Origin of the sequence: Acanthopleuribacter pedis, from assembly GCF_017377855.1 — a bacterium.
GTDB lineage: Bacteria > Acidobacteriota > Holophagae > Acanthopleuribacterales > Acanthopleuribacteraceae > Acanthopleuribacter > Acanthopleuribacter pedis.
Genome location: NZ_JAFREP010000037.1, coordinates 1 through 57,671, shown reverse-complemented (window position 1 = coordinate 57,671; position 57,671 = coordinate 1). Strand labels below are relative to the sequence as shown.

The 57,671-nt window shown below is 56.7% G+C and carries 33 protein-coding genes and 2 pseudogenes (1 of these 35 running past the window's edge); 12 read left to right on the top strand and 23 right to left on the bottom strand.

The window, feature by feature from the left end; all coding sequences use genetic code 11:
• Together J3U88_RS35110 and J3U88_RS28575 are read left to right on the top strand one after the other, a co-directional pair.
• Positions 1 to 2,343, top strand: the 3' portion of a protein-coding gene (locus tag J3U88_RS35110) for an ATP-binding protein (RefSeq protein ID WP_207862434.1). It extends 1,242 nt beyond the left edge of the window; the window shows 2,343 of its 3,585 coding nt (coding positions 1,243-3,585); its start codon lies off the left edge, out of view; the stop codon is at positions 2,341 to 2,343.
• Positions 2,344 to 2,508: 165 nt separating this feature from the next.
• Positions 2,509 to 3,708, top strand: a complete 1,200-nt coding sequence (locus J3U88_RS28575) for an extracellular solute-binding protein (RefSeq protein WP_207862433.1) — start codon at positions 2,509 to 2,511, stop codon at positions 3,706 to 3,708.
• A 40-nt stretch (positions 3,709 to 3,748) separates the two neighbouring features.
• Here J3U88_RS28575 and dusA read toward each other — a convergent pair whose 3' ends face one another.
• The 3 genes from dusA to J3U88_RS28560 all read right to left on the bottom strand — a co-directional run bounded on the left by dusA (position 3,749) and on the right by J3U88_RS28560 (position 7,217).
• Complete coding sequence (gene dusA, locus J3U88_RS28570) at positions 3,749 to 4,747, bottom strand: tRNA dihydrouridine(20/20a) synthase DusA (protein ID WP_207862432.1); 999 nt, start codon at positions 4,745 to 4,747, stop codon at positions 3,749 to 3,751.
• A 158-nt stretch (positions 4,748 to 4,905) separates the two neighbouring features.
• On the bottom strand, positions 4,906 to 5,661 hold the full coding sequence (locus J3U88_RS28565; RefSeq protein ID WP_207862431.1) for a LolA-like protein: 756 nt from the start codon (positions 5,659 to 5,661) through the stop codon (positions 4,906 to 4,908).
• 212 nt (positions 5,662 to 5,873) lie between these two features.
• Complete coding sequence (locus J3U88_RS28560; RefSeq protein ID WP_207862430.1) at positions 5,874 to 7,217, bottom strand: S41 family peptidase; 1,344 nt, start codon at positions 7,215 to 7,217, stop codon at positions 5,874 to 5,876.
• A 382-nt stretch (positions 7,218 to 7,599) separates the two neighbouring features.
• Between J3U88_RS28560 and J3U88_RS28555 the strand changes: the two genes are divergently transcribed.
• The 3 genes from J3U88_RS28555 (at position 7,600) to J3U88_RS28545 (ending at position 10,285) form a co-directional block, all read left to right on the top strand.
• Positions 7,600 to 8,073, top strand: a complete 474-nt coding sequence (locus J3U88_RS28555; RefSeq protein ID WP_207862429.1) for a low molecular weight protein-tyrosine-phosphatase — start codon at positions 7,600 to 7,602, stop codon at positions 8,071 to 8,073.
• 21 nt (positions 8,074 to 8,094) lie between these two features.
• Positions 8,095 to 8,748, top strand: a complete 654-nt coding sequence (locus J3U88_RS28550) for a TetR family transcriptional regulator (protein WP_207862428.1) — start codon at positions 8,095 to 8,097, stop codon at positions 8,746 to 8,748.
• 199 nt (positions 8,749 to 8,947) lie between these two features.
• A complete protein-coding gene (locus J3U88_RS28545) occupies positions 8,948 to 10,285 on the top strand; it encodes a flavin-containing monooxygenase (protein ID WP_207862427.1) in 1,338 nt (445 codons plus the stop codon).
• A 290-nt stretch (positions 10,286 to 10,575) separates the two neighbouring features.
• Here J3U88_RS28545 and J3U88_RS28540 read toward each other — a convergent pair whose 3' ends face one another.
• Positions 10,576 to 12,843, bottom strand: coding sequence for a serine/threonine-protein kinase (locus tag J3U88_RS28540; RefSeq protein ID WP_207862426.1), 2,268 nt, complete (start codon positions 12,841 to 12,843; stop codon positions 10,576 to 10,578).
• 546 nt (positions 12,844 to 13,389) lie between these two features.
• Here J3U88_RS28540 and J3U88_RS28535 point away from each other — a divergent pair.
• Together J3U88_RS28535 and J3U88_RS28530 are read left to right on the top strand one after the other, a co-directional pair.
• Positions 13,390 to 16,683, top strand: a complete 3,294-nt coding sequence (locus J3U88_RS28535) for a ligand-binding sensor domain-containing protein (RefSeq protein WP_207862425.1) — start codon at positions 13,390 to 13,392, stop codon at positions 16,681 to 16,683.
• Between the two features lie 368 nt (positions 16,684 to 17,051).
• Complete coding sequence (locus J3U88_RS28530; RefSeq protein WP_207862424.1) at positions 17,052 to 20,252, top strand: ligand-binding sensor domain-containing protein; 3,201 nt, start codon at positions 17,052 to 17,054, stop codon at positions 20,250 to 20,252.
• Between the two features lie 2,190 nt (positions 20,253 to 22,442).
• On the opposite strand, the gene J3U88_RS28525 is transcribed toward J3U88_RS28530, so the two are convergent.
• The 3 genes from J3U88_RS28525 to J3U88_RS28515 form a co-directional block, all read right to left on the bottom strand.
• On the bottom strand, positions 22,443 to 25,532 hold the full coding sequence (locus tag J3U88_RS28525; protein WP_207862423.1) for an efflux RND transporter permease subunit: 3,090 nt from the start codon (positions 25,530 to 25,532) through the stop codon (positions 22,443 to 22,445).
• Between the two features lie 77 nt (positions 25,533 to 25,609).
• Complete coding sequence (locus tag J3U88_RS28520; RefSeq protein ID WP_207862422.1) at positions 25,610 to 27,253, bottom strand: efflux RND transporter periplasmic adaptor subunit; 1,644 nt, start codon at positions 27,251 to 27,253, stop codon at positions 25,610 to 25,612.
• 36 nt (positions 27,254 to 27,289) lie between these two features.
• Positions 27,290 to 27,724, bottom strand: a complete 435-nt coding sequence (locus J3U88_RS28515) for a hypothetical protein (RefSeq protein ID WP_207862421.1) — start codon at positions 27,722 to 27,724, stop codon at positions 27,290 to 27,292.
• A 276-nt stretch (positions 27,725 to 28,000) separates the two neighbouring features.
• On the opposite strand from J3U88_RS28515, the gene J3U88_RS28510 reads away from it, so the two are divergent.
• Positions 28,001 to 28,558 carry a hypothetical protein gene (locus tag J3U88_RS28510; RefSeq protein WP_207862420.1) on the top strand — a complete coding sequence of 186 codons (558 nt, stop codon included), beginning with the start codon at positions 28,001 to 28,003 and terminating at the stop codon, positions 28,556 to 28,558.
• A gap of 38 nt (positions 28,559 to 28,596) precedes the next feature.
• Here the strand turns inward: J3U88_RS28510 and J3U88_RS28505 are convergent, their stop codons facing one another.
• The 4 genes from J3U88_RS28505 to J3U88_RS28490 all read right to left on the bottom strand — a co-directional run bounded on the left by J3U88_RS28505 (position 28,597) and on the right by J3U88_RS28490 (position 32,854).
• The gene (locus J3U88_RS28505; protein ID WP_207862419.1) at positions 28,597 to 30,132 is read right to left on the bottom strand and encodes a hypothetical protein; all 1,536 of its coding nucleotides are present in this window, start codon (positions 30,130 to 30,132) and stop codon (positions 28,597 to 28,599) included.
• Complete coding sequence (locus tag J3U88_RS28500) at positions 30,129 to 30,956, bottom strand: hypothetical protein (RefSeq protein WP_207862418.1); 828 nt, start codon at positions 30,954 to 30,956, stop codon at positions 30,129 to 30,131. Before J3U88_RS28500 ends, J3U88_RS28505 begins: the two co-directional genes overlap by 4 nt.
• Positions 30,957 to 30,970: 14 nt before the next feature.
• Positions 30,971 to 31,798, bottom strand: a complete 828-nt coding sequence (locus tag J3U88_RS28495) for a 4'-phosphopantetheinyl transferase family protein (RefSeq protein ID WP_207862417.1) — start codon at positions 31,796 to 31,798, stop codon at positions 30,971 to 30,973.
• A gap of 108 nt (positions 31,799 to 31,906) precedes the next feature.
• Positions 31,907 to 32,854: an acyltransferase domain-containing protein gene (locus J3U88_RS28490; RefSeq protein WP_207862416.1), complete on the bottom strand. Its 948-nt coding sequence runs from the start codon at positions 32,852 to 32,854 to the stop codon at positions 31,907 to 31,909.
• A gap of 157 nt (positions 32,855 to 33,011) precedes the next feature.
• On the opposite strand from J3U88_RS28490, the gene J3U88_RS28485 reads away from it, so the two are divergent.
• A complete protein-coding gene (locus J3U88_RS28485; RefSeq protein WP_207862415.1) occupies positions 33,012 to 35,054 on the top strand; it encodes a S9 family peptidase in 2,043 nt (680 codons plus the stop codon).
• Between the two features lie 612 nt (positions 35,055 to 35,666).
• On the opposite strand, the gene J3U88_RS28480 is transcribed toward J3U88_RS28485, so the two are convergent.
• The 8 genes and pseudogenes from J3U88_RS28480 to era form a co-directional block, all read right to left on the bottom strand.
• Positions 35,667 to 37,646, bottom strand: coding sequence for a M3 family metallopeptidase (locus tag J3U88_RS28480; protein WP_207862414.1), 1,980 nt, complete (start codon positions 37,644 to 37,646; stop codon positions 35,667 to 35,669).
• Positions 37,647 to 38,746: 1,100 nt separating this feature from the next.
• Positions 38,747 to 39,673, bottom strand: a complete 927-nt coding sequence (locus tag J3U88_RS28475; RefSeq protein ID WP_207862413.1) for a PDZ domain-containing protein — start codon at positions 39,671 to 39,673, stop codon at positions 38,747 to 38,749.
• 1,513 nt (positions 39,674 to 41,186) lie between these two features.
• Positions 41,187 to 42,014: a ParB/RepB/Spo0J family partition protein gene (locus J3U88_RS28470; protein ID WP_207862412.1), complete on the bottom strand. Its 828-nt coding sequence runs from the start codon at positions 42,012 to 42,014 to the stop codon at positions 41,187 to 41,189.
• Positions 42,004 to 42,759, bottom strand: coding sequence for a ParA family protein (locus J3U88_RS28465; RefSeq protein WP_207862411.1), 756 nt, complete (start codon positions 42,757 to 42,759; stop codon positions 42,004 to 42,006). Before J3U88_RS28465 ends, J3U88_RS28470 begins: the two co-directional genes overlap by 11 nt.
• A 264-nt stretch (positions 42,760 to 43,023) precedes the next feature.
• Positions 43,024 to 44,409, bottom strand: a complete 1,386-nt coding sequence (miaB, locus tag J3U88_RS28460) for a tRNA (N6-isopentenyl adenosine(37)-C2)-methylthiotransferase MiaB (RefSeq protein ID WP_207862410.1) — start codon at positions 44,407 to 44,409, stop codon at positions 43,024 to 43,026.
• A gap of 425 nt (positions 44,410 to 44,834) precedes the next feature.
• Positions 44,835 to 44,903: pseudogene (locus J3U88_RS35455) on the bottom strand (pentapeptide repeat-containing protein); the annotation flags it as partial.
• A gap of 299 nt (positions 44,904 to 45,202) precedes the next feature.
• A complete protein-coding gene (gene dnaE / locus J3U88_RS28450) occupies positions 45,203 to 48,667 on the bottom strand; it encodes a DNA polymerase III subunit alpha (RefSeq protein ID WP_207862409.1) in 3,465 nt (1,154 codons plus the stop codon).
• Positions 48,668 to 48,697: 30 nt separating this feature from the next.
• Positions 48,698 to 49,585 carry a GTPase Era gene (era, locus tag J3U88_RS28445; RefSeq protein WP_207862408.1) on the bottom strand — a complete coding sequence of 296 codons (888 nt, stop codon included), beginning with the start codon at positions 49,583 to 49,585 and terminating at the stop codon, positions 48,698 to 48,700.
• Between the two features lie 537 nt (positions 49,586 to 50,122).
• Between era and J3U88_RS34825 the strand changes: the two genes are divergently transcribed.
• Positions 50,123 to 50,254 (top strand): hypothetical protein, encoded by a 132-nt coding sequence (locus J3U88_RS34825; RefSeq protein ID WP_279382638.1) that lies wholly within the window; start codon positions 50,123 to 50,125, stop codon positions 50,252 to 50,254.
• 34 nt (positions 50,255 to 50,288) lie between these two features.
• Here J3U88_RS34825 and J3U88_RS28440 read toward each other — a convergent pair whose 3' ends face one another.
• The 3 genes from J3U88_RS28440 to J3U88_RS28430 form a co-directional block, all read right to left on the bottom strand.
• Positions 50,289 to 51,770, bottom strand: coding sequence for a replication-associated recombination protein A (locus J3U88_RS28440; RefSeq protein ID WP_207862407.1), 1,482 nt, complete (start codon positions 51,768 to 51,770; stop codon positions 50,289 to 50,291).
• Complete coding sequence (locus J3U88_RS28435) at positions 51,767 to 52,714, bottom strand: GHMP family kinase ATP-binding protein (RefSeq protein ID WP_207862406.1); 948 nt, start codon at positions 52,712 to 52,714, stop codon at positions 51,767 to 51,769. The genes J3U88_RS28440 and J3U88_RS28435 overlap by 4 nt, the downstream gene beginning before the upstream one ends.
• 75 nt (positions 52,715 to 52,789) lie before the next feature.
• The gene (locus J3U88_RS28430) at positions 52,790 to 54,001 is read right to left on the bottom strand and encodes an amidohydrolase (protein WP_207862405.1); all 1,212 of its coding nucleotides are present in this window, start codon (positions 53,999 to 54,001) and stop codon (positions 52,790 to 52,792) included.
• A gap of 188 nt (positions 54,002 to 54,189) precedes the next feature.
• Here J3U88_RS28430 and J3U88_RS35450 point away from each other — a divergent pair.
• Positions 54,190 to 54,297: pseudogene (locus tag J3U88_RS35450) on the top strand (hypothetical protein); the annotation flags it as partial.
• A gap of 241 nt (positions 54,298 to 54,538) precedes the next feature.
• On the opposite strand, the gene J3U88_RS28425 reads toward J3U88_RS35450, so the two are convergent.
• Positions 54,539 to 54,694: a hypothetical protein gene (locus tag J3U88_RS28425; RefSeq protein WP_207862404.1), complete on the bottom strand. Its 156-nt coding sequence runs from the start codon at positions 54,692 to 54,694 to the stop codon at positions 54,539 to 54,541.
• Between the two features lie 1,985 nt (positions 54,695 to 56,679).
• On the opposite strand from J3U88_RS28425, the gene J3U88_RS28420 reads away from it, so the two are divergent.
• Complete coding sequence (locus tag J3U88_RS28420; protein ID WP_207862403.1) at positions 56,680 to 57,327, top strand: purine nucleoside phosphorylase YfiH/LACC1 family protein; 648 nt, start codon at positions 56,680 to 56,682, stop codon at positions 57,325 to 57,327.
• Positions 57,328 to 57,671: the final 344 nt, after the last annotated feature.

Sequence of the window (57,671 nt, the reverse complement as noted above, 5' to 3'; positions counted from 1 at the left end):
AGCTACCTCGATTACCGCCGTGCGATGAACCCCACCGGGACCAACCAGGCCATGGGTATGTGCCTGTTTACCCTGGTGGTGTTGCTCAGTTTCCCGCTGTTGTTTCGCAATGCCGTGGTGACCCCACTCGAACACCTCCTCAAAGGCGTGAAACGCGTCAACCAGGGCGATCTCAGCACGCGGGTACCCATCCGCGCCCGCGACGAGCTGGGTTACTTGGGTGAGTCCTTCAACCACATGGTGCACTCCATTTCCCAGGCGCGGGCGCAGTTGGAAGCCAACGCCAAAACCCTGGCCGCTCAGAACCAAGCCCTGTCGGAACTGGACAAACTCAAGGATGAATTTTTGGCCAATACTTCCCACGAGTTGCGCACGCCCCTGCACGGCATTATCGGGTTGGCCGAGTCGCTCCACGGCGGGGTCGCGGGCAAGCTCCCATCCAAGGCGTTGCACGACCTCGGCTTGATCGTCTCCAGCGGGCGGCGGCTGTCCGCGCTGGTTAACGACATTCTCGACTTTTCCAAACTACAGCACCGGGATTTACATTTGGACCGCGGTTCGGTGGACTTACGGGTCTTAACCGATGTCGTGATGCGGATCGCCCAACCGCTGGTCGGCAACAAACACCTCGAACTGCAAAACGTGGTCAGCCCCAACATGGCGCCGGTTTACGGTGACGAGGACCGGCTTCACCAAATTTTGCTGAATCTGGTCGGCAACGCGGTGAAATTCACCGAATCCGGCTGTGTTGTGGTCAGCGCCCATATCGACCCCGCCACCCCAACCCACGTCACGGTTCAAGTCATCGACAGCGGGATCGGGATTTCCGCCGAAAAACAAGCCATGATCTTTGAGTCTTTTGAACAGGCCCAGGGCGCCGACAACCGCGACTACGGCGGCACCGGTTTGGGTTTGGCCATCGTCAAAAAGTTGGTCGAGCTGCACGGCGGCCGCATTTGGGTCGCGTCCGAGGAAGGTCGCGGCGCTACCTTCAGCTTCACCCTGCCGATTTCCGACCTGCCGAGCGAAAACCGCTTGCAGGAGCAGGGCCGCGCCGATGAACAGCGCCGACGCGACAGCAGCGCCTTGTTGGAAGTGCTGGAAGACGGCGAAGTACCCACTGAAAAGCCGGTGGAACCCTTGGCCGGACGCTTCAACATCCTGGTCGTTGACGACGAGGCCGTGAACCGCCAAGTGTTGGTTAATATGTTGTCGCTGTATGGCTACCACAGCGTGGAAGCTGGCGGCGGCGCCGAGGCCCTGACCCTTGCCGAGGATCCCGCCAATCATTTTGACCTGGTCCTGCTCGATGTCATGATGCCGGGCATGTCCGGGTACGAGGTGTGCCGTGCCTTGCGACAGCAACACAACATCCGCGACTTACCCGTGGTTTTTCTCACCGCCAAAGGCCGACCCGCCGACATGCAGGCCGGCTTTGAAAGTGGCGCCAATGATTTCCTCACCAAACCGATCAGCAAAACAGAACTGATTTCACGGGTTAATTTGCACCTTGCCTTGCGACGTATGGCCCTGGAGAACCTGCGCCAAACGCGCGAGCGGACACTTTTGGAAAGCGAAAACCGCCGCAAAAGCGCCGAGCTTGAAAAAGCGCGCCTCCTGCAGTTGTCCATGCTACCCAAGCAGCTTCCGAACTACGATTGGCTCGATATTGCCGTTTCCATGAAACCCGCCACCGAGGTCGGCGGCGACTATTACGATTTTCAGCCCGTCGGCCGGCACGGTTTGCGATTGGTTGTCGGCGACGCGACCGGTCACGGTTTGCAGGCCGGCACCATGGTCACCGCCGCAAAATCGCTGTTTTTGGCGCTCGCCGGCCGCTGCGAACCCCCGGAATTCCTGAAACACAGCTCCATGTACCTCGGCCACATGGGTTTTGAAGACCTCTACATGGCCATCATGCGCCTCGATTTAAACGGACTCTCTTGCCGCATGGCCTCCGCCGGCATGCCCTACGCCTTGTGGTACCGCGCCGCCGTCGACGCCGTCGAGAACATTGAATTGGGCGGCTTGCCGCTAGGTTCCGGGTTGGAAGTCGATTACGAGGCGCTAACCTTCCAACTTCAGGTCGGTGACATCTTGTTCTTGGCGAGCGATGGTCTCGAGGAGCGTTTTAACGCCGCCGGCGAGCAATTGGGTTCCCAACGCGTTGCCGCCTGTTTGCACCGACATGTGACCGCCGGAGCCGCGGAAATGATTGCGGCCATGACCGATATGGCCAACGAATGGGGTGGGGAAGTGCCCGAAGATGACGACATCACCATGGTCGTTTTAAAGGTTACGGATATCCCACCAGGTACCAGTGCTCATAAAAAAACCGTGTAAAACATGGCGACACAGTTGGTTTCCCCAAGGTTTTTAAATCGGTTCTCCCCATGTAAAAGGCTGTTTTTTTGACCCTGTTACGGAATGGAAGCGCGGCGATTGCTGTTTCCTAAATTGTGGTGCCGGACCCGGCCGATCATCTTACCTCCAAGGCAAAACCATCTTATGAAACCGACCCTCACCCGCTTTTTGTTGCTCCAGCTACTTTTCGGCTTAACCGTCGCTTGCCGACCTACGCCGACAGCAAAACCCGTGGCGGACATGATGTGGGACGAAATCGAAGCCAATGCCTTGGGTCAGCATGTCAAACTCCTGGTCTCACGGGACAACGCGGATGCCGTGAAATACCTCAATGGTTCCGTTTCGAAACAACTCCTGCGCGAATACGGCATTCGCCTGACCCTGGTCTCGCCACCCGCCAACGACACCGCGCCACTGCTCCATCCTCCGCCACAACCCGACCCCGACCTGGTATGGATGGATTTGGACGCATTTCACCAATACCGCCGCAGCCGTTTGCTGCAACCCGCCCTTGCCGCCAAAATCCCCAACGCCCGTTACATCGACTGGCGTTTTTTCGGACCCCGAATTGAATCGCCCACCATGGAACGCAGCAGCGTGTTGCCCTGGGGAAAAAATCCCTTGGTGTTGGTGTACAACCGCGACAATGTCGCCAAGGTCCCCACCAACCTGCGTCAGTTGGCCGCTTGGATCCGCGAAAATCCCGGTCGTTTCACGATTCACCGCGGCCGCGGCGGCTACCGCATGCTGCACTCCTGGCTGAAAGAAGTGTCCATGCCGGATCATTCATTGCCGCCCGACTTCAGCGAAAAAGATTACACCGCCACCCGTGACCGCTTGGCCGCTTTCATCGAGGAACTGCGGCCCTATCTGTGGATGGAAGGCAAACACTTCCCCAAGGACGCCGCCGAATTGAACCTGCTGTTCATGCAGGGCAAGGTTGATTTCAGCATTCACGAGGTCTACCCGGCCAGACGCCTAGACGAAACCCCCGTGCGTTTTCGCATCGGCACCCGCATCTGGCCCTGTCCCGAGGCCCTGTGCACCCATTTCCTCGGCGTTCCCGCCGATGCCGCCAATAAGGAAGGCGCGCTGGTGGTGCTGAACTACTTGTTGTCACCCGAGGCCCAATTGAACAAAGGGAACGCCCTGGTTTGGGGGGACGGCTCCGTGCTCGACATGGAAAAATTACCCGAGCATTGGCGCAAGCGGTTTTTGGCCCAAGACGCGGTGGATCACCAAGGCGCCTCAGAGAGCGCACCTTTGATGACACCGCACCTCGCCATGGAATACTGGGTGCGCATGCGGCACGATTTCCAAGAAAAACTAAAGAGCCAACCCTAAGCGCGGCATGCCGCTCTTTTTCCGCGGGAACCGCGCGGCATTAGCCGGCTTTCGGTTCGCTTAAAAAAGCGTCGCGGTAGATTTGGGCCAAATCGAAGTGTTTCGGATTCTGTTGAATCAATTTACTGATCTCCTGGCGCCAGCGACGGGCATTACGGCGGTTTTTGAACAAACCCACCAAATGTTTGGCGACAAAGGAGAGTTTGGTCCCCAGGGCAACCTGCTCCTGGGTGTAGCGGTTCATCGCTTCGATTAACGCCGCTTCACCCATCGGCACTTGTGCCGGCTCACCGAAAACCAGCTCATCCGCCCGGGTGAATTGTTCCGGCTGGTGATAAGCCGCGCGGCCCATCATCACACCGTCCACCTGCTGCAGGTGCTCAAGCACCTCGTCCATGGTGCCGATCCCGCCGTTGATGATGATACCGAGGTCGGGGAAATCTTTTTTAAGCTGGTACACCCATTCGTAACGCAGCGGCGGTACATTGCGATTTTGGGCCGGGCTCAGTCCTTTGAGCCAGGCCTTGCGTGCATGAACAATGAAAATATGGTTACCGCATTGGCGCACCACCTCGACAAAGCGACACAGATCCTCGTAACGGTCCACGTCGTCGACGCCGAGCCGGTGTTTGACCGTTACGGGAATGGAAACCTCGGCTTGCATGGCGGCAACCACCTCGGCCACGCGTTCCGGTTCTTTCATCAGACAGGCGCCGAAACGCCCTTTTTGGACTCGGTCGGAAGGACAGCCCACGTTGAGGTTGATTTCGTCGTATCCGTAATCTTCACAAACTTTTGCCGCGGGGGCCAACACCTTGGGATCATCGCCGCCCAATTGAATCGCAATCGGATGTTCGATGGGATCAAACCCCAACACCCGGTCCAAAAAGTCGGACTTGAGGTTGTAGGTGATCGTGGTGCCGACCACCATTTCGGTGTATAGCAGACTGCGCTTGGTGAACAAACGCATCATGTAACGGTAGTGGCGATCCGTGTAGGCCATCATCGGCGCGACACTAAGGCGGTGGTACTCTTTCAACGCGGGCTCCAAGAAACAGGACGGCCCTTGTCGCTTGTGTTCCGCATCGTGGGAACCGACAAGGGCGTAACCATAAAAACGTCCGGGAAGATCCCAACCGAAAGGGGAGGGACAATCCCGGACGTTTAAAATAAGGATTTTGGGCTAAAATGCAAGGCTTATTTGCCGGCGGCTTCCTGCAGGCTGGGTGGAAATGCAAAAACGCTGTCGGGAATTTCCTGGTTCACCTCAAAGGATTCGAAGGTCATCAATACCTCTTGGCCCATCATGTTGATGCGGGTCACCATGGGAAATTGAATCGATTTATGAATGGTTTTGTAATCTTCGTAGAACGAGTCGACCTTCATTTGGCCCATCGGACCTTGGGTCGTCATCACACTTTTGAGCACCAGATTGGAAGCGGCATCCACAAACTGGGTCATTTCAATACCGGCATTGGTGGTGATGTGAATTTTGTGAACATCTTTGCCGTTTAAGGTCTCTTTGCCAAGGTAGTCCACTTTTTTGAAGTACTTGCGCCATTCCTTGGCGGCACGCAGGTCGTTGCTCAGTTGGAATTGTTCTTTTTCCTGACCTTCCAGCAGGCGGGCACCCATCATGGGGTTGCTGTCGTAACACTGATCGCCGTTGCAACCTTGTTCCGCGACCATGTTCATGCCGTTCGCGGTAAGGTTCATTTTAAGTTTGGACATGCCGCCCTCTTTCATCATGAACTCGACTTTGCCGTTCATTTGTTGGGGCATTTTCACGTTGCCGGTCATCACAACGGATTTCACATCTTCCAGATCGTCACCACCCATCGCCTTGGCCACGTTGTCCAAGACCTTGGCGGCATCTCCGGCAAAAAGCGTCGGCGCGGTGAGTAAAGCGATAAAAAGTAACGTTAGTTGGTATCGAACATTTTTTGGCTGCATAAAAGTCCTCCAGGGAGACGATGGGTGAGTGGGATATGATTGAAACCTGAAACGCGTTATGCCGTTACAGCGAATTGCGCGGCATGTGAGAAGCTGGGATTTCCCCGCCTCGTCGGCTCATTTCAGGTTATGGCGCCATGCATGGGCACCTAAATTCCGCGAAGATGCAGGAATGGTGCCCGCCGGCATCGAAGGTGAAATCTGATTCCCCGTTAAAGTTGCCCGCCGGATTTGATCCACTGGCGGGCCGCTTCCAGGGCGGCGTCCTTACCTGCTTTTAGGGAGGTGGCCGTGTGCGGTGTGACCTCGTCCGGTTCCACACCGTTGCCTTCCACATGACGGCCGCCGACACTCGTGTAGTCGGCAATGGCGTATTGGAACCGGTCGCCGTTGGGCAGGGTTTCAATGATGGAGGGCAGGGCCGCGCCCGCGCTGCGGGTACCGAAAACCTTGGCGCGCTTGAGGTCTTGTAAGCCGGCTGCCATGATTTCACTGGTACTGGCCGAACCGCCGTCGATGAGAATGGCGATGGGTTTGTCGTAGATGGGTTTTTGTGGGAATACCGCGAAGTTCAGCGTACCGCCTTGGTTGCTCATGGTCCCCAATTTACTCTGCTGCGACAGGATTCGGTTGGACAAGGCCACCGCGATGAACCCAATACCGCCGCCGTTACCGCGCAGGTCGATGATCATGCCGTCGGTTTCTTTGAAGCTGGGCAGGGTTTCGTTATCGAATTGGGTTTTGACATCGGGGATAAAGATATTAAAGGTGAGGTAGCCGATATTGTCGCTCATCACCTCGGACTGGTACTCGTAATGAACCGTCGGCAGGTTGAGAATGGTTTTGGGGCGACCCAGCGGCGGATGCATTTTAAAGGTGCGGGTCTGCTCCTTACCGTTGGTAACCGTGGTGAGTTCCTTGTCCATTCCCGGCGAATCTTCAAACAGCGAATTCAGGGTTCGGTTCATATACAAACGTCCCTGTGCCATATCACCGTACAGTTCGGTCATGTCGTCGATGACCGGCTTCAGCTTCTTGCCGCTGTGGGCGAGGATTTCTGTGCCGATTTGGATACCGCTCTCGGCATCCAGCACATTTTTGTGAACGCGGGTGACCAGCAACCTGTCGTCGACCAGGGCAACCTCAAAACCCAAGGTGCCGTTGCCGCCCCGGGTAAAATCACCCAAGGCCGTTTCCAAGGTGGCGAACCCGTCGCCGCCGTATACGTTAAAGTGGCTTTGGCCTAATTCGGAAATCATCGCGCGAATGACTTTGCGCATTTCGCCGCGCGTGCTGGTTTTCTTGGCTTTGGGTCGATAGGTTTCGCCGATTTTGATCCAATCGACACCGGTTTTTTCCAAATTCCAATGCTTTTCTTTAATGGTCGACCATACTTTGTCAAAAGATGCCAGATTCTCTTTATCAGCGGCGTGACTGGGCCAAAAAGCGGCCATAAACAGTACCAAGATTACGGGAATCAGCGCGTTCCCGCGGCGCCGGCGGGGCAGGGTAGTCGGTGGGGGTGAAGCGGCGGAAGGCCGACAACGCTGGGTCATACAAACTCCTGAGCAACATAAATTCAATCATCGCGGCCGGCGCGGGGGCCGCGGTTTAAGGTCCGGGGCGATGTCCGGCAAATGGATCAGTCTGTGTGCAACAAGGGATCTTACAGAGCCGGCGCCATTTTCTCCAGCTTTATGCGCATTCATGCTGGAAAACGGTGATCTCTTGGCCGTATTTCGCGCTTTTTTGGGTGGATGCTTTCGGAAAAGGTCGGGTTCATGCGAAACTATCCCGGCGCACCGCGCCGCTTGCTTTCCCGGGGCGAGCCTCCGTCCCAACCGAATTCACCCGATACGTGAAAGGATTCACTCGATGCGTGAAAGGATTCACCAGATGCGTGAAAGGATTCACCAGATGCGTGAAAGGATTCACCCGATGCGTGTTTTGTTCGTCTGTACCGGTAATATTTGCCGCAGCCCCACCGCCGAGGGCATCTTTCGTACCCTGGTTGAAGAAGCCGGCTTAAGCGACACCGTCGCCACCGATTCCGCCGGCATGATCGCCTACCATACCGGGGAACCGCCCGACCCGCGCTCCGCCCGTTACGCCGCCGAGCAGGGTTACCCCATCGACGATTTGCGCGCCCGCCAAGTCCAAAAAGCGGATTTCGAAGCCTTCGATCTGTTGCTCGCCATGGACCAAAGCCATCACGCCGACCTGCTCGCCATGGCGCCGGAAGGCACCGCCGACCGCGTGCGGTTGTTTTTGACGCTGGACGAAACCGAACGCGACGGCGATGTGCCCGACCCTTATTACGGCGGCCCCGAGGGATTTGCCGCTACTTATGCTTTAATTGAGCGCGGTTGTCGCCAGTGGCTGACCTGGATTTGCCGCCAAGACAACCGGTAGTTACCGATTCGGAGTCAAGACGTGGAGCAACAATCCCCCGATAAAAACACCCCCGGCGCACGTGAATTAAAAAAGCAACGCAATCGCGCCGCCATTCTCCTCGCGGGTCGCGAGATTTTTTCGACCATCGGCTATGATGCCGCCACCGTGCGCGACATCGTGCGCGAAAGCGGTCTATCGCCCGGCACCTTCTACAATTACTTCGAGGATAAAGACGCCGTTTTCCGCGATGTCATCGCCGAGGTCGTCGACCAGTTGCGCCAACGCCTCCGCCTCGCCCGTAAAAATGCCGTGACCGGCCATCAGTTCCTTCACCAAGCCTTTCTGACCTATTTCCAGTTGTTCAGCGAACATCCCCAGCTCATGGCTCTGGTCGAACGCAATCAAGCCGCCGTGCGCCACCTGGTCGGTGAGGGCCACATTGTCAGCGAGCTCTACACCGAACTCGCCGCCGACGTGGTTCAAGCCATGGACGAGGGCATGATGCCGCGCATCCCCGTGGGCTCGCTGATCATTGTGATGCACGGCGCCGGTTTCGAGTTTTTGGCGCAAATGAGCCAAAACCCCAGTCTCAAGGCCGAGGAAATCAGCCTTTTTCTGGCCGATCTTTTCTGTGGCGGCATGAAACAAGTCGCTGAAACCCGCGCCAAAAATAAGACGGCACCAGAAATGTAAAATTCTGACACGGTCGTCAAGTTTAAGCTATGTTCTTCCGAACATCATGCTAAGCTGCCACCTAAGCGAAACATGAACCAACGATAAGCGACCCATTCTCCCATGGCCGGGCGGTATCCATCACCGTCGCGGGGCGGGGTGCGCGTGTTTCGCAACAGGATTGTGATCGGTTTAACCAAACCCTCGCGCGGAGGACGCCATGAGCAGCCAACATCGTATCGCCGTGATCGGCGCCGGTCCTTGCGGCATTACTGCCGCCAAAAATTGTGTCGATGCAGGATTCAACCAAACCACCGTCTTCGACCGCAACCAATGCGTCGGAGGTAACTGGCTTTATTCAGAAGTTCCTGGCCATTCAAGCGTCTTTGAGACGACCCATACGATTAGTTCGAAGTTGCTGAGCCAATACCACGATTTTCCGGTTCCCGACCATTATCCCGACTATATGTCCCACCGGCACCTCGCCCAGTACTTCCAAAGTTACGCATCCCATTTCGGGGTGGATCGCCTGATTCGTTTCGGGACCACCGTGGAAAAAGCCGAACCGCGACCCGAGGGCGGCTGGACCCTGCGCATCCACGACGGCGAAACCACCAAAAGCGAAGCGTTCGACAGCCTCCTCGTCTGCAATGGCCACCACTGGGACCCCCGCATGCCTTCCTATCAAGGCACCTTCGCAGGGAAAATGATCCATTCCCACGATTTCAAAAATGCCGCCCCCTTTCGCGATCAACGGGTTTTGGTCATTGGCGGCGGTAACTCCGCTTGTGACGTCGCCGTTGAAACCAGTCGCGTCAGCCGGCGCACCGATATCAGCATGCGCCGCGGCTACTGGATCACACCCAAGTTCATGTTCGGGAAACCCACCGACCTGGTCAACGAGAACCTGCTGTGGATCCCCAAACCCTTCCGGGCCTTTCTCTCGGAAAAAATCCTTTATTTCATGCGCGGTTCCAATACCCGGTATGGTTTGTTGGAACCGGACCACCGCTTCGGCCAAACCCACCCCACGCTCAACTCCGAACTGTTGTACTTCCTTCGCCACGGACGCATCCGCGTCCAGCGCGACATTCAGCGCTTGGACGGCAAAACGGTTCATTTCACCGACGGCACCTCCGCCGAATACGATGTCATCATCGCCTGCACCGGGTTTCGCATCTCGCATCCCTTCCTGGATAAAGACCTGATCGACTACAGCGAAGGCCCCGTGCCGCTTTACCTAAAAGTGTTTCCCGAAAAAGTTAAAAATCTTTTTTTCATTGGTTTGTTTCAACCGCTCGGAAGTATTTGGCCCTTGGCCGAACTCCAGGCCAAAATCGTGGCCAGGTACCTTAAAGAGGAATGGCAACTGCCAAGGGAACTCGGGAAGGCAATTCAACATGAACTGGATCATCCCGATTACCACCAACTCAATACGCCGCGCCACACCATCACTGTCGATTACCACGCCTTTCGCAAACGGCTGCTGGCCGAGCTGCCGCCACTGAAGCCACAACCCGAGCCGCCGGTCACCCTGGTGGGTGCCCTGGAGAAATAAACGGCAACGCCGGGTATCCTGAGAAGGTGACATGTCGCATTGACCACAATTGATGACATTTTGGATAGCGCCCCCGGTCCGAGCCAAAGCTCAAGCCGGGGCTTTTCCGTAAATCGGTCTATAAGCCTCATTGTTCAAGCATGTTGAGAGAATAGTTGCTCCATTGTTAAAAATTGGCCTCGCGCTTGCTTTCGGAAAAAGCACCAGACTGTTTAAAGTCTCTTCTCCGAGTTCCTCACCATCGCCGGTCAATTGGGCAAGCAATTGACCGGCTTTTTTTTGCCCGGATTTCACCGGGAGAATAAGGCTTCCCGCGATGCGAGGAGGTCCATAAGCACCGGCGAAGGATGCGGTCCCCAATCGGCCGATAACCGTTCCAACATCGCGTCATAAACAGCCCGCCCTTCCTCTTTTCGGCCGCTTCGGTGCAGCATCACGGCAAACCATCCTTGAGAAGCGAGGGTGTGCGCATGGTCCGGTCCCAGGATAAGCGTGCGATGATAGAAGGCATCCTCATAATAAGCGGCGGCCAACTGGGTACAGCCGGCGCGGCGGTAGGCATCGCCCAAAAGGTGCATCGTGCGCGGGGTCGCCGGATGAGCGATCCCTTGAATCTTTTGGCGCCGTGCCAGTAAGTCTTCCAACAGCCCCGCCGCATCGGCCGCGGTCCATTCACAGGAAAGCACGCCGCGTTGTTCCCCGATGTCCAGGGTTTGCGGGTGGTTGTCACCGAGAAGACGCGCGCTTCGCTCATGGAGATCCTGGAGCAGGGTTTGCGCCGCGATCGTGCGCCCCGCGTAGATCAGGCACCGTGCATAAATCGCCTGATGTTGCAGATGTTCAGGGTGATCGGCGGCCAACTGCTGCTTCAAATCGAACGCGTCTTTTTCTAGGTGGGTCAGCGCCGCTTCGTGACGACCCAACCGTGCCTGGAGCAGGGCCCAAAGGCGACGACTGCGCAGGGTTTCGAGGTGCGCTTTGCCGAGATGGGCCGCGCGTTCCGTGACCGCCTGGGACAGGTGGCGATCTGCTTGATCGGTTAATCCGAGGTTGAGGTAGGTGTTGCCGAGGGTATGGTGAAGAAAGGCGTTAATGACCGGGTCCGTCTCCAATCCGCGATCCATATCATTGCCAAACTCGTCGAGAAGTTCAGCCAAAGCCACGTTTTTACCGTGGTTATTTGGATCAACTGAAGTTAGAAATTCAGTTAAGTGTTGCTGGGATTGGGTGGCGCGCGTCGCTTCTAATTCGGCAAGGGCAAGCCCGCGGTCCGCCCGAATTTTACCGACCGCCGCCAGAAACGCCGCCAAAACCAGCGCGGCCAACATCACCAAACCCGAGAAAACCGCGAGGCGGTGGCGCTGAAAGAACTTAGCGGCGAGGTAACGCCAGTCCGGTTTGCCGGCCGCAATCGGCCGATTCTCGCGAAAAGCCTGAATATCTTGAATCAGCGCACCGACACTTTCGTAGCGCTGCTCCCGTTCCTTGGCCAGGCACTTGCGGGTGATCCAATCCAGGTCACCGCGCAATCGCCGTTGCAGGATCGCCGGGGTAGTTGCCCGTAAATCCGCGAGGCGTTGCAAAGCCTCCGGCGGCATGTCGCGAACCCGCGCCGTGGGAGGGAGGGGTTCTTCTTCACGAATAATCCGAAAAGCCTGATTCCAGTGGATTTGGCTCAGCGTGCTCTCTGGGTGCGGCTGCGTGTCGCACAACAATTCATAAAGCAGGACACCCAGCGAGTAAATGTCGGTGCGCGTATCGAGATCCCGATCTTCAATCGTGGCTTGTTCCGGGCTCATGTAGGCCAGGGTCCCCAGCGCCGTGCCCACCATGGTGAGCACGGTTTGGGGTGCGATCCCTTCCTGGGAATCGCCTGGCGCCGTCGCTTTGGCAATGCCGAAATCAATCACCTTGGGAAGGCTTTGTCCGTGTTCATCGGTCACCAAGATATTGGCGGGTTTGAGATCGCGGTGGATCACCCCTTTTTGGTGGGAGTAACGCATCGCCTCGCACACCTTCTCAAAAAGCGCCAGCCGTTGGTCGAGGGTCAAACGGTGGTGGTCACAGAAGTCGGTGATGCGTCGCCCTTGGATTAATTCCATCGCAAAATAGGGCCGTCCTCTTTCGGTGACACCGGCGTCAAACACCTGAGCTATATAGGGATGATTCATGCGGGCCAGGGTTTGTTTTTCCTGGCGAAAGCGTTTGAGCACCCGCTGCGTGTCCATGCCGGGCTTGATAATTTTGAGCGCAACATCACGTGCCACCGGTTCTTGTTGGTGCGCTTGGTATACCGATCCGGTGCCGCCTTCGCCGAGCAGACCCTTGATGCGGTAGGGACCCACTTGTTCGGGCGGTGGTTCGTCAAAGGGTTCGGCGCGATTGAGAAATTCATCCTGTTCGGCGGCTTCATCAGAGAAAAGCATGGTGAGCACCTCGCTTTTGAGCGAGGCGTCGTCACCGCATTCGGCGTCCAAGAAGGCGTCCCATTCCGCCTTGGGTAAATCGAGTGCGCGTTGGAACAGGTCGTCCACTTGTTGAAAACGTTCAAAGGACAAATTTCAACCTCGAACGAGTAAGGCGGTAGGCCGCCCGGCGGTAGGCCGCCCCGTGGAAGGCCTCCCCCTTGGAATCGCATGGGTTGCCCCGTAGCAGAATTCCTTGTAAGCAATGTGGGCTAGCTCGGGGAAAATCCGGTCCATTCACTCTAACACGGGCTTCGCCGCCAACAGAGAAAATCTCGATACAGCTGGAACGAAGGGGAGAGGGTCCCCAACCGTTCAGCCGGCGCAATCCAGGGCGGCTATGCCGACCGTTTCCACCGAGGTAGCGAAAGAAGCCGCTAACGGCTTGCTTGCTTGATTTTACCCGCCGGCCCGTTTAAGCTGAGCCCAATGCCATCCATCCGCAAACCGCCGCATGCCGGTCACGGGTATTCGCGTTGGAACCTTTGTTTTTGTGCGGGATCTCCTATGAAAAACAAACCAGGTCGGCTTACAACCTTCTTCGGGTTCAAGGCGCGTTGCTCCTCTCTCCGCCGGCCGTGGTTTTGTATCGACCTGAATTCAGGGCGTATCGATTTTTAACGGTGAGGCCCAACGATTTTGACTGATCCGACCCTTTTGTTTGGTACCGTCTTCCGCTTGGCGGCGATGTTCGTCCTTTCGGTGATCCCGGCGGGCGGTGTTCGGCTATGGGCCCAAAGCAACTTTACCTGGTCGAAAACGCGGTTAACCCATCTGGGTCTCGACGACAATCTGTCACACCGCACCGTCTACAGCGTCACCCAAGACCGCGACGGTTTTTTATGGGTCGGTACCCAGAACGGGCTCAATCGCTACGACGGCTACACCTTCACCACCTTTTACCACAACCCGGCCGACCCAACCTCCATCGCCGGAGACAATGTCAGTTCCATGGCAGAAGACCAGCAGGGCGTTTTGTGGATTGCAACCTGGGGTGGCGGGCTCAATCTTTTTGATCCCGTCAAGCAATCGTTTTCGCGCGTTCGGCTCAGCTTCGCAAACGGGGACCCAATCCAGCGTGTCCAAAAGTTGTACCGAGACCGCGCCGGCCACATTTGGGTGGGTACTTACGCCGCCGGCGTCATTCGCATCAATCCCAAAACCATGGAAGAAACGCGTTTCGGCTTGGAGCCGCCCGGTGTAAATCAACCCGCGCGCGTTTGGGACATGGTTGAGGTGGTCGACAACACCTTCTTCATGGCGACCAACTCCGGCTTATGGCTGCTCGACAGCCAAAGCGGTCGCGCACAACAGGTTTCCGCCGCGGGGCCCATGGCCGAAGAACTCAAAAGTGCCCAGATCCGCGCCTTACATTTGTCTGAAAATCAATATTTGTGGATCGGTACCAACCGCCATTTATTCCGCCTCGATATTCGCGACCGCAGTTTGGTGGTGCAGCAACCCCTGCGGGAAAACGGTGTGCCCCTGGAAGAAACCAACTTTAACGAAATTACCGAGGATCCCACCGGAAACCTGTTGGTTGGCACCTTGTACCACGGAATGTTCCGCTATGATCCACTCGACGGGCGCTGGCTGCAATTCCAGCACAACCGCTTGAACCAAAATGGGTTGCTTCACAATGACATCCGCGCACTTTTTGTGGATCGCAACGACGTGCTCTGGATCGGAACCCGTGGCGGCGGCTTGAGCAAACTCGACACCAAACGCAAAAAGTTTGATGTGTACCGCGCTCAACCCAATGAACCGAACGCGCTACCAAGTGAAGCTGTTCGGGCACTCGCGCCCACCGCCGACGGTGGGGTTTGGGTTGGCACCCTGGGCGGTGGTTTGTGTTTCTTAAATCGAAAAACCGGAAAGGTGACCGCTTACCTACCTGAAAGCGGCAACCCGCGCAGCATCAGCAATGCCTGGGTGATGGCGCTGGAGAAGGACCCGGCCGAACGGCTTTGGGCGGGAACCAACGGCGGGGTGAATCGTCTCGATGAAGACGGCGGTTTCACCCGCTTTCAACACGATCCACGCAATCCCAACAGCCTCATCCACGATCAAGTTCAAAGCTTGGCCTGGCTGGACGACGCGCTGTGGATCGGGACCACCGGTGGCTTGAGCATCCTTAGGGACGGGCGTTTTACCAATTATCCCAACGGCGACAACAGCAACCACGGCCTGGGCGGCACCCGTATCTACGATATCCACCGCGATCGGGAAGGTCAGGTTTGGCTGGCAACCGCACATGGCGGGTTGATTCGCTATCGCCGTGAATCCAATGACTTTCGGAGTTACCTCCCCAAACAAGAAGACCCGGCCGGCATCAGCAATGCCACCATTCTTTGCCTCGGCGAGAACAGCCAGGGGATTTGGGCCGGCTCCTTTGGCGGCGGCTTGAGCCTGCTTCCCTGGGGTGCCGACACCTTCACCCACTTCAGCACCGCCGACGGGTTGCCTAATAATATTGTTTACGCCGTGCTCACGGACCGCGCCGACCGCCTGTGGATAAGCACCAACAAAGGCCTGTGTCGCTTCGATCCCGAGTTCAAAACCTTTCGTAACTACAATGTGGCCGACGGCCTCCAGGACGAATTGTTTAGCGTCGGTGCCTATGCCGTCGGCCCCACCGGCGAGTTTTTCTTCGGGGGCATTGAAGGATTTAACAGTTTTTACCCTAGCCAAGTCCGCGATTACGGTTCGCCACCCAACTTGGCGCTTTCCGAGTTCCGGGTCATGGATCGTACCCTCGCCATTCACCCAACCCGGCCGGAGAAAATCACCCTTCCCGCCAACGAGAACTACTTGTTTTTTGAGTTCGCCGCCCTCGATTTCACCTCACCCGAGCACAACCGGTACCAATACATGTTGGAAGGCCTGGACGAAACCTGGTCGCGCCCCGACCATCGTCGTAGCGTCAACTACGCGGCGCTTGCCCCCGGCAACTACCGCTTCCGCGTGCGTGCCGCCAACCACGACGGCATCTGGAACGAGGAGGGGCTTGCCGTTCGCATCCGCATTAACCCACCCTTTTTCTTGGGCAAGTTGGCCGTGGTGCTCTACTTCCTGCTCGGCGCCGGTTTGATCGCCGGCATCGGCACCTTGATCGTCCGCAAACGAAGAGAGAACGAGAAAATCTCCGAAATGCTCGAGGCACGCCGTCACGCCGAGGACTCCAGCCGCTCTAAAAGCGCGTTCCTGGCCCAAATGAGCCATGAATTACGCACACCGCTCAACCACATCATCGGCTACAGTGAAATTCTGGAGGAAGAAGTCGACGACGGTGTCGAGGATCGTGCCTTGCGCAAAACCCTCAACACCGATCTTGCCAAAATCCGTTCCGCCGCTTTTTACCAGTTGTCATTGATCAACAACCTCCTGGACTTCACCAAAATCGAATCAGGTGAGGTGCCCCTGCTCCTGGAACGTTTTTCCGTGCGTGAGATGGTGGAATCCGCGCTCAGTCAGGTGCGGCCCCTGCTCAAGAAACAGGCCAACCACCTGTTGGTTGACTACGAACCCGCGAATCCCGGCTTTATGGTGGCCGACATGATCAAGCTACGCACCGCCTTACTCAATGTCCTCAACAACGCCAATAAATTCACCAACCGCGGTCAAATTCACCTCCGTGTGACCCGTTCCATGCGGTCACGCGAGGAGTGGGTCACTTTTGAAGTAACCGACACCGGCATCGGGATTAAGGAACACCAAATTGAAATGTTGTTCCGCGAGTTTACGCAGATTGAAGACCACAATCGATACGGCGGCACGGGTTTAGGCCTCTACATCACGCGCTGTTTTTGCAAGATGATGGGGGGCGGGATTGATGTCAAAAGCCAATACCGCAAAGGAACCACCTTTACCATGGAGATTCCGGTGTTGGTCGGAAACGAGTCCAAAACCATCAGTTTCCCCGACGAAGGATGACCCAACCGCCGCGGTTTGCGACTTTCTCCTCGCCGTCAGGGAACCGAAAAGGTAAGATGGAAGCCAATTTCACGATGCTGTGGCCGGCGATGAAACCACTAGGCGTGTACCCGAGGTTGTCTCAAAACCGTCGGGCCGACAATTCAACGGCCGAAACACCGCGATCCGCTGATCCGGCGTTTCCCAACACCTGTTTATCCGATGTAACGCGTTCACCTCGGCAACGGCTTTCTGTACCGAGTTTCAAAAATGTTCGTTTTTACGTTGCGGCAGCTTGTCTATGGCTCTTTCATTTGATGAGCCCGGCCTACTTCGCCGGCCCCGAGCTTAAATCGAGCCATTTCACCCGGCTTGATTTGGAACAAGGGTTGTCTCACAATTACGTTTGGTCGATTTGCCAGGACCGAGAGGGATTTCTTTGGTTCGGTACCTTGCACGGGTTAAATCGCTTTGACGGTTATCGCTTTCGGACCTTCTACCATCAGCCGGGCAAGAAGGGCGGCCTCAGCGACGACAACATCAGTCATCTCGAATTAGATGAAGACGGTCGGTTATGGATCGCCACCTGGCGCGGTGGTATGAATGTGTACCATCCAGAAAGTGAAACCTTTGAGACCTTTCGGCACGATCCCACGAACTTGAACAGCCTTTCCAGCGACAAACTTCAGGTATTTGAGCCTGCCGGTGACGGCGCATTTTGGATTGGAACCGTTGGTGACGGCATCAATCTCCTCAACTACCGAAATAACCTCATAACACGTTTTGATCCAGCGCTTTTGCCAGGCCCTCGCGTTTGGGCGATCCAAAGGGACGGGCCCGATAAAGTGTGGATTGGCACGGACCGCGGCCTCTCGCTTTATGATCGCATCAGCAATACCTTTACCACCATCCAAGACCCGGACGATCGCTTGGATTTCCAGCGCGAGGTCCGCAGCTTACTTCTCGACCAGCGCGGTAACTTATGGATTGGCAGTAACCAGTATCTGGCGGTACGCAACCGCGAAACCGGGCAACTCACCGAGATTCCGCGTCCCGAGGTGGGGCCCAACCAGCCAAATCAGTATACCGTCACCTCGTTGTTCCTCGACCACCATAGTCGTATTTGGGCGGGCAGCAAGTTTGGCGGCCTTCACCTCTACAACAGCGACCGCAATCTTTTGGTCGAATACCAATCCAATCCGGTGAATCCTTATTCGCTGAGCCACCACGACGTCCACGAAATTTTCGAGGATACCTCCGGTAATCTATGGGTTGGAACCAAAGGCGGCGGCATCAACCAACTCAACCTGCGCCCGCGCAAGTTTCGCAACCTGTTCCACGATCCTCGTAAGCTGAATTCATTAACCTTCGGGAACATTCGCGGCGTGACCACGGATCAGCAGGATCGTTTGTGGATCGCCTCTTACTCGGGCGGCATCGACCGCTACAATCCCGTCACCGACACCTATACCCATTACCGGTCGGACCCCGACGATCCAGTGAACGGCCCCCTTTTGAACGATTTACTCTCCGTGCACTGTGATCGGCGCAATCGCATATGGGTGGGCAGTGATTACGGGGTGGCCGTGCTGGACGCGGAAACCGACACCTTTGTTCGGGTTGAGATTGACCCGGACATCCCCCACATTGCCGTCCACGGCATCCACCAAGAACCCTCCGGCCGAACCTGGCTCGCAGGAGACCACGGCATTTACCGCGGCGACGGCACCAACTTTTCGCAGTTTACCCATCCTCAGCCGAGCTTTCAGCGGTTGAATGACCGCAACCGTTACTATTCGATTTACGAGGACCGCGAGGGTTGGCTCTGGTTTGGGGGTACCAACGGCGCCATGCGTTACGATCCCATCGACGAAAACACCCTGATCTACAGCCGCGACTTTGGCGACGTGCGGATTCCCGCGCGCACCGTGTACTCCTTCTATGACGACGATGATGCCTGGTGGCTGGGGACGCGTGGGGGTGGGCTGGTTCGCATTGACAAAGAAACCGGGGCCGTGCGGAACTGGCGTGAAGAACAGGGCATTCCACGTGGTACGGTGAACGCGGTAAGCGGTGACAGCCGCGGTTATATTTGGTTGACCACCAATCGCGGATTGTCCCGTTTCGATCCGGTCGGGGAAGAGTTTCGCCATTTCGATGTGGTCGACGGTTTGCGCAATACCCAATTCGCCCAAAACGCCATCCACAAAAGCAAGCACGGCTGGATCTATGCGGGCGGTATTCTGGGGGTCGATCAGTTTTACCCGAATCGCATCTCCGACGACGGGTTCATTGCGCCGGTGGTCATCGCGGGTGTGAAAATCAACGATGTGCCATACGAAAAACGTCTGTATGACGGCGACGCGCTGGATCTGCGCCATGACGAGAATTTTGTTTCCATTGAGTTTGCCGCTTTGGATTACACCCGACCAGAGCTGAACAAATACCAACATTTCCTAGAGGGCTTCGAAAGCGGCTATCGGCAAGAAACCACGCGCCGTTTTGCTTCTTACTCAAATCTTCCACCGGGGGAGTACACCCTCAAGGTCAGAGCATCCAACCACGACGGGATTTGGAACAACAACGAAGTCGCGGTCAAAATCCGCATTTCGCCACCCTATTATTTATCGGGTATGGCCGTCACGCTGTACGTCCTGCTGTTTCTGGGTTTATTGGTGCTGTTCATCCACCATCAGCGCGAGCAGGAACGCCAACGCGCCAGGGTTGAGTTGCTGACGGAACAGCAAAAAATGGCCGTCGAAGCCAGCCGTGCCAAAAGTGCCTTTTTGGCGCACATGAGCCACGAATTGCGCACCCCGCTCAACGCCATCATCGGGTATAGCGAACTCATCGAAGAAGAATTCGAGGATGCAGTCAATGCCTTGGACGTGGTCGACGATGCGATGGTGGATGTGGGTCGCATCAAATCGGCCGCGCAGTACCAGCTCTCCCTGGTGAACAACATCCTCGACCTAACCAAAATTGAATCGGGAAAAGTGGATCTGTTTGTAGAAACCTTTGATGTCCAGCAGTTGGTCGACAATGTCTTGGATCACATTCGTCCAGTATTGGCAAAAAACAACAATAGTCTTACGACCGTTTTTGAACCCGAATGTCTTGGAAAAATGCGATCCGACATGACCAAACTACACGGTGTCTTGCTTAATTTGGTGACCAACGCCAATAAGTTCACCGAGGCCGGTTCGCTCACCGTCTCTGTCAAACGCGAGACACAGCCGGGCGGTGATTGGCTCATTTTTTCGGTGCGCGATACCGGTATTGGGATGAAAGCGGAAAAAATGAACAAACTGTTCCGCGAGTTTTCACAGATCGAAGACCACAACCGCTATGGCGGCACCGGGTTGGGTTTGTACATCAGTCGGTATTTCTGCCGGCTGATGGGCGGTGACATCTCGGTGGCCAGTGATTTTGGCAAGGGCTCCACTTTTACGTTTCAGTTGCCCGCGGAAGCACCGGGCGACGGATTGGGCCGGCAAGGCGAGCGTATTATCCACTTTTCAGAATTCAAGTCCCACGAGAGCGAGGAATCCCTCGACGAGGTGTTGGCCAACGGGATATCGGTTCGCTAGATTGGGATCAGCCGGCGCCGCCGGCGAGGAATCCCTCGACGAGGTGTTGGCTGACGGGATATCGGTTCGCTGGTTTCGGGTGAGCCGGCACGACAAGCAAACATTCCTGCTTCAGGCAGCTTAGGCGGCGGCCATCCGCGGTCGGAAAGCCACGCCAAACCCGCTTTCCTTGCAAAGAATACGTCGCGAGAAGCTGAAAGCCTTATGAGTACGAAGATTACGACCAAGCCACGGCACAGGGCTTCGACCATTCGCGGGGCCGTCCATTCGCGGGGCCGATCTTTTGCGGGGCCGATCTTTCGCTGCTCCGACCTATCGGGGTCCGACCTATCGGGGTCCGACCTATCGGCGTAGCAGCTGAGGCGAAGGCAGCTCGACCAGGTAAGGCGACCGGGCGCCCCGCGGAAGGCAAACCCTCGTAATTGCATGGGTTCCCCCACGGAAGAATTCCTTGAACATAGTGAGCTAATACCAGATGCCGCCTGCCGGCTGCTCGCAACGGGACGAATACTCATCTCGTAACCTAAACAGGGCCGGCGCGAGGGATTTTCGGTAACAATCTGGAGCGAAAGCGCTTGGCGTAAGGCTGCCAGCCGCCCCCGTGGGCCCTGAGCATTGTTACGTGCCGTTGCAGTCCAGAGGTTTTCCGGAAAACGCCACGCATCAGCGCTTCCTAAGCGTTGTGCCTCTCGCGGCGTTGGCTTCCGTGGTATGCCGAGATGTTGGGCTCTGGGCTTGACGGTAAAGGGGAATCTCGGGTGCCACCGTTTTCTTTTTTGAACCGGGCATCCTCCGGCCTAGCGGCCGCTGCAACAGCCGTGTTCAGCTGGGGCATTGCCCCCTCAAAAACCTTCTTTTTGTGAAAGGCTTTTGAGGAGAAAAAATACTGTTGGGATTGAGGTCCGCGGGCGGCAGTGTGCACAGCCCAAGCGTGAAAAGGCGTTTCAGTGGGCGGGCCTAGGCAACAGCAGAAACAGCGTTAATTACAAGAAGCCGATAACTACGGCCCTCGCTACCCGGCTGGAATCTCGCCGCGCATCCTTGACCCAGGTGGGCCCAACCCGCCGAGGAACCATACGGCCGACGGGTGGGTGGCCCACGAACAATTTCCCCCGGCCTCCATAGTTTTTCCCACCTTATTATTTGTATCAAGGACCGCGTCGGGAAAAATTCACAACCGTCCAATCGAGCAACCTCGGCTGAGTACTTTCAACTTTAGTCCGCGCTTGCGCGAGATTGGCGCGGCTCAACCTTTTGGAAACCCCGTGTTTCTTTGGTAAATGCTGATTGGGGAGGTTTTTCCTTCTCGAATCGCGATGTTTTCTTGGAAAACGCTTCTGTCATTGCTGAACCCAAGCAGCTCGGCAAATTCCCGCATTGTTGATGCAAAAGTTCTCTTCCTTCGTTGAAACAACTGCGATTACGTAGGTTACTTGACGGCACCTTCGCAAACCAACGGTTGAACAGCCTCGCCGGTGCGCTGCCACGCGGAAAGGTCCGCCCCGCGAAAGGTCCGCCCCACGAATAGTCCGGCCCGCTTGTTTGCCCTTGGTCGTAACCCATGTATTCACGGCGTTTTCAAAGCTTGGCGACGAATTCGGGTGAGCACCGCGAGTAATCAGCAGGTTTAAACTTGTCCTGCCGATGGATTCCGCGCACGATCATTCTTGGCGGTCAGCGACTTTCTTGGCGGTCAGCGACTTTCTCGGCTCTGCCCGCAAGCTTGTCAGCAGGGAAGATGGAGCAAGCCCACGATGTCATCTTTTCCACTACGAGACACACAACGCTTGGTCAAGTGCGCCAGAAAGGGGCGTTTGGGAACGGATGTTTTCCGTTTCTCAGGGTTGTGGAACCGTGCCACCTTGCCGTTTCCGCGCGGTGAATAGGGGCCGGCTCGCGCGAATGTCTTGCCACTTATCCCAATGAATACCTGGAAAGCGCGGGCAATGAACCGGGGACTCTTGTCCGAGTTGCTGCATAAATAACGAGAAAAGTGCCCTCGCATTTCAACAGAGGGGCGAGGGCACTTTTTGTTTTCGTTGAGAAGAATCCCAGGCCGCTCACGGGCCAAGACTACCCACCTCGCACATAAAGTCTTGCTCAGCGCTCCAGAAAGAACCGGTAAGACTTTTGTCCTTCAGGAAACCCTATAAAGTCTTGAATGGGTTCGCCATGATTTTCTCCGTGCCTTTAGGTAGATAATGTCTTACGTGGTTCGCGGCCGAATCTGGCGTAGAGCACGGGCACCACGATCAAATTCAGCAAGGTTGAGGTGGTCAGGCCACACAAAATCACCACGGCCATCGGCGCCTCGATCTCTCCGCCCGGCTGACCGGCTTTCATCGCGAGGGGGACCAGCGCCAACGCCGCGCTCAGGGCGGTCATCAAAATAGGGGCGAGGCGCTCCAACGCCGCGCGTTCCACGGCCTCTCGCAAACGGGTGACCCCTTCCATCATCATGAGGTGCTGAATGTGGGAGACCAGAAGAATACCGTTGCGAGTTGCGATACCAAACAAGGTAATAAACCCAATCACCGCGGCGATACTCAAGGTCCCACCGCCAAGGTACACGCCCACCACGCCGCCGATCAGGGCGAACGGCAAGTTCACCATCACCAGCAAGGCATCCCGTACCGTACCCAGCGACCAACACAACAACAAAAATATGCCGGCAATGACCGCCACCCCGAGCAACGAAAGGGTACGGCCGGCTTGAACCGCGCTTTCGAACTGACCGCCATAACTGATATGGGTGCCGACCGGGCGCTGAACATCGCGGTTTACCGCCTCCTGGATGTCTGCCACCACATGGCTTAAATCGCGACCGGCGACGTTGCACATCACCACGATTTTGCGCTGCACGTTTTCGCGGCTAATGGTGTTCACCCCGGTGGTTTTGCGGATATCGGCCAAAACGTGTAAAGGGACATGGGCCCCGCTCGGCGTCACCACGGTGAGTCGTCGCAATCGGTTCACATCGTCACGCGGTGCCTCGGCCAAACGAACCACCAAATCGAACGCGGCACGACCCTCGAGCACCCGTGAAACTTCCTGACCGACAAACGCTGTTTCGATGGTTTCGCTCACCGCATGAACGGTTAGTCCGTACCGTGCGATCGCCTCCCGGTTGAGGTTAAACGCCACGTAGGGAATCGGGGCCTGCTGTTCCACCGACAAGTCCACAACGCCGGCGACCCCTTCCATCGCGGTTTTGACCTGTTGCGCCAATCGCCGTAACGCGTGCAAGTCCTCACCGAAGATTTTGACGGCGATGTTGGCGCGGGTCCCCGAAAGCATGTGGTCGATGCGGTGGGAGATCGGCTGGCCGATGGTGACGTTCGTGCCGGGGATGAGGGCGAAGTCGTCCCGCAAGGCGGCTAAAAAGGCGTCCTTCGAACGTTCCGTCGGCCGCAATCGCACGTCGATTTCCGAGGCGTTCACGCCTTGGGCGTGTTCGTCTAATTCAGCACGCCCGGTACGGCGGGCGGTCGAAACCACCTCCTCGTGGCGAGCCAACAGGGTTTCGACCATGCGCCCAACGGCGTCCGATTCCTCCAAGGAGGTCCCTGGCAATGTCACGGCACTGATGGTTAAGGTCCCCTCGTTGAAATCGGGCAAGAACGAACGCCCCGTGTTTGCTAACCAGATGACGGCGGCGACGGTCAACAGCAAGGCGGGCAAGGTGACCCGTCGCCATGCGGGCAGCAGCCGTTGCAAAACCGGACGATACAGTCCTTTAAGCCAAGCGATCACCCTGCCGTCGTGCGCCCGTTCAAGCGTCTTCCGACGCGTCAACCACAGGGAACACAGCACCGGGGTCACGGTCAGGGCGGTCACAAGCGAAGCCCCAAGCGAGACAATGTACGCCAAACCCAAGGGTTGCAGCAGCCGACCCTCCACGCCGCTCAAGAAGAACAACGGCAGAAACACCAAAACAATAATAACGGTGGCGAACACAATGGAAACGCGGATTTCGCGGCCGGCTTCAAACACCACGCGCAGCATCGGCTCCGGTGTCTCGCGGGCCGCATTCTCCCGCAGCCGACGCACCACGTTTTCCACGTCAATCACGGCATCGTCGACCAAGGCACCGATGGCAATCGCCATACCGCCAAGCGTCATGGTGTTGATGGTGGCGCCAAAGAGGTGAAGGGTCAGCACCGCGGCGGCAAGGGAGAGGGGAATGGCAATCACGGTGATGGTGGTCGCACGGCTGTCCACCAAAAAGACGAACATGACCAAAACCACCAACAGGGCGCCTTCCAGCAATGCATCGCGAACATTGGCGACCGCCACTTCAATGAAATCGGCTTGGCGGAACATATCGCGGGCCACGGTGACCCCTTCCGGCAAACCGCCTTGAATATCGTCGAGCACGCTGTCAAGCTCGGCCGTCAGGGTGAGGGTATTGGCGTCGGGTTGCTTTTGAATACCGATCACCACCGCGGCGCGCCCGTTAAGCGCACCCTCACCGCGCTTTAAAGCCGCACCCAGCCGCACCGAACCCAGGTCTTTCACCCGAACCGGCGCACCCTCGCGCATCGTGACCAGCGCCTGTTCCAAGTCGGCGGCGTCGCGGATCCGTCCCCAGCCGTGAATGAGGTATTCACGGCCGCCCTCGTGGTAAAACCCGGCCGAGGTATTTTGGTTGCTGCCGCGAACGGCGTCGACCACCTCGTTTACCGTGAGATTGAAGGCGAGCAGACGGTCCGGGTTGAGCAACACCTGGTACTGCTTGGTATCGCCGCCGATGGGCACAACCTGAGACACGCCCGGCACGGCAAGCAAGCGCCGTCGCACGACCCAATCAGCCAAAGTTTTGAGTTCTTGCGGGTCCTCGCCGGCAAGGGCGATAAACATGATTTCGCCCATGATCGACGAAACCGGTGCCATCACCGGGGGTTCGATGTCTTTTGGCAACGCTCCGCGCGCCAATTGGAGCTTTTCGGCCACAATTTGACGGGCGCGGAAGATGTCCATATCCCAATTAAACTCGACCCACACCACGGAAATGCCGACGCCGCTGGAGGAACGCACCCGACGCACCCCGGCGGCACCGTTGAGCGCGGTTTCAATCGGAAAGGTGATCAGGGTTTCGACTTCCTCGGGCGCCATTCCGTGGGCCTCGGTCAACACGGTGACGGTGGGAGCCGTCAGGTCGGGAAACACGTCGACGGGCATGGTCAGGGCGCGGTAGGCACCCCAGCCGAGCAGGAGCACGGCGGCGGCAAGCACCAGCGCGCGGTTCTTTAGGGACCACCACATAATGCTGTCAATCACGGCGCACCCCCGAAACCTGTCTCGAGGCAAAGGTGAAGGGCGAATGGTTTGTTGGTTTTCAAAATCAAGGCGCCCCCTTAGTGCACGTGGCCGTGATCGGGCACCGCGGTGGTGTTGCCGGCCAAATGCAGTTGGTAGGTCCCTTGGGTCACGATTCGTTTGACACCAGCCAAGCCGGAGCGGATGTGGGCGTGGGTGCCGTCGCGCTGACCGACCTGAACCACACGGCGCGAAAAAGTTTCACCGTTGATTTGGGCATACACCACGGTTTGTCCCGCTTCCTCCATGAGCGCGGCATGGGGCACGGCCCAGCCCCGCGTGGTGTTGCCGGTGCCAATCCAAGCTTTGACATGCATGCCGATTTTGAGAAGACCTTCCGCGTTGGGAACCTCGAAAATAACCGGCACCGTGCGCCGTCGTGGGTCGACCGAACCACCGACCACCACCAAACGCCCCGCCACCGCTTGATCCCCGCCAGGGGGCACGAACCAGGCGACCGCCTGTTCCGGCACGCGATGGATCTCGCTTTCCGAGACCTGGACGGTCAGCCAAACCCGTTCGAGATCGACCAGGTGCCAAAGGACCTCATCCTCCGTAACCAGCGCACCCTGCACCGCATGGGCCGCGACAATGGTGCCGCTAATCGGCGCGGTAAGCGCAATACCCCGTGCAATGCCGGCGTCATTTCCGGCTTGTAAGCGCGCGAACTGGGTTTGTCGCTGTTGCGCGGCCTGTTTCTCAGCACGGTGATCGGCCTCGGTCAGTTCGGCGCGTTGCAGGGTTTCAACCGCGGCCACCCCTTCGCGGTGTAACCTTTTTATCCGGGCCAGATCTTTAACCGCGAAATCATGATCCAGACGCGCCTGTTGCAGGGCCAGTTCAAGCGCCGCGGGATCCTCTGCTTCCTGAAAGCGCGGTTGCAGGAGGGCCAAGGGACGGCCTTGTTGGACCCGCCGTCCAAATTCCGGCCAGGTCGTGTTTCCGGCCAGCAACCTTCCACCCAAGGGGGCGTGAATCATCGCTTCGCCCCCGGAACGCGCCTCGATTTGCGCAGGCGCCTCGACGGCCTCGCGGAACACACGTTGGTTCAGCGGCTCTGATCGGAACGGCGCCAACCATTGTTGCTGTTTGAGGTAAACAATCTCTTCGCCTTCCTCGGCCGGCGCTTGCAGCATCTGATTCAGCGGTGAAAACAGGTTGAGCGCGGGCTGATTTTCGGCGCCCTCATCCGCGTGGTCGGCGGCATGTTGATCGGCGTAAACGGTAACTTTGTTTTGGGTTACGCGGCTGGGTGGGTCCCCGGCAAGGGAATAGGTCACGGACCAGGCACCCGCGCTTGCAGGGGTGGCCTCGGCGGTGTAAATGCCGGCTTGGCCGCCACGCGCGGCCTGAACCGCGACGGCGGCGCCTTCACCACGGGAAAGGCGAATCCCCACGACCGGCGCTTGTTCCGGTTGCCAGTCCGCCAGACGGGTGAGGTGGATGGTAAATTCAGCGGCTTGACCCGCGACCAGCGGGGGATGTTCTACAAAAAATTCGTGCTGTTCATTGTACAGCGTCACTTGGCGAACGACGGTGTCGTGACCGTGTCCGTGATCGTCATGAGCATGACCCTGATCGTCGTGGCCCTGATGATCCGCGCCGGCGTGATGACCGTGCGGCACATGGCTACATCCGACCAGAAACAAAGCCAAGCTCATGGAAAGAAAAAGCTTATCCATGAAACTCATACTCCTGTTTGATGTCGTTTTTACAGTTTAGACAACAAAAAACAGGGGCGGGGCGCGGGGCTGCCTGGTTGGGGAGACGCCATGGCGCGGGACGTCTTGATCCGAAACAAGGGTTTCCCAAGGCAGCGGCTCGGGCGCCACCAACAACAGGGGCTGCTCGAGACATAAAACCGGTAAACCGAGTGAGACCGGTTCCGTTTTGCGCAAGGGGGCCGAGGTAATCTCGTGATCCTCGTCTGGGTGGACCGGGTGATCATCGTGGGAATGGGATGTGCCTGTTGTCTGCGCCAAAGCCCATTGCAGCAGGTCTTGCGGGGTCAAAAGACGCGTTTCGTGGTGGTGCCCCCCATGGGCTAAGTGATGATGATCGGCGGCCTTGTGATGGACCAGCCAAGCCTGCACCCCAAACAATAGGGCGATGGTGAGCCAGGCGGTAGCTGATTGTTTGCGGCCGGTAATCATCAGGTTCCCTCACAAAAAGTGTCACAAATGCGACACTCCTCATCCTAACGCAATCAGGGAGGTTCGGGTTGCCATTTTTTTTGCACTTTCGCCAAAAGAGCTAAAGTATTGCATCGCAATTGATTAAATAAAATGGATTGACCCTACCTCGTTGTTAGCCTGGGATTCCTTGATCGGTGCCGCTTGACACCACCAAGGATCCACCTTAGATTTCAGGCGAGGTTTGCGCCTCCTCTGCGTGCACGGACTCGAAACCAAAACGCAAAGGAGCTATTTATGCGCAAGATACCCACTCTTTTTATTCGGGACGCTCGTTTTAAAGTCACGGAAGGGCCCCATCCCGATTGCCAATGGGTTTTGGACGGCGAGGGCCGTGCTACTGAAAAACTCGATGGCACCAACCTTCGATTAACCGTTCGCGCGGGTCAGGTGGTCCGCGTCGAGAAACGACGTAACCCCGGCAAAACACAGAAAGCACAAGGCATTTTCGAGCCTTGGTACGTCGATGCAGACCCTGAGGCGCCCGCGGATCGTTACCTGTTCGAGGCGGTCCAACATACCGATGTCTCTGCCTGGCCGGACGGCGAACATTCAGCCGAGGCGTTGGGACCCAAAATTCAAGGCAATCCCTTAGCCCTAGATCAACACCGATGTGTCGCCTTCGACCTTCACGCCCCGGTTTATGCCGAGGTGCCCCGTGGTTATGATGGGCTACGTGAATTTTTACGCGAATGCGAAAGTCTGTTCCAGCCCGGAGCCTTGGCCGAGGGGTTGGTGTTTCATCATCGCGACGGCCGCCGCGCCAAGATAAAACGCAAAGACTTTGATTGGTAGTGATTCGTCCCAGCCGAACAGGGATAGGCTGGACACTGTTAACGGGTTAAAAGCGAAACCAAGCGCGGTTCGCGGGCTATTTCGGCCCTGGCCGCCTCGGGATCCCAGCCACGGGCGGTTAACACCGCGCGGGTAATCAACCGTTCACTTCTTACCGCCGCTCGGATTTTGTCGTCCAGCGGCGTTTCGGCTGTTTGCCCGAGCGCGCGGTGCAGCGCGTCCTCCGCCTGTTGGCTGGAAACCACCGCCAAATCCGCGATTAGGCCGATACCGCGATGCCACAACTTCTGATTGGAGATGCGTAAATCGACCATGCGGTTACCGAGCACCTTGCCGTAGGCCACAAAAGCCAGGGTGGATAGCGCGTTGCATTGCCATTTGAACCACAGATCGCGGAGGGGTCCCATAAGGGTACCTGCATCGAACAGATGGGTAGGGAAGGGGGGCAATGATCGGATCGCATCCGCCGCCAGGTCCTTGCGCCACGCGGCCAAAGCCGGATCAGCTGCCGCGCCCGCCATCCAAACAAAGCCGTCCTCGACCCGAGCCCGCCGCTGATAGGCGGCCAAATCGTGGTCGGTCCCGTCAAAGTCGGGCAACTGTTCGGCCAACCCCGCGCAAACGGCTTGCACCTGGAAGGGTTGGGCGCCAAAGGTCGGCGGACACTCGCTGGCGTCCAGCAGCGCCATCGGCGCCGTCTCACCGGCCGCCACATAAGTTAAGGATCCGCCGCGTTTCAAGGTTTCGCCGGCCCAAGCGACCACCTCGCCCAGCGATTGTCGCTGCAGCTGTTGGAGCAACACCTGGTATTGCGCCAACCGCGCCCGAATACGACCGGGAAAAGCGAGCCCGTCCAAAAGGATTCGGGTCGCGCTGCCGCCTTTCATGCGGGTGGAGCCCGCGATGGGTTCCGCGCCAATCATCGGCGTTAACACAAAGGCATCGGCGTCGGTCGCCAAAGCCGCGATCAGGGCACGCATCGACCCCGTTTCGGGCGGCAATCCGGGCAAGGTTCGGTCGACAGCGGTATCCGGCGGCGTAAACCCCAAAACAACCGTGGTGGTATGTGCACGGCGGCGACACAAAGCAAGCTGACCGGCGACATAAGCCGCTGATAGACCGCAACTTATGCCGATGTAAACCACGGGTCCGGGACCCGCCAGCAAGGGTGCGATATCGGCCTGACCAACGGCAACGCTGTCTTCGACCACTTCCTTGGCGTGGTAATAGGCGGCCCATCCACCGGCCAACAGCCCGTGAACCTTGCCCGCCTGCGACCCGTAGTTCCGCGCCCACTGGGTCGCGGCCAAACAAGCCAGCCGCCCGCTGGTCCCGGCCCCGGCGAAAATCACGCGGCCCTCGGGATCGGCCGTTACGGTCGCAATCTTTGCCGCCAAACGTTCTAAATCGGCCAAAAATGCGGGGTCCAAAAGCCCGGGTCCCCAGGCATGTTCCTCGTACAGTTCCCGCTCGGCTTGGAACAGGCAGGCCAAAGCCGCTTCCGGGGTTTGTTGGTCCAGGTGTTCGGTCAAGGGATGAATCTGTTCGGTAACCCGCTGCACCCCGGGATTCACGGGCGCACCAACCGAAACACCTGATCGACCATCTTTTGCTGCACATCGAGGTGGTCGCATCCCTCGCGACGCTGGGCTTCAATGTTCAGGTAACGCAGGCCGCGTTTTTCCGACAAGACCGACAGCGAGCCATCGTCCTCATCGGGATCCACCGCCACCCGCGGATGTTGCAGCACCAAGTTGTAACCCAAACGCCTGAGTTTCTTGAAATCCCGCTTCTTGGTGATGAAAAAGAGGTCGTCCTCATCGTGGGTGCCGTGGTGCAGCTTCAAGATGTAACCCGCGCCGGTATCCAGCTTCTTCTGGTAACGCACCATCGAAACCGTGCCGACCCCGCCTTTGCCGTCGTCGTCGAAGCCGTCGGTATTGTTGTGAACCGCGATAATGATGGAGCCGCGCCGCAAATCGTTCATGTGGCTTTTGATAAAATCACCGACCGCTACCGCCCGTGCCACGGCTTGCGCCAAAAGCGCGGGCTGCTCTTTCAGCCCCGGATTCTCACGGCGCAGGGAGCTTTCGGCCCCGACCGGGGTAAAAATGCGGTTGGGATCGACCTCGTATTCGGCATCGCCCACCTTCAAAAACAAGTGACGTTGCCCACGTTGCCGCAAAATCAAAAAGCAGCCGCCCTCTTTCAGGACCTTTTTGGCGAGGTAGTCATTGACCACCTGTTCGTTTTCGTGGGGCGCCAGGAAAAACACCCGCGTCGGTCGGTCTGGTTTTTGAAAACGCTCCAGATAAATGTCGGGTTGATCGGGGAAGGGGAGACGCTCCCCACCGGCAACCAGCAGTGTCGTCAGCACAGAGCACAGCAGAATGTTCATGCTTCTCCTCTTCCTTAAGGTGTTTCACTTCGCAACGAATCGTAGAGCACGTCGGGTTGCGCCAGACGCGAGTGGGACAAGGGAACCGTTTCGCGAATGCGCAGATCCAAACCGCGGCCCGCTTTGCGTTCCACCGTCAGCGCCATTTTGTGAATTTGCGAGAGCCTCCAGGTGCGGAAGGCCCAGCGTTCCGGGTTGTCGTTTTGTTTCGGGACAATGTCGATGCCGATTTGCGGGGGCGGCCCCAGCAAAAAACTAAAGTCACCGAGCGGAATCGAAAGCCCCATGCCGCGCGCCTTGATATAAGACTCTTTGAGGGTCCAATAATCAAAGAATCGGTCCTTCTGCCGGACACGGGGCAAGGTATGGAGTTCGGCAACTTCCGCCGCCGAAAAGAAGCGGTCGGCAATCCCAACTTGGTCCCCGTCACGGGTGACCGTCTCCACGTCGATACCGATCTCGCGATCAAAGGTCACGGCAATGGCAACCAACCCCTTGGTGTGGCTGATATTGAAGTGCAACTTGGGAATATCGGGGTCCGGTTTAATATGTGGCCGGCCGTATTCATTGGTTTCAAACTGCCACATCGCGGGCTGGATGTGCGGCACGTACCGGGTCAACAGCGAACGAATAAAACCACGGGTCACCAAATACTGGTGGCGGTCCTTTTCGAAATAGAAGCGCTGCTGTTTTTTGGCTTCTTCCGGGTTGAGCCAACGTTTGTAGCGGGCCAACAAATCGGCGTCGGTGATATCGGCCGAATACGCCAGCCAAATGTGTATTTCGTCCGGCCCGCAGGTGAGCGGCGAGCCCCAGGTTTCAGAGACGGGTAGGGAAAACATCGGGTTCCTTTCTCGCGGCGTCGCGGCGACACCGCCTCGGGCATGATTCGCCCGCATTGCTTACAAGGCTTTCTGCTTCTTGCGACGAATCCTTGTAAGCAAGGCGGGTTAACCGCGTAAACCGGTCAGGGCTTTTTGGAGCATGTTGGTTTCGCGACCAAAGGGGGTCAAAATCGTAAAGGTTTCGCTTTGGCTTTGCGGACTCAGCCCGTACTTTACGAAGTTGGCCAAGGTCCCCGACGGACCCAGGTCCACATAACGCATGGCACCCTGGCGTTCCATCGCGGCCGCGGTTTGGTTAAACATCACCGGTTCGCGGCAGGCCCGCCAGAAATGCACCGGATCGGGCAGGTCAACACTTCCGCCGGCGACCCCGCTGTAAAAGGGCAGGCTCGGGAACTTGGTCGGCGGGCAATTGGCCAGGTAGCGCTCTTTGCCCATTTCGACAAGCGGAGAATGGAAACCGCGATGGACCGGTAGCCGTTGGCAAATCACGTCTTCCGCCGTCAGTCTTTGTTCAATCAGGTCCAGCCGCTCCGGCCGTGCCGTAATGCAAAAGTGATTGGGAAAGTTCACCCCGCCCAGCCAGCTGTCCTGGAACAGGTCGGGCCGTTCTTGCATGATCGCGGGATCGGCAAGAATCGCCGTCATTCCGGCCTCGGGCGCAACTTCCATGAACAATTTGGCCTGTTGGATCAGCGAGCGCAGGACCGCACCCAGTTCCATCACGCCCGCGTCAACCGCCGCGTTCCATTCACCCAGCGAGTAACCCATCACGTATTGCGGCTGAATCCCTTTGCTGCGCAGAAGCCGGCCCATGGCGTGACCGATCATGAAACAGCCGGGATGGGTGTGTTCCAAGCGATCAAAGGGCTCCGATTTCTTTTTGCCGGGATCGTACATCACATCAACAAGCGAAGTCCCGATTTCGCCGCGGACGATGTCGTCGCAGGCCAGCAAGGCCTGCTTAAAGGCCGGTTCTTTGTCGAACAATTCTTTTCCCATGTGAAAATACTGGGCACCCTGACCCGAATACATGAACACGATTGGTTTCATAGCCATAACTCCCTTGGTGATCGACCGCGTTGGTTCCACGCCGCGCGAGCCGCGCACGCGTTTTCTGTTTGCGGGTTAAAATATGCCCCAAGTTTAAACCGGAACTCAGGTCAATTTGAACCTTGCAGATTCAACCCTTTTTCCATAAGGAAGTTTCATGAATGTTAAACGCCTTTTTTTATGCCTCCTGGCGGCGGCTTGTTTCAGCCTAACCCTCGCCGAAGAACCCAAACGGCCCATGACCTCGGAGGACCTCTGGGCCATGGAACGGATCGGCGCCCCGAAGCTGTCGCCCGACGGTCGCTGGGTGGTTTATACCCAAACCGTTTTCAGCACCGACACCAATAATCGCGACAGCGACCTCTGGTTGGTCCCCAGCGACGGCACCGCGCCACCGCGCCGCTTGACCTGGCGCAAAGGCGGCGACAGCAGCCCGGTGTGGCGCCCCGACAGCGGAGCCGTTCTGTTTAAATCCAAACGCGGCGACGGCCCGTCCCAATACCACCTGCTCCCCATGAATGGTGGGGAAGCCCGGCCCTTAACCAATTTGCCGGTTAGCCCGTCCGCGGCCCAATGGTTCCCCGACGGCAAACGCCTCTTGTTTATGGCCAAAACCTGGCCGGACCTGAAGGACGATTTCGAGGCCGTCGCCAAACGTCTGAAGGAACAAAAAAACGACCCCACCAAAGCCAAGATTTCTAACTCTCGGTTGTACCGATACTGGGATCATTACCTCACCGACGGCTCCCGCAACCATCTGTTCGTGTTGGATGTCGCAACCGGCGAAGTGCGGGGTCTCACCACCGATCACGATTTAATGTTTCCCTTTTTCAGCCCCGGCGACAGCTTCGACCTTTCACCCGACGGCACCAAAATCGCCATGACCGCCATGAAAGGCGGGCCCGACTTCCAAGAAATCAATGCCGATGTGTTTGTGCTGGACCTCAACACCAACAAACTCACCGCCATCACCGCCGACAACCCGGCTTTTGACGCCGGGCCCGTCTTCACCCCCGACGGCAAGTCCCTGCTGTACCAACGCAACCAGCAAGTGAACATCGCACCTGACCGTGCGCAGCTCGTGCGCTACGATTTCGCCACGGGCAAATACGAAGCCATTCTGCGCGATTGGGAAGAATCCGTGGGCGGGGTAACCTTCACCCAGGACGGCAAAACCGTGATTTTTAGTGCAGGCCTCAACGGTCATACCCAGCTCTTTTCCGCCCCACTCAAAGGCGGCAAGGTCAAAACCGTTTTCGGCGAACACACCAACCTCAATCTACACGCCGCCGCCGGCAAGCTGGTGTTTACCCAAGAATCCATTGGTTTCCCCGCCCGCTTGCAGGTGTTGCAAGAAGGGGAGAAGACCCCGAAACTGCTGGCCGATCCCAATGCCGAACGCATGGCCGGCCTGGACTTGGGCCATTTTGAAAGCTGGACCTTTTCAGGAGCCGACAACGCCGAGGTCCAGATGTTTGTTGCCTTTCCCCCGGGCTTTGACGCCGAAAAAAAATGGCCCCTGGTTCACATGATTCACGGCGGACCCCACGGCGCCTTTATGGACCGCTTCCATTACCGCTGGAACCAAGCCCTGTTCGCGGCGCCCGGTTATGTCGTCGCCGCGGTGAATTTCCACGGTTCGACCGGTTTCGGAAAAGATTTCACCGCCTCCATTCTGGGCAACCACGCCGAAAAACCTTTTGAAGACATCATGAAAGCGACCGATGTCTTGATCGGCAAAGGCTATATCGACGCGCAGCGCATGGCCGCGACCGGGGGCTCTTACGGCGGTTACATGGTTTCCTGGATTTTGGGGCATACCGACCGCTTTGCCTGTCTGATTAACCACGCCGGTGTCTACGACTTGATGGGCCAGTTCGCTTCCGACTATACCTGGGGTCGTGCCAACAACTACGGCGCCGCGCCCCACACCGATCCCAACCGGATCGACCTGTATTCACCCAGCCGCTACGCCGCCAACTTCAACACCCCGACCCTGATCCTCCACGGGAAAAAGGACTACCGCGTTCCCTACACGCAAGGGCTAAACTTGCACGGGGTGTTAACCGCCAAGGGTGTGCCGTCGCGCCTGGTGGTTTTTCCCGAGGAAAACCACTGGATCCTCAAACCCAAGGCCGGGGTGCTGTGGTGGAAGGAAGTCCATGATTGGCTGGGCCACTACTTAAAACCCGGCTCCTAAGCCACCTGAAGGCACGTGAACCCCGCATGGCGATGTGCGTGCACCTTTGGCACACGCCGGATCAGCCCCGCCGAACATGGCGGGATGGTGGATCCTAGGCGAACATAGCGGTGGGGATCGAGGGCAAAGGGTGGCCGGTACTTGATCCGGTTCGTCCTGAAGGACGAACACACCCCCATCCCGGGCCCACCATTTATTTAAAATGTTCGCCGGCGGCGGACCACAACCCGCTGTCCTGTAAAGACTAACTATGGCAGCGAAGGGTCGGGCCCTTTGAAAAAGGGACCTACCCTGGGTCACCGCGGTTCCCCAAAAGCAGGCGCTGAAGGTGCCGGCAAAAGGGGGGTCACCGCGGTTCCCGAAACGCAGGCGCTGAAGGTGCCGGCAAAAGGGGACCACCGCGGTTCCCCAAAAGCAGGCGCTGAAAGTGCCGGCCCCGTGGCCGCTTGGAATTACCCCATTTAGATTTAAGGTGCCTCGGGATTCCCAAGCCACCTTAACCGCTCCCTTCAGAGACCCGTCCCGCCACACATCGCACGCCAAAAAAGAAGCGCCCTACCGCCGACGCGGCACAGGGCGCTTATTTTTTGTGGTGTCGTAAAGCGGCGCGCCTTAAGGCGCCAAACCCAAATGGCTTAAGAAGGCATCGCTGTTTGGTTGGCGACCCAGGAAGCTTTGGATCAGATCCATCGGCTCGCGGGTGTTCCCCATGGCCAAAACCTCGGCACGCAACGCTGTTCCGGTTTCGCGGTCGAAAATGCCCGTTTGCTCAAACCGGGAGAACATATCGTCGGCATATACCCGGCTCCACAGATAGCCGTAATAACCGGCCGCATACCCGATCAGGTGACCGAAAGAAGCCTCAAAGTGGCTTTCTGGAACCGGGTTAAACAGCGTGTATTCCCGCTGCAGTTCCTTCACCAACTCCGTGATGGGCCGCGCCGCATCATCCGCCGCGTCGTAGCGATCATGCAGCGTCATATCAATCGCGCCATAGAACATTTGCTGCTGGGCGTCGATACCGGAGTTCAAATGGCGTCCCGCGATCAGTTTGTTGATTAAATCCTCGGGCAACGATTCGCCCGTTTCCCAATGATGGGAAAGCTTGGCCAAAGAATCCGCTTGCCAGACCCAATGCTCCATAATCTGCGACGGCATTTCCACGAAATCACGCATCACCGAGGTGCCGGAGAACCCGGAGATGGGGGAAGTGGTGAGGATTTGGTGCATCAAATGACCAAATTCGTGGAACAGCGTTTCCACCTCGCGGTGGGTTAACAACGAAGGCCGCGTTTCATTGGGTGGGGTGAAATTGCAAACCAAAGCAGAAAACGGGGTGGCGTAACGGCCGTCCGGCTGTAACTTACCCGACTGAATATCGAAACAGGCCGCGTGGCTGTATTTGTTTTCGCGCGGGTGAAAGTCCAAATAAAACAGACCAACCCGTTTGCCATTCTCGCACACCTCGTAACCGCGAACCTCGGGATGCCAAACCGGCAAGGCGTCGTCGCGTTTGATCTCGATACCGTAGAGTTGCCGCGCCAATCCGAACAAACCGGCGAGGGTGTTTTCGAGCGGGAAATATTGTTTGACCTGCTCTTGGTCGATTTGGTACGCCGCCTCACGCAAAGCATTGGTCACAAACATTCGATCCCACACGGGGATGTGGTCGACCCCGGCAAAGTCACACAGCTTTGCGTAATCTTGCTCGGCTTTTTTCTTAATTTTGTCGCGCAGGTCCTCATAGAAGCCCCAAACCGTGGCGGGCGTTTTCGCCATCACGCTGTCCAGCTTGTACTGGGCATAGGTATCGTGACCCAAGAGCTTGGTTCGTTTCTGGCGCAAAATGAGGATTTCCTTCAAAAGCTCATTGTTTTCCGGGTAAGCGCGGTTCGTATACAGTTTATACAGGCGCTCCCGCAGCGAGGACGATTTGGCAAAAGTCATCACCGGCATGTAACAGGGTGACTGCGTATTCAGTTCGTAATCACCGTCTTCCGTTCGATAACGGTCCATGAAATCGTCGGGTAATCCATCCAGTTCCGCCTCAGGAACACGCAACGTTGGGTTGGCGGTCGAGATGTTTTTACTGAAGGTCAGCTCTTTCTCGCTGAGTTGATCATCGAGTTCTTTTAAGACCGCGCGATCCTCGGCGGAAAGCGCAAAACCATTCTTTAAATAATGATCCATCTCTTTTTCAAGAAACCTTGCCGCCACCGGATCGAGGGACACATCACCGGCATCGACCCGCTTCTGGAACGCAGCCAAGGATTGGAACAAAGCTTCATCCAGGGCCAGACCGTTCAAAAAAGCGAACAAATCTTGAACCGCGGCCTGGCAGGCCTCGCGAATCGCCGCGTCGGGATGGGTTTCGTTGAGTAAATAAAGCGGGGACAACACCCGACCAATGGCGAAGTTCATATCGTCCCGTTTCAGGAGGCGGCCATTCTGATCGTCATCAGCACTCGCCAAAATAGCTTCTTTTGCGACCTGGACGTCATCTTTCACACGCTGCGCCGCTTCCTGAACCCGTTCTGGGGTAACCGCGGCAAAATTAATCGGCTCCAGGGTGGGCGCGAAAAAGGGATTCATAAGACCTCCGCAATGTATTTGTCATAAGTGCCGCTTATTGTAGCAAATGGTTCGCCAGGTCCAGTAAGAAAGGATGATGTCGGCATGCCGACAAACACATCAAGACATAATAAGACTTTTGGTTTTCTTTTTTTAAACCCCGCAAACAAGACAGCGACTCACCGAGGGTGACCTGAAAAAGATGTCTTGTTTTTCAAGACGCAAACCCAAAACCACGCGCCCGCTAACCCAAGCAACCCGCGAAATGCTTCACGCCAGACCAAAGGACAACACTGATCAATCCATACGGCCCGAAAACCCCTGCTCACAACACACAGGGCCATGAAGCGGGTAAAATTCAGCGCAAAACCAGCCTTTCTGAAGCTCGCTCAGGCACGGCCACCATGGCATTTTTTCGCGTTAATCAAAGCCTTAAAAAGGGGAGAGGTAACCTGAAGAAAGCACCCTACACGACCTGCTTCTCAGATGTCACACGAGACCTTTAGTAAAACTTTATAGTTATCCATTTTTCAACTATAAAATCATAGTTAATAGTTTCAAATCAGGTCATCACACGGCAATTGAAAATACATAAAGTTAGGCATGCTAAATCACCAATAAAAGGTTGCTTTTTGGATTAACCTCTACCAAAACCTTAGGCTTTATAAAGCTTGCTTTCCACCAGGCATTTCGCAACTTGGGTGCAGTAGTTGCCGGCGAAACGCTTTAAAGAGGTGCGAGACAATGTCCTGGCTTGTCGCGAACAAGGACGCCTTGTTCCCACTTGAAAAAAACGGTGCTTCAGCCAGACCGGATCACGAAGCCCACCAAAACAAAGGAACGAAAACGACGGCTTGATTCAAGATTCGGCACCCTCGGACTCCTGAAACAAGGAATGCCGACTTCAGCCATAAAAGAACCTTTGCCAAAAGTCCACTGGTTAAGCGCACCTCATAAAAATGTTTTGCCGGATAACGACCGCTCCCCAACCGAGATAACGGGCTTTTCCACACCGCAAGATGATTTAGTCCGTGAGCACCGCCTTGCCGGCTTGGTAAAAACCTTCCCGGTCTACCGGGAGAACCGACCCTGTTTAGGAGAACGGTCTCTCGTTTCAAGCGTTAACGGGCGGGAATTCGCGTAATTTGCACATTCCACTTCTGGTTACCACGTTGCATCAGGAGATTGTGTCGCTGACCTGCCTGACCGGCCAAGGCGCGTTTGGCGGTATCCAGGCTTAAACCGGACAAATTACGACCGTCCACACTCAAGAGCCAATCACCTGCCGCAAGACCGGCGCGCGCGGCGGGTCCGCCGGGTGTAATGGCTGTAAGTCGCACATAACCGCCGCTAATTTCGTAGTTGAACCCAAAAATGCCTCTCGCGGCCGGCGCGGGTGCAGACCGCGGCGGGGCGACCCGAACCATGGTCAGGTTAAACTTTTGATTACCGCGTTGCATGGTCAAGGTACTGCGAACCCCTGGGCCGCCGCCAAGACGGGCATTGGCTTGGGGAATCGTTAAATTCGCCAGGGAATAGCCGTCAACGCTCAATAACCAGTCGCCCTGGAGCATGCCGGCCCGTGCGGCGGGGTAACCCGGCGTGACCGAACTAATGCGCAAATAGGCGCCTTCTTTAACCATATTAAAGCCAAAAATTCCGCGTACACCGGGGCCGGGGCCGGCCCCAGGGGGCGGGCGGGGCACCGGCGCGGGTCGATTGGGCGGGAGCGCACGGGTCAGGTTAACCGTAAACTGCTGCTGACCACGCTGAAGGATGAAACGGGAGGTTTTTCCAGGAGGACCCGCCATATAGGAACTTGCCTGCGTCGTCGTTAAACCGGCGAGCTGGTAACCGTCAACCGAGATAATCCAGTCGCCAACCTGGACGCCGGCGTGGGCGGCAGGCATGCCTTGATTCACGACCGTGATGCGTGCATAACCGTTCTCCATGGCATAACTAAAACCAAAGAGTCCTCGTTGGGACTGCGCCTGAAGCAGCGAGATCGGGGCCAAGAAAAAAAGTAACAACGCGGCAACATGTTTCATAAAGCCTCCCAAAGAACTTTATCGGTCTTTGACGGAATGCCTGAAATTTCAAAAGGAGGCCCATGGGGTTTTGGTGCGTGCCAACACAGGTCCCTTCAGGACCGCGGCTTCGGTAAATCGAAGCGACCCAGGGTTGCAGTCACTCCATGACCCCGGGCTGTAATAGGTTCTCGGTGCACCGGCCTGGGGCAGGGACAGCCATCCGTCGCCGGCTTGCGGCTTTTTAAACCAAACAAGAGTTGAATTCTCCTTGTTATCCCACGGGGATGAGCCTTTTTTAAGATTCTCGTCGACTTAAGCGCTAAACATCTGGGAACAATAAAGGTGCCTCCTCGGGACAAGGGAAGTGGCGTGGAATGAACACAACTTTACATAATATTCGTTATAGGCATTATTTCAGTAAGAAATAGGAGAGAGGTTTTTTCAAGATTTGGTTTCATCCAACCACATTCTCCCATCGCCTTGCTTGGTCGAGCCGCCTTCACCGTGGCGCTGCTACGCCGAAAGGTCGGCCCCGCGAATGGTCGGCCCCGCGAATGGTCGGCCCCGCGAAAGGTCGGCCCCGCGAATGGTCGGCCCCATGCGCCGTGGCTTGGTCGTCACCTTCGTACGCAAAAGGCTTTTTGCTTCTCGCGACGAATCCTCGTGAGAACCTCGGGCTAGGCCCGGATCAAAATTCGCCCATGGCTCCCGATACACCGACCCGGGTCGCGAACACCATCGTCGCATCCCGGCCAAACATTCGGGTTTGGCGACGCCTCCTCTCAGAGCAATGCGAGAAGATACTCAAGCGTGATCGCTAAAGCGGCCTATCTGTTTAGCGGGTGTTATCGCTAAAGCAGCCTATCGGTTTTGCGGGTGTTCGGACGCCCAACGCTCAAAGGTAAAGCACCTTCGGTACCCCGAGCCGCTCGACGTGCTCAGTGCCCTTACACCATTTTTTTCTTTTTTTGATTGTGACATCTTTGTCTCAAGCCTGGAGCGAAGTGGGGTCAAGGGTTCCCGGAAATGCGAGAAGCGTGACGGATCGCCGAAGGCGAACCGGCGCGATTTTCGCGTTGAGGACAACCCTTGAGGCCGCGTCGTGGAGGGCTTATGCTGGGATGTCACATTCAAAAAAACGCAACCTTCACCCGCAATACCCAACGTAGCGCTGCTACGCCGAAAGCCCTTCACCCGCGGCCGCGAACGCTCACGTCCCTGGGCGGATGTGGTTGAGGAAGCGCGCCGATTGGCCGGAATGGGTTTTAAAGAAATAGGTGCTCACCATCGGAAAAGAAGAATAATAGACCATAATTAGCGATGTGCGGTTTACCTGGTCTTGTTCGGTTCACCGAGAGGGATACGCAAAAGACACCCCTTTCGAAACCCAAGGGGCCGACGCGCGATACAGGCCTCCCCTTTCAAAGCGCCGACAATCAGCCCCGGGACCGGCCGATCACCACACATCTTCCAGCCAACCACCAGGCGCGTCGGGCGCGCGCCCGTCCCGTCATTGCGAAAAAAAATCGCCTTATTCAGCTTCGCGTTGCTGGGTTTTGAGGTCCGCCAATACCTGTTCAAGGGCTTCGATAAGCTCGTCGGCTTCAACCTCGGTCTTTTTGAACCGCATGGAAAAATTGAACGCCTTGTTACGCGGACGGTATTTGAAAACAAAAGGTTTGGCTTTGTCCTGTTTCTTGGCCGCGCGGCGCACCTCTTCCCTGCCCGCCCCTTGCGCGATCCGTTGAATCATCGCAAGCTGTTCTTCCAAGGTCTCGAGCCGTGCGACCCCAAGCAACATGGTTTTGGCCGTGATTTCGGCGGCAAGCGCCGCTTCGCGGACTTCCTCGGTCAGGTTGGTCAAGGTGAGCATTTCGGTGACGGAGGAACGGCTTTTGCCGATCTTTTTGGCAATATGCTCGTGGGTATAATTGAACTTCTTCAGCAGGACATGCAGGCCGTCCGCTTCCTCGAAGGGGTGCAAATCTTTACGTTGGAGATTTTCCACCAGGGCGATTTCAAGGATCTGGTTCTCATCGAGGTTTTTGATGACGCACGGAATCATCTCAAGGCCGGCGGCCGTGCTCGCGCGGAACCGCCGTTCACCGGAAATAATGCGGTAGCGGTTGTCCTCTTTGTTGACCAAAATCGGTTCCAACACGCCCTGTTCTTTGATCGAGAGCGTTAAGCTTTCGAGATCGCCCATGTCCTTGCGAGGTTGGTCCGGGTTGGGGAAAATTTGACTGAGCGGCAGGTTGCGACCCACCACCCCGCCGTCACGTTCGGTAATCAAATTATCGACATAATGGGCGCTGTGCCGCATCTTTTTGGTCGTCGGCAAGCCTCTTCTAGCTGACACGCTTGAGTACCTCCTCGCTGAGGTTCATGTACTGAACCGCGCCCGAGCTTTTGGGCGCAAATGTGAAAATGGATTCTTTGTAGGCGGGCGATTCTTCCAACCGCACATTGCGGGTAATTACCGTATCAAACACCTTGTTGCCGAAAACCTCGCGAATTTGCGCGAGAATATCGCGTCCTAGCACGGTTCGCTTGTCGTACATGGTAACGACCACCCCGAGTATTTCGAGGTCGGGATTGGTGCGTTTTTTGATCTTTTCCACCGTATCGAGAAGGTCGTCGGTACCTTCCATCGCGAAGTAGGAAGACTGAATCGGTACCAACACATGACTGCTGGCAACCAAGGCGTTCACCGTCAGCAAACCCAAGGTCGGCGGCGTGTCGATGATGATGAAATCAAAGTCGACGGCAACCTTCTCCAACACATCTTTTAAGCGAAACGGGGCGTCAAACTCGCCTTGCAACTGTTGCTCAACCCTGGCCAAACCGATTCCGGCCGGGGCCACGGACAGGTTCGCCATCGCGGTTTCGTAAACCGCCCGGCTCGGGTCGGCGCTCGGATCAAGCAGCCATTGGTAGGTATTGGGATCGTCGATGTCCTCGCGGAACGACATGGAACTGTTGGCTTGCGGGTCGAGATCAACCAGCAACACCCGTTTTTCCGCCAAACTTAGGGCGGAGGCCAAATTAATCGCGGTGGTCGTCTTACCGACGCCACCTTTCTGATTGGCAATCGAAATGATCATGCACCTATCCTACAAACATTGAATCAGTGTGAATCCGCTGGGTATTGTAGCTTAACCGAACCGGCTTCTCCACACCCGAATCGGCACGGCCGACCTTGCACGAGACGTGAAGGCTTGGCCGACAGGCAACGAGGAACCGCAAAAAAATTTGCACCCCTCCCCTATCCGCCTCGACGAAAAACCGGCTTGCGGCGAACGACAACCTTCTCGTTCCCTTCCGAGCAGGGAGAGGAAACAAACCCGATGGTGTTTTACCGGCCCAACTTAAACCGTGGTCACCTCGGGCGCGTTCGGTTGCGACCACAGATGCTCAATGGGTTCAGGGCACAATTCGCCACGCAGGGTATGCAAGCCGGTTCCGGTTACGCGAACGCGAACCGCTTTCCCATAAAAACGCTCCGGCTCGCCCACATCGGCCTTGATGTGAACCAACAAATTGTCGCGGGTGCGGCCGACCAAGGGATATTCCTCGCCGGGTTTCACCGTATCAATCAAGACGTTGGCGGGGTTGTCGACACGCGCTTGCATGCGCGCCTTCTGAATCTCGAGTTGGTGTTGTTGCAAAATTTTGAGGCGGTACATCTTCTCTTGCTGCGGTACCGAATCGGCGTGTTTGACCGCGCCGGTGCCCGGCCGTTCTGAATAGGCGAAGGAGAAGATGCGATCATAACCGACCTCGTCCAGCAGGGTCACCGTATCCCAAAATTCATGTTCTTTTTCGCCAGGAAATCCCACGATGAAATCCGAGGTCAGACTGAAGGGAATCCCCTCCAATACCTCGCGAATCATATACACCTTATCCATGTACAGTTCACGGGTATACTCGCGCCCCATTCGCTTCAGGATACGGCTGTTGCCGGATTGCGCGGGCAGGTGGATATTGGTGGCAATTTTGGGGCAATCGCGAATGGTTTCAATCACTTCTCGGTCGAAATCCTTGGGGTGCGGCGACACATAACGAACGGTCTCGAGCCCTGGCACATCGTTCATTTCGCGCAGCAAACGCGCGAAGTTCACCGTGCTGAAGTAGGAGTTTACATTCTGACCCAATAATTCAATTTCTTTAAAACCCATGCCGGCCAATCGGCGCGCTTCCTCAACCACATCCTCCCAGGGACGTGAGCGTTCGCGGCCGCGGGTGAAGGGCACGATGCAATAGGTGCAGTAGTTGTCGCAGCCTTCCATGATGGTAATACGTGCGCGGATCGAGGTGCCGCGCTTGGGGACATGGGAGGGGAACAAGTGGTTTTCGGGATCTTTTGCAACATTGAGCTGGCGACCCTGGTGGCCGTGTAACTTGCCGACCATGTCGGGCAGTTGCTTGAGGGCTTGGGTCCCGAGGACCAAATCGACATAGGGCGCACGTTCAAAAATTCCGCCGCCGTTTTGTTGGGCGACGCAGCCGGCCACACCGATGATCATGTCACCGTTGCGTTTCTCTTTTTCTTTTTTCAATACACCGAGGCGGGAAAACACTTTCTCCTCGGCTTTTTCGCGGATGGTGCAGGTGTTGAGCAGATAGACATCGGCGTCCTCAACCTTATCGGTTGCCTGGTAACCCATCTCGCCGAGGATACCGGCCATCTTCTCGGTATCGTGCTCGTTCATCTGGCAGCCCCAGGTTTCAATGAAATAACGCTTCTCAGTCATGATCCATCCTCAAAACAAACTTCAAAAAGCAACGCCTTGCGCGCGCGCAAGGATTCAATATACCACGAGCCTTTGGGGAGGGAAACCGCGGGCTGGGTGGACGAACCGCGAAGGGGCTTTCGCGTGGACCGATCCTGAAATTTCAACGTGGCCCCATGGGGATTTGCCGCGTGCCAACGCCCATCCCTTCAGGTCCGTGGGTTCGGTAAATCGAAGTGACCCAGGGTTGCAGTCACGCCGTTCCTTGACCCCGGGCTGTCTTAGGTAACCCCGTTGGGCTAGCCCGCATTGCTTACAAGGAATGCGGCCACAGGGCAACCCATGCGATTACGAGGGTTTGCCTTCCGCGGGGCGGCCTTCCGCGGGGCGGCCTTCCGCGGGGCGGCCTTCCGCCCTACTCGGTCGCGCCTTCTTCGCCTCAGCTGCTACGCCGAGAGGTCGGACCCCGAAAGGTCGGCCCCCGAGAGGTCGGACCCCGAAAGGTCGGACCCGCTAAACGTCGGACCCGCGAAACGTCGGCCCCCTGTGCCGTGGCTTGGTCGCCATCTTCGTACGCATCAGGTTTTCAGCTTCTCGCGAAGAATCCTTGTGAGACATGCGGGCTAGAACACTTTCGTCAAACCACCTGATCCACAGACCCCGTCATGTCGGCATGCCGACACATCGGCTACCCGCGCATCATGGTCGGCATGCCGACATTCTGCGACAACACCGCCATGTCGGCACGCCGACATTCCCCTTGTTTCGAATGCATGTCGGCATGCCGACATCAGGCCATAAAAGGACCCATCTTTTAATAACGAAGCAGCATCTTGATGTTGGGGCGATCCTGGGTAAACCGACCCAAACTACCACCCGGATCCACATGGGTGTTGGCCGGCTTTATCACGGTGCTGTACTTACCCTCGACGGTCACTTCAAAATAAACCTGGCAATCGCCGGGGCTGCTTTTAATATGTTGGTGGAGTTCACCCAGGGTCCCCTGATCCATTTCTTCCACGGCGAACTGGAACACACAACTGCGTACTTTCTTCGCTTCCCACTCGGAGAGTTCCCACACTTCCTGCAACATGACACTGGGTTTGTCGTTGCGGAAATCGACCTTTCCCTTCACAACCAACAGCTTGTCCGCGATCAGCAGATGCCGAAACTTGTCGAAGCTTTTGGGGAACACCACCACGTCGGCCACACCGTAAAAATCTTCCAGGGTAAGGAACGCCATCATGTCGCCCTTCTGGGTGGTGATTTTGCGAATCGACTGCGCCAAACCGCCGATGATGACCTCGTTGCCTGCCGCCATTTTTTCCAAATCCCGCGTATAACCGGTCGCGTGTTTTTTAAACAGCTTGCGGTAGGCGTCAAGCGGGTGACCCGAGAGGTAAAAGCCAAGGGTTTCTTTTTCGTATTCGAGCAGTTCCTTTTCCGGCCATTCGCGATCACCGAACTGCACGTAGCAGCGTTCCTGCGCGTTGTCGCCAAAGAGGCTGTTCTGCCCGCCGCGCGCTTCTTTCTGGGCTTGGTTCCCCCAGGCGTGGAGCTCCTCAATCGCCTCGAACATCGCCCGGCGCGGCAGCTCCATGAAATCGAAGGCGCCTGATTTAACCAGGACCTCGACCACCTTTTTGTTCACCTTGCGCAGATCCACCTTCTCGAAGAAATCAACCAGTGATTCGATCTCTTGGTTTTCCTTGACGGCGATAATGGATTCCAGCGCGTTGTCACCCAAACCCTTAATCGCACTAAGCGCAAAACGAATGTTGTTGCCCTCTACCGAGAACTTAGCGCGCGAGGTACGGATGTCGGGCTTCAACATCTGAATCTTCATTTGGCGCAGTTTATCCACGTAGTTAATGACTTTGTCGGTGTTGTCTTTATCAAGGGTCAGCAACGCTGCCATGAACTGAACCGGGTAGTTGGCCTTGAGATACGCGGTTTGGTAACTCACCAAGGAATAGGCGGCGGAGTGAGATTTGTTAAAGCCGTATTTGGCGAACTCCGCCATTTTGTCAAACAGATCGGAACAGGCTTCTTCCGGGTAACCTTGCTTTTTGGCGCCGTCGATAAACTCGATTTTCTTCTGCGCCATGACCTCGGCTTTTTTCTTACCCATGGCACGACGCAGCAAATCGGCGCCGCCGAGCGTAAAGCCGCCCACGACCTGGGCCAGGCGCATAACTTGCTCCTGGTACAGGATTACGCCGTAGGTTTCTTCAAGGATGGGTTTCAGTACATCCAGTTCGTATTTGGTTTCGGCGCCGTGGGCACCGTCGATGAAGATATCGACCATGCCCGAACCCAAGGGGCCGGGACGGTACAGGGCGTTCAGCGCGATGAAGTCTTCGAAACGCGTCGGACCCAGGCGAATTAGGATGTTTTTCATACCGTCGGATTCAAACTGGAACACGCCGTCGGTTTCGCCCTTGCAAAAGAGTTCGTAGGTTTTGGGGTCGTCGAAACTGGTAATGGTGTTGAGGTCGACTTCTTCACCGGTGGTTTCCTTGATGTTGTCCAACGCATAGGAAATCACGGTCAGGGTTTTCAGGCCCAGGAAGTCCATCTTGAGCAGCCCGATTTGCTCCGCCTCGTCCTTGGCGTACTGCAAACTGATGGTGCCTTTTTTGGGGTCCTTGTAAACCGGCCCCCAGTTGGTCACATCGCCGGGGGCGATAATGACACCGGCCGCGTGTACACCGGTATTGCGGCTCAAACCTTCGACTTTAATGGAGAGGTCGATTAACTCGCGAATACGCTCGTCTTTGTCGTATTCCTCGCGGAACTCCGGGCTTTGCTCAAGCGCTTTTGGGAGCGTAATGCCCAGGTCTTCAGGGACCAGCTTGGCAATACGGTTGGTCTCCTGGGGCGCAAAGTGCAGCGTCCGACCCACATCCTTGATGGCCATACGGGCTTTCATCGTACCGTAGGTGACAATTTGACACACGTTCTCGCGGCCGTATTTCTCGGTTACGTAGTCAATTACCTCGCCGCGGCGATCCTGACAGAAATCGATATCGACGTCCGGCATGGTCACACGTTCCTTGTTGAGGAAACGTTCGAAGAGCAGATCGTATTGGAGCGGATCGATGTCGGTGATTTCCAGGGCGTAGGCAACCAAACTTCCCGCCGCCGAACCACGACCTGGACCGACCGGTACACCCATTTCCTTTGCTTTGGCGATGAAATCCCAAACAATCAAAAAGTATCCAGGGAAACCCATGTCGTTGATGACCTGAATCTCTTCTTTGATGCGTTCGTAATAAAGCGGCCACTCTTTGCGCAGCACACCTTTTTCTTTCATGGGTTCGAGAACGGTTTTGCGTCGATTCTCAAAACCCTGCAGCGACACTTCCTCCAAATAGGTTTCCAACGTGTGGTGTTCGGGAATATCGAAAAGCGGTAGTTGGTAATCTTCCTGGAGCACGAAATCAACCATATCGGCGATGCGGCCCGTGTTGTCCACGGCGCGTTCGTAGCCCTTGAAGACCTCGCGCATTTCCTCCTCGGTTTTGAAGTAATACTCCTGGTTGGGAAAACGCCAGCGTTTCTCATCGTCCCGGAACGCGTTGGATTGAATGCAAAGCAAGATGTCGTGAACTTCCGAGTCTTCCTTGACCAAGTAGTGAACATCGTTGGCCGCCACACATTCAACCCCGAGTTTTTCCGCCATCCCGGCCAGAATCGGCAACATCTTGAGTTCATCATCTTGAAAGTGGTTTTCCAATTCGATGAACAGGTTTTCCGTACCGAACAGGTCGCGCAGACGGGTCGCATAAGCCAGCGCATCATCGTAGCGGTTGTTCATCAAGTGCTGGGGAATGTACGCACCGAGGTCGCCAGTCATACAGATCAGGCCCTCGTGGTGCAGTTCGAGCAGTTCCCAGTCAACCCGCGGTTTGTAGTAAAAACCTTCCTGGTAACTTTTGGAAACCAGCTTGCTCAGGTTCTGATAACCCGTTTGGTTCTTGACAAGTAAATTGAGGTGAAAGGATTCGCGCATGCCACCGCGATCCGCTTTGCTGCGTTTGATTTTGTCGTGTCTGCTACCTTGGGTCACATTGACCTGGCAACCCAAAATGGCCTTAATGCCGGCCTTGCGGCATTCGTTGTAATGGCGAATCGCGCCAAACATGTTGCCGTAGTCAGTGATGGCAAGCGCCTTCATCCCCAATTCTTTGGCACGCTTGACCAAGGGACCGATGCGACCACTGGCGTTCAACAACGAGTATTCAGAATGGACATGGAGGTGGACAAAATCACTCATAGCAAACTTCCCATCAAAACAGATCAAGCATTAATTAATGTTCAAATCACCCAAAATGGCATCGTTGTTCCGCCAATTCTCATTCACCTTGACATACAACTCGAGGTGAACCGGCTGGTCGAGCAAGGTTCGCAATGAACGGCGGGCGCCCTCACGGATCTTGGCAATCATCTGGCCTTGTTTGCCAAGCACAATGCGACGCTGGGTCGCCTTCTCCACGTAAATCACGGCGCTAATTTCATACACGCCCTCTTCCTCATGGTGGGTGAAGGATTCGATGGTTACCGCGGCGGCGTGGGGCAGTTCTTCGCGGGTGTAGTGCAAGATCTTTTCACGGATGAATTCTTGTGACATAAACCGCAGCGGTTGGTCGGTAAGGGTATCGGCTTGAAAAAGGAAGTCGCTTTCCGGCAGATAGTTACGTACAACTTCAATCACCCGGTCGCGATTGTCGCCGGTTTTGGCGGAAATGGGGATCAGGTCCTTCGGGGCAAAATCCGCGTGAATTTTTTCAAGGGTTGGGATGACCTTGGCTTTGTTGACCAAATCCATTTTGTTGGCGACGACCAAAACGGGCACCTCTTTTTTGGCGAGGAACTCATGGACAAAACGATCACCGGAACCCAAGGGCACACTCACATCGATAAAGTGAAGAACCAGATCGGCGTCGTCGAGGCCCTGATGGACCATGCGCATCATGACGCGGTTCATGGCGTGTTTGGGTTTGTGGATACCGGGCAAGTCAAAGAAGCCGATTTGGGTTGTGTCATCGTGGTACACGCCGAGAATGCGGTTGCGCGTGGTTTGCGGTTTATCCGAAACAATGCTCACCTTCTCACCGAGGGCCGCGTTTAAAAAAGTTGATTTGCCTGCATTGGGGCGGCCGGCAAGCGCAATATACCCGCATTTTTTTTCCAAGGGAAAACCTCCGTCGTGGGCTGTGTTGTTGGGCCACGCCCTCGCCCGTATTTCTCATTACTGCCGCGGAACTGAAAAAACCGTGGTACCTCAGCTTGCTTTAGGCGTTACCGTGTAAGCACTTAGGATGAGTTGCTTGAGCAGCCGGGGCGCGACATCAAGCCGACCAGGCGGGTCATGGGTCGCAACCTTCGTTTCCAGGGAATTTCAGCGCCCGCTTTTTCCCAGCCGTCGCGACCCATCGAGGTGCACGATACGAACTAGCCCGCATTTCTCACAAGGCGTTTTGCCGCGGGGCAACCCATGCGATTACGAGGGGCGGCCTTCCGCTTTACTCAGTCGAGCAATGCGCCACGAAGCGTTGCTACGTCGAAAGGTCGGCCCCACTCCGTTTGCGTTTGGTCGTAATCTTCGTACTCACGAGGCTTTCAGCTTCTCGCGACGAATCCTTGTGAGAAATGCGGGCTAGGAATGCCGGGCATTCAGCGATAGGATCATAACCCGTTCTGGGCGACATAGGAAGCGTGTGAGGCTTCAATGAGAAACGGCCGCGCTTTGGGCGTCCAAGACATCTCGACCCGCAAGTCCGAAACGGCCGCGCTTTGGGCGTTTTTCCACGGCGCCTCGACGCCTGAGCGGGAAATGGCGGCATCCAGCCGTTTTCAATAAAGCGGTCAGTGAAAACGGTTGCGGCCGCGTTTGTTTAAGTATCATCCGCGGGACGCGCTTCTTCTTTTTCCCGCGGTTTCACTTGGAACACCCGCTTAAAGGTAAGCTCCTGTTTTTGAACGAGCTCATTCAGCGCTCGCCGTACCACTGCTTCTTCCAGCGCCAAGGTTTGCGCCACCGCGGGGGCGTCTATTTCAAACCAATCCGCCTCGGCTTGCCGCGTTGTTAACCATCCTTGCAAGGCTTCCAGCGCGGCCGGATCGCTTGGGGGCGCGGTCGGGACCGGTGTCTTGGTGGGCGCGGGCCGATTCCCAACGGGCGGCACGAAGCGGGTGCCGACCAGCTCATCCGGCAAAAATTGCTGTTCGGTGTCGGGGTGGTTATGGGAATAGGTGTACCCTTTGCCGTGGCCCATTTCCTTGGCACCCGCGTAATGGGTGTCCCGTAGATGCTTGGGAATCGCGGCGCGAACACCTTTCTTCAGGGCTTCACGGGCTTTGCCGAGGGCGGCCACCGCTTGGTTCGACTTCGGGGCTTGGGCCACGTAAATCGCGGCCTGCGCCAGGGGGATTTGCGCCTCGGGCAGACCCAGAACCTGAACCGCGCGATAAGCGTGCCCCGCGACCACCAGGGCTTGGGGGTCCGCGTTTCCGACATCTTCCGCGGCCGTAATCAACAAACGCCGCGCCACAAACAAAGGATCCTCGCCGCTCTCGATGAAACGAACCAGGTAATAAACCGCCGCATCCGCGTCAGACCCACGCAGCGATTTTTGAAAAGCGCTGGCCAAGTCATAATGGCTGTCACCGCTTTTTCCGCCGTCAAGGGCTGTTCGGCTCATACACAACGCGACGTGCTCCTGATTAAGCGGTTTCTCTTGAACTTTGGCCAACATGGCCGCGCTTTCCAGCGTCGTGTACGCCAATCTCAAATCGCCGCCACACCGCGTGGCAATCCATTCGACCGCGTCCGCCTCGGCTTCCAGCTCGAGAAAAGCGAGGGCGCGTTGAATTCCGGCCTTAATCGCCGCAAGATCCAAGGTTTCCAGGGGAACCAATTGAACCCGTGAGCGCAAGGCCTGATTTAACGCAAAATAGGGGTTCTCGGTGGTGCTGCCGGCCAGGGTGAAGGTACCGGCTTCCAGAATGGGGAGCAAGACATCTTGCTGCGACTTGTTAAGACGATGAATTTCATCGATAAAAACGAGGGTTCGGCGCTGATACTGTTGCCACACCCCCTTGGCTTCTTCAGCCAAGGCACGAATGTCTTTGACACCGGCCGTTGCGGCATTAATCGAACGACCTTCCCAGTCCAACAATCTTGCCAATAAACGACTTAAGGTGGTTTTTCCGGTTCCGGGGGGACCGAAAAACACAACGTGGGGGATGTGTCCCTGGTTAAGGAAGGCGCCAATCATGTGGCGCGCACGACCTTGCCCGAGTAGATCGTCTATTGATTTGGGGCGAAGGCGTTCAGCAAGTGGCGGGGGCGGCTTTTGTTCGGCAAACAAACTCAAAGCGACACCTCTCCCACGCCATTGAAATCAATCTTTACTTCCCACGCTTGCAATGCATTTCTAGAGGCGACATCAGCTACATCGGCCAAGCGAAGCCCGGGTGCATAGACCCACATCGCGCCACCGCCGCCCGCGCCGCAAGCTTTACAGGCAACCCCTTCCCCCACCGACTCGGCAAATTTCGCCATGGCGGGATTGAGAATGTCCGGGCATAGATCGCGGCGTAGCCGACTTTCGGTCCGAACGGTTTCGAAAAAACCGCGCTCGTCCGACGCTTCCAGGCTCTCCTTCATCGCATGAGCATTGTCCGCTAAGGCGTTGAGCACCCGCAAGGTTTCGGGATCGCCCTCACAGGCGCGGGAAACAACCGACCAATTGTTGATGCCGGAATGGTGCTGTTGATCCGAATACACCAACAACAAGGGGTTTTTCGTCAAAAACGCGGGTACGGCCACGTTTTCCACCACCGGGTATCCACGATGGTAGTGAATCCAGTTCATCCCCCCGTAAATGGCCGCAATACCGTCCTGAGTCCCGGCGGGTTTACCCAGAAGACGGTGTTCCAAGACAGTCACTTGATCAAGCAAGACTTTCTCTTCCGGGCGGTTCCCAAGACTTTCGTTTAGCAATCGAACAAGCGCGACCAACAGACTGGAACTGCCGCCCAACCCGGAAGCCGGCGGAATGTTGCCGGTAACCTGAAAACCGAGTTGATCCGTGTCTTGCCCAAAATAGGTCAGCGCCTCATTGTACAACGGCCACGCGGCGAGATCGGTGATGTCACCGGCACGGTTGAGCTTGCCGCGAGCGTCCGTTATTGAAAGAGAGACACGGCGGTTAACGGCGATGTTCAAGGTGGCGGCGTGCCGGATCAGAAAACAAAGCGGCGGTACGTCCAGGGTTCCCCCCGCAAGATCGATACGGGCCGGTGCGGAAATGTTCATAAGGACTCCTGCGCGACAAACCGGACCGGAGGTCCGGCCGGATTACTGAAGGGTAACGTGGCCGATTGAACGCGATCACTGCCCCGTGCTAAAGGCGCGCGCGTAGGTGTAAAACATGCCCGCACCGTATTTGAGGGACGCTTCGGCGGGACTGTACCGCGGCGAATGAATGTTGGCACATTCGTTTTGATCACAGACGCCGAGGAAGAAGTACACACCGGGGATACGCTCGGCGAAATAAGCAAAATCCTCCGCGGCCATAATCGGCGCAACCGCTTTGGTTTCAAAACCGGCACGGTCGAGCGCGGCAACCGCTTTTTTGGTCCAGGTCGCATCGTTTTGGGTCGAGGGACACATGGTCTCGTTTTCGAAGCGGTATTTGGCGCCGTGGGCGGCGGTGACCCCGGCGATGACCTGATCCAAGTATTGTGGAATCAGGTCCCCTGTTTCCACATCTAAGGTGCGAATGGTACCCGAAAGAGACGCCTTGGCGGGGATGATGTTAAAGCGTTGCCCGGCGTTAAACTCGCCAAAGGAAAGGACAACCGGATCACGGGCGTCGGTGCGGCGGCTAACCAAGCTCTGGGCTTGGGTAACCACGGCGGCGGCGGTCACAATAGGATCAATGCCGTCATGGGGCGCCGAGCCATGGGCTTGTTTGCCCTCAATCGTTAAAAAGAAGCGATCCGAACGCGCCAGAATGCCGCCGGTGCGATATCCGACCTGACCCAAGGGCATGTTCCCCATGGTGTGCAATCCAAAAATGGCGTCGGGGCGGGGGTTGTCCAAGGCCCCCTCGGCAATCATCAGTGAGGCGCCGCCTTCCTCGCCTGGCGGCGGTCCTTCCTCGGCGGGCTGGAACAGAAAAACAAAGGTACCCGTCAACTCGGGATCGTTGCGAATCGCGAGCGCCGCGCCAAACAACGAACCCGTGTGAATGTCATGCCCGCAGGCATGCATGACGCCTTGGTGCTCCGAGGCATAGGGCAACCCGGTCGCCTCGGTTACCGGAAGGGCGTCGATGTCGGCACGAAACGCCAACACGGGACCGGGTTTTCCGGTTTCGTAAACAACCCGCAGGCCGGTTTTGGCCATACGTTCGATGCGCGTAAAGCCGGCGGCCCGCAATGTTTCTTCCAAAAAGTCCCGCGTCTTGAACTCGCGGTTGCTGACCTCGGGAAAACGGTGCAGTTGGCGTCGAACCGCGACCATTTCTTCATAATAAGCGTCGGTGGGTAGAGCGATCGGTCCGGTAAAACACAGAATCCATAAAAGCCCGGCTAGCACAATGAACCTCTTAAACAAGGGCTGATGCGTTTGAAACACAAAAGCTAACCATGACCGATTTTAGCGTGTTTGTCCACAAAAACTCATCGTTGACGCATCGCGTCTTGGCTAGCCCGCATTGCTTACAAGGATTCGTCGCGAGAAGCTGAAAGCCTTGTGAGGTCGAAGATAGCGACCAAGCCACGGCGCAGGGGGGCGACCTCTCGGGGTCCGACCTCTCGGGGGCCGACCTCTCGGCGTCGCAGTTGCGGCGGAGGCGGCTTGACCGAGTAATGCGGATGGCCGCCGCCTCGTAATCGCATAGCTTGCCCCGTAGCAGTATTCCTTGTGCGTGACTGAAAGTCTTGTGAGGTCGAAGGTGACGACCAAGCCACGGCGGAGGGCTACGGAGAAGGCGGCTCGACCGATAAAAGCGGGTGGCCGCCCCGCGGATAACCGCCCCGCGGATAACCACCCCGCGGATGGCCACCCCGCGGATGGCCGCCCCGATAATCGCGTAGGTTGCCCCGTGGCAAAATTCCTTGTGAGCAACGCGGGTTAAGCGCGTGCCGAGGACTCCGTCAAACGGAAACCGCCGAATTCGGTACGTTCCAGCTTGTCGGTTTTGTTGGCCAGATCGCGCACGACTTGTTCCAGGTTATGCATGTGTTCCGGCCCATAGGTATCCCGAAAAACGGCAACAATTTGTGCCATGGTGACTTCGCCATATCCCATTTTAAGAAGGGCGCGAACACACTCCAGAACCAAGTGCCGCCGATTGGGACGTCCACCATATCGGCGCACCTCCCCTTCCTCATCGCCGGCGGTCATTGTCGCTTTTTCAGCGGCAACCGAGGGCGCGGCGTCGGATCGGGGGTCCGGCTCGGACGGACTGGGCTTCGGTTCGGGCCGCGCGGGCTCCGGCGACCGCGCACGAGGTCCCGAATCGATATCGCCGTCAGCAGCGGACGTTTTTTGAGCCAAAGCTTGAAGCAAGCGAGCGCATTCAACAGGCTCACCTTCAATTTCCAAGGCCGGCAGATCGGGGTAAGACAACTTTATCTTCATAGCACGCTAGTCTAGCAAAGGAGCACGACACAAAGCAAGACACAAGAACAAACACAGACTCACATCAAGACACAGCGAAGACATGTACGTAGACTTAGCTTGCTCAAGATTTCACAACAAGACAAAGCCAAGCCTTCGTCTCTCTTTATGTCTTGCAGTCTTGACGGCTTAAGATAACGATTCAACCCACACGGATACAGGGCTTTCATAAGCCGAACATAAGGATCGGTGGGAACAGGACTTTACCCGCAACCACCTGCCTCGTAGCAGGTTAGGATTTGGTAAAATCTTATGCGCTCATCACCAATGAACGCTTAGGTTTTGGATGTTTGGTTGGGACTGGTGGTTAAGTCTGCCTCTTCTCGTAAGGGAGCACGCGTGAAGTGGACATCATGTCTTGGTGTGCGGCAAGTCCGTAGGATGCGTCAAATTTTCCGCTAGCATGTTCCATGAAAGGGGTTCCTTTGGTTATTTAAGCCATAAGCTTCGAGAAAAAGCCGGTCTCTCTCCGGGAGTCCAATTTAGGGTTCCAGCAGAGGCGGAAAACCGCCCGCATCATACCGAGGCAGATGGAAGGAAAAAATGGGTGGGCCCCGCCGCGGCGAAGCGCGCTCGGCAAGCCACGAACGGGAGGCCTTGTACCTAACCCGCATTTCCCGAAAGGAATTCTGCTACGGGGCAAGCCATGCGATTACGAGGGGGCGGCCTTCCGCATGACTTGGTCGAGCCGCCTTCGGCGTAGCTCTGCTACGCCGAATGGTCGGACCCTTGTGCAATCTCTCGGTCGTAACCTTCGTACTCTCAAGGTTTTCAGCTTCTCGCGACGAATCCTTGTGGGAAATGCGGGCTAAGTGTGCGATTCGGGTGGATGCAATTGGGCAAGTATCGGCTCAGGACGCGCCAAGGGTTGGCGCGAAAGGTGTTGGGAAAAGCGCACCAGGGTCGCGCACGACGCGTACCAGGAAGGCACGTCGAACATTTTTACTGCACCTTGCAGCGCAACGCTTGCCGCAGGACGCGCCAAACCTTGTGCAAGTGCGCCGCCAAGAATCGCTCAATTTAGGTTGTCGTCGGGGATGATTCACGGCAAGACTTCAGGGGCCGTTCACTTTGCGCGTTAAAGAATGTTTTCAATGTCTTGGTTTCCATCGCCCCGCAAACCGCCTAAATGGATGCCGGCCCGCGCGAAGCCGGCGAGAACGCTGTAAAGGGTTGCCGCCAAAGTGTCGCGAGCGATAGGGATCTGACCGTGCAGAAAGGGTGCCTCAAGATTTTCGAACCCTTTTCCCCTTCTTGATTTAACAGGCTCCCCCGCCTCATTAAACCGGCTCGCTTGAGCACGTTATCGGGTTTCAACGGACTCACCGGCACACGATTCAGCGTTCACCGCCGGAGAATCCAGCCCTTACCGGCCCACGATTCGGCGCGCACCTCTCCCCTGTTGCCCCGCACCACCGCACCAGGGCATGGCCCCGTCCAACATAAGGAAAAAGCCGGCATAGCGAGGCAACCTCGCCCCATCGGCAAAAGGTCACCAAACCGGGACCCGTCGGCCCGCCCACACCACGCAATCCATGCTAAGCTCCATCACGCAAGCGTCCCACCATTCAGAGCAACGATTTGGAGACATGGTGATTCAAGCGATTCATTCCGCCATATTTGAGCGCCACCGCGGTGCCGTTTCCTTCGGCTATACCCTCGACCTTTCCGGCCTCCATCAACGCCACGGCACCGTCCGCCAGGTAACCCAGGTCCACGGCGCCCTGGTTCTGGACGACCCGCACTACACGAGCAATCAAAATCCAGCCGACGGGCTGGTCACCGACTTGGCCGATACGGCGCTCGTGGTAAAAACCGCCGATTGCCTTCCGGTACTCGCCTCCGACGGCACCCGTCTTGTCGCCTTGCACGCGGGCTGGCGCGGCCTCAAGGCCGGAATCATCAAATCCCTGGCCGATTGGCTCGATCCACGGTCCGCATTTGTGTTTATCGGCCCCGCCATCTCCCCCTCTTGTTACGAGGTCGACGCCGATCTCTACCAATCCTGGCTACGGGATGATCCGGCGCTTGCCAATCAACTCTCCCCCGCCCCGGCCGGCGGCACCAAACGCCTGCTGGACACCAAGGCCGTGGCGCTACGCCATCTCCAGGAAATCGGATTCGCCCCCGAGGCCGTCGAATGCTCACCGACCTGCACGTTCCGCTCCGGTCTCCCCTCTTGGCGCCGCGAGCAACCGGACAAACGTCGGCTTTATTCATTCATCGTGCGGCGCAACTGACCCGCATTGCCGCTACGGCCTCTGTTTCACAAAACAAACATCCAGCGATGGCTCCAGTTGTCCCATCCGAATCCGTGCAGCGGTAACACGCGGGGTTCGAGATAGAACAAGCCGCTGGGAAAGCGACCCACGGCCCGAGTTTGGCCACCAAGCTAAAAGGTGTGTTGTGGGTTTGGTTGCAAAGGCAAATCTCTGGTTCCACCGTTTTTTATCGAGCCGGGCACATTCCGGCCTAACGGCCGCTGCTACGGCCGCGTTCAGCGGGGAGCATTTTTTCTCCTCAAAAACCTTCTTTTTGTGAAAGGCTTTTGAGGGGGCAATGCTGTTGGGATTGAGGTTACATC

Coding starts and splice junctions, on each gene's coding strand:
- J3U88_RS28575 (WP_207862433.1), top strand. CDS start 2,509: ATGAAACCGACCCTCACCCGCTTTTTGTTGCTCCAGCTACTTTTCGGC.
- J3U88_RS28565 (WP_207862431.1), bottom strand. CDS start 5,661: ATGCAGCCAAAAAATGTTCGATACCAACTAACGTTACTTTTTATCGCT.
- J3U88_RS28560 (WP_207862430.1), bottom strand. CDS start 7,217: ATGACCCAGCGTTGTCGGCCTTCCGCCGCTTCACCCCCACCGACTACC.
- J3U88_RS28555 (WP_207862429.1), top strand. CDS start 7,600: ATGCGTGTTTTGTTCGTCTGTACCGGTAATATTTGCCGCAGCCCCACC.
- J3U88_RS28545 (WP_207862427.1), top strand. CDS start 8,948: ATGAGCAGCCAACATCGTATCGCCGTGATCGGCGCCGGTCCTTGCGGC.
- J3U88_RS28520 (WP_207862422.1), bottom strand. CDS start 27,253: ATGGATAAGCTTTTTCTTTCCATGAGCTTGGCTTTGTTTCTGGTCGGA.
- J3U88_RS28515 (WP_207862421.1), bottom strand. CDS start 27,724: ATGATTACCGGCCGCAAACAATCAGCTACCGCCTGGCTCACCATCGCC.
- J3U88_RS28510 (WP_207862420.1), top strand. CDS start 28,001: ATGCGCAAGATACCCACTCTTTTTATTCGGGACGCTCGTTTTAAAGTC.
- J3U88_RS28500 (WP_207862418.1), bottom strand. CDS start 30,956: ATGAACATTCTGCTGTGCTCTGTGCTGACGACACTGCTGGTTGCCGGT.
- J3U88_RS28495 (WP_207862417.1), bottom strand. CDS start 31,798: ATGTTTTCCCTACCCGTCTCTGAAACCTGGGGCTCGCCGCTCACCTGC.
- J3U88_RS28490 (WP_207862416.1), bottom strand. CDS start 32,854: ATGAAACCAATCGTGTTCATGTATTCGGGTCAGGGTGCCCAGTATTTT.
- J3U88_RS28485 (WP_207862415.1), top strand. CDS start 33,012: ATGAATGTTAAACGCCTTTTTTTATGCCTCCTGGCGGCGGCTTGTTTC.
- J3U88_RS28480 (WP_207862414.1), bottom strand. CDS start 37,646: ATGAATCCCTTTTTCGCGCCCACCCTGGAGCCGATTAATTTTGCCGCG.
- J3U88_RS28475 (WP_207862413.1), bottom strand. CDS start 39,673: ATGAAACATGTTGCCGCGTTGTTACTTTTTTTCTTGGCCCCGATCTCG.
- J3U88_RS28465 (WP_207862411.1), bottom strand. CDS start 42,759: ATGATCATTTCGATTGCCAATCAGAAAGGTGGCGTCGGTAAGACGACC.
- miaB (WP_207862410.1), bottom strand. CDS start 44,409: ATGACTGAGAAGCGTTATTTCATTGAAACCTGGGGCTGCCAGATGAAC.
- dnaE (WP_207862409.1), bottom strand. CDS start 48,667: ATGAGTGATTTTGTCCACCTCCATGTCCATTCTGAATACTCGTTGTTG.
- J3U88_RS34825 (WP_279382638.1), top strand. CDS start 50,123: ATGAGAAACGGCCGCGCTTTGGGCGTCCAAGACATCTCGACCCGCAAG.
- J3U88_RS28435 (WP_207862406.1), bottom strand. CDS start 52,714: ATGAACATTTCCGCACCGGCCCGTATCGATCTTGCGGGGGGAACCCTG.
- J3U88_RS28425 (WP_207862404.1), bottom strand. CDS start 54,694: ATGGCACAAATTGTTGCCGTTTTTCGGGATACCTATGGGCCGGAACAC.